The sequence below is a fragment of the Azospirillum sp. UENF 111221 genome, assembly GCF_058780625.1.
The window spans coordinates 2,056,061-2,113,731 of the sequence record NZ_JBSNCH010000005.1; the positions used below are offsets into that span (position 1 = coordinate 2,056,061).

43 protein-coding genes, 3 tRNA genes and 1 pseudogene (2 of these 47 running past the window's edge) are annotated in these 57,671 nt (G+C 69.9%); 24 read left to right on the forward strand and 23 right to left on the reverse strand.

Translation table 11 applies throughout. The features are described 5' to 3' along the window. From gyrB to ACWPN3_RS24505, 5 genes and pseudogenes are all read right to left on the reverse strand, one after another. Positions 1 to 1,719: the 5' portion of a DNA topoisomerase (ATP-hydrolyzing) subunit B gene (gene gyrB / locus ACWPN3_RS24485; RefSeq protein WP_109095914.1), read on the reverse strand. It extends 765 nt beyond the left edge of the window; the window shows 1,719 of its 2,484 coding nt (coding positions 1-1,719); it begins with the start codon at positions 1,717 to 1,719; its stop codon lies off the left edge, out of view. A gap of 90 nt (positions 1,720 to 1,809) precedes the next feature. Then, positions 1,810 to 2,988: a DNA replication/repair protein RecF gene (gene recF, locus ACWPN3_RS24490; RefSeq protein ID WP_492241364.1), complete on the reverse strand. Its 1,179-nt coding sequence runs from the start codon at positions 2,986 to 2,988 to the stop codon at positions 1,810 to 1,812. Between the two features lie 64 nt (positions 2,989 to 3,052). Next, positions 3,053 to 4,182 (reverse strand): annotated as a pseudogene (dnaN, locus tag ACWPN3_RS24495) (DNA polymerase III subunit beta). Positions 4,183 to 4,363: 181 nt separating this feature from the next. Then, positions 4,364 to 6,145: a hypothetical protein gene (locus ACWPN3_RS24500; RefSeq protein ID WP_492239830.1), complete on the reverse strand. Its 1,782-nt coding sequence runs from the start codon at positions 6,143 to 6,145 to the stop codon at positions 4,364 to 4,366. Positions 6,146 to 6,314: 169 nt separating this feature from the next. Next, positions 6,315 to 7,190 carry an SDR family oxidoreductase gene (locus tag ACWPN3_RS24505; RefSeq protein WP_492239831.1) on the reverse strand — a complete coding sequence of 292 codons (876 nt, stop codon included), beginning with the start codon at positions 7,188 to 7,190 and terminating at the stop codon, positions 6,315 to 6,317. A 122-nt stretch (positions 7,191 to 7,312) separates the two neighbouring features. Here ACWPN3_RS24505 and ACWPN3_RS24510 point away from each other — a divergent pair, with 122 nt between their 5' ends. Further along, positions 7,313 to 8,158, forward strand: a complete 846-nt coding sequence (locus ACWPN3_RS24510) for a tetratricopeptide repeat protein (protein WP_492239832.1) — start codon at positions 7,313 to 7,315, stop codon at positions 8,156 to 8,158. 92 nt (positions 8,159 to 8,250) lie between these two features. Here ACWPN3_RS24510 and trxA read toward each other — a convergent pair whose 3' ends face one another. The 7 genes from trxA to ACWPN3_RS24545 form a co-directional block, all read right to left on the reverse strand. Beyond that, positions 8,251 to 8,574 (reverse strand): thioredoxin TrxA, encoded by a 324-nt coding sequence (trxA, locus tag ACWPN3_RS24515; protein WP_098740783.1) that lies wholly within the window; start codon positions 8,572 to 8,574, stop codon positions 8,251 to 8,253. Between the two features lie 148 nt (positions 8,575 to 8,722). Beyond that, positions 8,723 to 12,244, reverse strand: a complete 3,522-nt coding sequence (gene addA / locus ACWPN3_RS24520; RefSeq protein ID WP_109095908.1) for a double-strand break repair helicase AddA — start codon at positions 12,242 to 12,244, stop codon at positions 8,723 to 8,725. A 173-nt stretch (positions 12,245 to 12,417) separates the two neighbouring features. Beyond that, complete coding sequence (addB, locus tag ACWPN3_RS24525) at positions 12,418 to 15,381, reverse strand: double-strand break repair protein AddB (RefSeq protein ID WP_492239833.1); 2,964 nt, start codon at positions 15,379 to 15,381, stop codon at positions 12,418 to 12,420. Between the two features lie 75 nt (positions 15,382 to 15,456). Next, positions 15,457 to 16,191: a nucleotidyltransferase family protein gene (locus tag ACWPN3_RS24530; RefSeq protein WP_492239834.1), complete on the reverse strand. Its 735-nt coding sequence runs from the start codon at positions 16,189 to 16,191 to the stop codon at positions 15,457 to 15,459. A 1-nt stretch (position 16,192) separates the two neighbouring features. Continuing rightward, the gene (locus tag ACWPN3_RS24535; RefSeq protein ID WP_492239835.1) at positions 16,193 to 17,221 is read right to left on the reverse strand and encodes an aminoglycoside phosphotransferase family protein; all 1,029 of its coding nucleotides are present in this window, start codon (positions 17,219 to 17,221) and stop codon (positions 16,193 to 16,195) included. Then, positions 17,218 to 17,703, reverse strand: coding sequence for a tRNA (adenosine(37)-N6)-threonylcarbamoyltransferase complex ATPase subunit type 1 TsaE (gene tsaE, locus ACWPN3_RS24540; protein WP_492239836.1), 486 nt, complete (start codon positions 17,701 to 17,703; stop codon positions 17,218 to 17,220). The genes ACWPN3_RS24535 and tsaE overlap by 4 nt, the downstream gene beginning before the upstream one ends. A 67-nt stretch (positions 17,704 to 17,770) precedes the next feature. Next, a complete protein-coding gene (locus tag ACWPN3_RS24545; protein ID WP_492239837.1) occupies positions 17,771 to 18,223 on the reverse strand; it encodes a hypothetical protein in 453 nt (150 codons plus the stop codon). A gap of 341 nt (positions 18,224 to 18,564) precedes the next feature. On the opposite strand from ACWPN3_RS24545, the gene ACWPN3_RS24550 reads away from it, so the two are divergent. Next, positions 18,565 to 19,602, forward strand: coding sequence for an NAD(P)/FAD-dependent oxidoreductase (locus tag ACWPN3_RS24550; protein WP_492239838.1), 1,038 nt, complete (start codon positions 18,565 to 18,567; stop codon positions 19,600 to 19,602). 97 nt (positions 19,603 to 19,699) lie between these two features. Here ACWPN3_RS24550 and ACWPN3_RS24555 read toward each other — a convergent pair whose 3' ends face one another. The 4 genes from ACWPN3_RS24555 to coaBC all read right to left on the reverse strand — a co-directional run bounded on the left by ACWPN3_RS24555 (position 19,700) and on the right by coaBC (position 27,876). Next, positions 19,700 to 21,994 (reverse strand): PAS domain-containing sensor histidine kinase, encoded by a 2,295-nt coding sequence (locus tag ACWPN3_RS24555; protein WP_492239839.1) that lies wholly within the window; start codon positions 21,992 to 21,994, stop codon positions 19,700 to 19,702. Between the two features lie 174 nt (positions 21,995 to 22,168). Next, positions 22,169 to 25,966 (reverse strand): hybrid sensor histidine kinase/response regulator, encoded by a 3,798-nt coding sequence (locus tag ACWPN3_RS24560; protein WP_492239840.1) that lies wholly within the window; start codon positions 25,964 to 25,966, stop codon positions 22,169 to 22,171. 160 nt (positions 25,967 to 26,126) lie between these two features. Continuing rightward, positions 26,127 to 26,594 (reverse strand): dUTP diphosphatase, encoded by a 468-nt coding sequence (gene dut, locus ACWPN3_RS24565; RefSeq protein WP_109095899.1) that lies wholly within the window; start codon positions 26,592 to 26,594, stop codon positions 26,127 to 26,129. Positions 26,595 to 26,640: 46 nt separating this feature from the next. Beyond that, positions 26,641 to 27,876: a bifunctional phosphopantothenoylcysteine decarboxylase/phosphopantothenate--cysteine ligase CoaBC gene (gene coaBC / locus ACWPN3_RS24570; RefSeq protein ID WP_492239841.1), complete on the reverse strand. Its 1,236-nt coding sequence runs from the start codon at positions 27,874 to 27,876 to the stop codon at positions 26,641 to 26,643. Positions 27,877 to 28,112: 236 nt separating this feature from the next. Between coaBC and ACWPN3_RS24575 the strand changes: the two genes are divergently transcribed. Together ACWPN3_RS24575 and ACWPN3_RS24580 are read left to right on the forward strand one after the other, a co-directional pair. Next, positions 28,113 to 29,528 (forward strand): sigma-54-dependent transcriptional regulator, encoded by a 1,416-nt coding sequence (locus ACWPN3_RS24575; RefSeq protein WP_109095897.1) that lies wholly within the window; start codon positions 28,113 to 28,115, stop codon positions 29,526 to 29,528. 335 nt (positions 29,529 to 29,863) lie between these two features. Further along, positions 29,864 to 30,073 carry a cold-shock protein gene (locus tag ACWPN3_RS24580; RefSeq protein ID WP_109095896.1) on the forward strand — a complete coding sequence of 70 codons (210 nt, stop codon included), beginning with the start codon at positions 29,864 to 29,866 and terminating at the stop codon, positions 30,071 to 30,073. A gap of 15 nt (positions 30,074 to 30,088) precedes the next feature. Here the strand turns inward: ACWPN3_RS24580 and ACWPN3_RS24585 are convergent, their stop codons facing one another. Continuing rightward, positions 30,089 to 30,961 carry a response regulator gene (locus ACWPN3_RS24585; RefSeq protein WP_492239842.1) on the reverse strand — a complete coding sequence of 291 codons (873 nt, stop codon included), beginning with the start codon at positions 30,959 to 30,961 and terminating at the stop codon, positions 30,089 to 30,091. 227 nt (positions 30,962 to 31,188) lie between these two features. Here ACWPN3_RS24585 and trpB point away from each other — a divergent pair, with 227 nt between their 5' ends. From trpB to ACWPN3_RS24615, 6 genes are all read left to right on the forward strand, one after another. Continuing rightward, positions 31,189 to 32,406, forward strand: a complete 1,218-nt coding sequence (trpB, locus tag ACWPN3_RS24590; RefSeq protein ID WP_109095894.1) for a tryptophan synthase subunit beta — start codon at positions 31,189 to 31,191, stop codon at positions 32,404 to 32,406. A 20-nt stretch (positions 32,407 to 32,426) separates the two neighbouring features. Further along, a complete protein-coding gene (trpA, locus tag ACWPN3_RS24595) occupies positions 32,427 to 33,287 on the forward strand; it encodes a tryptophan synthase subunit alpha (RefSeq protein WP_109095893.1) in 861 nt (286 codons plus the stop codon). 155 nt (positions 33,288 to 33,442) lie between these two features. Beyond that, a complete protein-coding gene (gene accD, locus ACWPN3_RS24600; RefSeq protein WP_109095892.1) occupies positions 33,443 to 34,477 on the forward strand; it encodes an acetyl-CoA carboxylase, carboxyltransferase subunit beta in 1,035 nt (344 codons plus the stop codon). Positions 34,478 to 34,515: 38 nt separating this feature from the next. Beyond that, positions 34,516 to 35,889 (forward strand): bifunctional folylpolyglutamate synthase/dihydrofolate synthase, encoded by a 1,374-nt coding sequence (locus ACWPN3_RS24605; protein WP_492239843.1) that lies wholly within the window; start codon positions 34,516 to 34,518, stop codon positions 35,887 to 35,889. A gap of 311 nt (positions 35,890 to 36,200) precedes the next feature. After that, positions 36,201 to 37,025, forward strand: a complete 825-nt coding sequence (locus ACWPN3_RS24610) for a DUF3800 domain-containing protein (protein WP_492239844.1) — start codon at positions 36,201 to 36,203, stop codon at positions 37,023 to 37,025. Positions 37,026 to 37,297: 272 nt separating this feature from the next. Next, the gene (locus ACWPN3_RS24615; protein ID WP_492239845.1) at positions 37,298 to 37,540 is read left to right on the forward strand and encodes a hypothetical protein; all 243 of its coding nucleotides are present in this window, start codon (positions 37,298 to 37,300) and stop codon (positions 37,538 to 37,540) included. A 41-nt stretch (positions 37,541 to 37,581) separates the two neighbouring features. Here ACWPN3_RS24615 and ACWPN3_RS24620 read toward each other — a convergent pair. After that, positions 37,582 to 37,657: transfer RNA gene (locus tag ACWPN3_RS24620), tRNA-Ala, on the reverse strand. A gap of 306 nt (positions 37,658 to 37,963) precedes the next feature. Between ACWPN3_RS24620 and ACWPN3_RS24625 the strand changes: the two genes are divergently transcribed. From ACWPN3_RS24625 to modD, 5 genes are read left to right on the forward strand one after another with little or no spacing between them, the layout of a single operon-like run. Next, positions 37,964 to 38,248: a YggT family protein gene (locus tag ACWPN3_RS24625; protein ID WP_492239846.1), complete on the forward strand. Its 285-nt coding sequence runs from the start codon at positions 37,964 to 37,966 to the stop codon at positions 38,246 to 38,248. Positions 38,249 to 38,250: 2 nt separating this feature from the next. After that, positions 38,251 to 38,604: a DUF167 family protein gene (locus ACWPN3_RS24630; RefSeq protein ID WP_174474097.1), complete on the forward strand. Its 354-nt coding sequence runs from the start codon at positions 38,251 to 38,253 to the stop codon at positions 38,602 to 38,604. A gap of 1 nt (position 38,605) precedes the next feature. After that, a complete protein-coding gene (gene folD, locus ACWPN3_RS24635; RefSeq protein ID WP_376958039.1) occupies positions 38,606 to 39,511 on the forward strand; it encodes a bifunctional methylenetetrahydrofolate dehydrogenase/methenyltetrahydrofolate cyclohydrolase FolD in 906 nt (301 codons plus the stop codon). Further along, positions 39,508 to 40,503 (forward strand): magnesium transporter CorA family protein, encoded by a 996-nt coding sequence (locus tag ACWPN3_RS24640; RefSeq protein WP_109095887.1) that lies wholly within the window; start codon positions 39,508 to 39,510, stop codon positions 40,501 to 40,503. Before folD ends, ACWPN3_RS24640 begins: the two co-directional genes overlap by 4 nt. Positions 40,504 to 40,531: 28 nt before the next feature. Next, on the forward strand, positions 40,532 to 41,362 hold the full coding sequence (gene modD / locus ACWPN3_RS24645) for a ModD protein (RefSeq protein WP_492239847.1): 831 nt from the start codon (positions 40,532 to 40,534) through the stop codon (positions 41,360 to 41,362). 318 nt (positions 41,363 to 41,680) lie between these two features. On the opposite strand, the gene ACWPN3_RS24650 is transcribed toward modD, so the two are convergent. Next, positions 41,681 to 44,392: a bifunctional acetate--CoA ligase family protein/GNAT family N-acetyltransferase gene (locus ACWPN3_RS24650; RefSeq protein ID WP_492239848.1), complete on the reverse strand. Its 2,712-nt coding sequence runs from the start codon at positions 44,390 to 44,392 to the stop codon at positions 41,681 to 41,683. A 287-nt stretch (positions 44,393 to 44,679) separates the two neighbouring features. Between ACWPN3_RS24650 and ACWPN3_RS24655 the strand changes: the two genes are divergently transcribed. After that, positions 44,680 to 45,630, forward strand: a complete 951-nt coding sequence (locus ACWPN3_RS24655; RefSeq protein ID WP_492239849.1) for an L-lactate dehydrogenase — start codon at positions 44,680 to 44,682, stop codon at positions 45,628 to 45,630. A 2-nt stretch (positions 45,631 to 45,632) separates the two neighbouring features. Here the strand turns inward: ACWPN3_RS24655 and ACWPN3_RS24660 are convergent, their stop codons facing one another. Continuing rightward, on the reverse strand, positions 45,633 to 46,568 hold the full coding sequence (locus ACWPN3_RS24660) for a LysR family transcriptional regulator (RefSeq protein WP_492239850.1): 936 nt from the start codon (positions 46,566 to 46,568) through the stop codon (positions 45,633 to 45,635). 112 nt (positions 46,569 to 46,680) lie between these two features. On the opposite strand from ACWPN3_RS24660, the gene ACWPN3_RS24665 reads away from it, so the two are divergent. Further along, complete coding sequence (locus ACWPN3_RS24665) at positions 46,681 to 47,715, forward strand: NAD(P)H-binding protein (protein ID WP_492261793.1); 1,035 nt, start codon at positions 46,681 to 46,683, stop codon at positions 47,713 to 47,715. 26 nt (positions 47,716 to 47,741) lie between these two features. Here the strand turns inward: ACWPN3_RS24665 and ppa are convergent, their stop codons facing one another. Further along, positions 47,742 to 48,299: an inorganic diphosphatase gene (gene ppa / locus ACWPN3_RS24670; protein WP_012975242.1), complete on the reverse strand. Its 558-nt coding sequence runs from the start codon at positions 48,297 to 48,299 to the stop codon at positions 47,742 to 47,744. A gap of 164 nt (positions 48,300 to 48,463) precedes the next feature. On the opposite strand from ppa, the gene ACWPN3_RS24675 reads away from it, so the two are divergent. From ACWPN3_RS24675 to ACWPN3_RS24690, 4 genes are all read left to right on the forward strand, one after another. Next, complete coding sequence (locus ACWPN3_RS24675) at positions 48,464 to 50,293, forward strand: extracellular solute-binding protein (protein ID WP_492239852.1); 1,830 nt, start codon at positions 48,464 to 48,466, stop codon at positions 50,291 to 50,293. 112 nt (positions 50,294 to 50,405) lie between these two features. Then, entirely contained in the window at positions 50,406 to 51,902 is a 1,497-nt protein-coding gene (locus ACWPN3_RS24680; RefSeq protein ID WP_492239853.1) for an ABC transporter substrate-binding protein, read from the forward strand. 37 nt (positions 51,903 to 51,939) lie between these two features. Continuing rightward, positions 51,940 to 52,890, forward strand: a complete 951-nt coding sequence (locus ACWPN3_RS24685) for an ABC transporter permease (RefSeq protein ID WP_492239854.1) — start codon at positions 51,940 to 51,942, stop codon at positions 52,888 to 52,890. Further along, positions 52,887 to 53,714, forward strand: coding sequence for an ABC transporter permease (locus tag ACWPN3_RS24690; protein ID WP_492239855.1), 828 nt, complete (start codon positions 52,887 to 52,889; stop codon positions 53,712 to 53,714). The genes ACWPN3_RS24685 and ACWPN3_RS24690 overlap by 4 nt, the downstream gene beginning before the upstream one ends. Positions 53,715 to 53,733: 19 nt before the next feature. Here ACWPN3_RS24690 and ACWPN3_RS24695 read toward each other — a convergent pair whose 3' ends face one another. Together ACWPN3_RS24695 and gpt are read right to left on the reverse strand one after the other, a co-directional pair. Then, on the reverse strand, positions 53,734 to 55,401 hold the full coding sequence (locus ACWPN3_RS24695) for a hypothetical protein (RefSeq protein WP_109095878.1): 1,668 nt from the start codon (positions 55,399 to 55,401) through the stop codon (positions 53,734 to 53,736). Between the two features lie 172 nt (positions 55,402 to 55,573). Further along, on the reverse strand, positions 55,574 to 56,068 hold the full coding sequence (gene gpt / locus ACWPN3_RS24700; RefSeq protein WP_012975236.1) for a xanthine phosphoribosyltransferase: 495 nt from the start codon (positions 56,066 to 56,068) through the stop codon (positions 55,574 to 55,576). 232 nt (positions 56,069 to 56,300) lie between these two features. On the opposite strand from gpt, the gene ACWPN3_RS24705 reads away from it, so the two are divergent. The 3 genes from ACWPN3_RS24705 to pip form a co-directional block, all read left to right on the forward strand. Continuing rightward, positions 56,301 to 56,377 (forward strand) — tRNA-Arg (locus ACWPN3_RS24705). A 198-nt stretch (positions 56,378 to 56,575) separates the two neighbouring features. Then, positions 56,576 to 56,652: transfer RNA gene (locus ACWPN3_RS24710), tRNA-Arg, on the forward strand. Positions 56,653 to 56,797: 145 nt separating this feature from the next. After that, positions 56,798 to 57,671: the 5' portion of a prolyl aminopeptidase gene (pip, locus tag ACWPN3_RS24715; RefSeq protein WP_492239856.1), read on the forward strand. Its footprint extends 77 nt past the window's final position; 874 of the gene's 951 nt are visible here — the first part of the coding sequence; it begins with the start codon at positions 56,798 to 56,800; the stop codon falls past the right edge of the window.

Below are 57,671 nucleotides of genomic sequence, written 5' to 3' on the forward strand. Positions count from 1 at the left end.
GTAGCGCTCCTTGGCGTTGCCGCGCTTGATGCGGTAGAGCGGCGGCTGGGCGATGTAGAGATAGCCGCGCTCGATCAGGTCGGGCATCTGCCGGAAGAAGAAGGTCAGCAGCAGGGTGCGGATGTGGCTGCCGTCCACGTCCGCGTCGGTCATGATGATGATCTTGTGGTAGCGCGCCTTGTCGGCGTTGAACTCGTCGCTGATGCCGGTGCCCAGCGCCGCGATCAGCGTGCCGATCTCCGCCGACGACAGCATCTTGTCCAGCCGCGCCCGCTCCACGTTCAGGATCTTGCCGCGCAAGGGCAGGATGGCCTGGGACTGGCGCGAGCGGCCCTGCTTGGCGGAGCCGCCGGCCGAATCGCCCTCGACGATGAACAGTTCCGACAGCGCCGGATCGCGCTCCTGGCAGTCGGCCAGCTTGCCCGGCAGCGACGACATGCTGAGCGAGCTTTTACGCGTGATGTCGCGCGCCTTACGGGCGGCCTCGCGGGCGGCGGCGGCTTCCACCACCTTCTGGATGACGCGGCGGGCGTCGGCCGGATGCTCCTCGAAATACTGGGCCAGCGCTTCGCCCACCACCGCCTCGACGACGGGGCGGACTTCCGACGAGACCAGCTTGTCCTTGGTCTGGCTGGAGAATTTCGGATCGGGAACCTTCACCGACAGGACGCAGGTCAGGCCTTCACGGGCGTCGTCACCCGACAGGCTGACCTTCTCCTTCTTGGCGATGCCGGACTCGGTCGCGTAATTGTTGATCGCACGGGTCAGCGCCGCGCGGAAGCCGGCGAGGTGGGTGCCGCCGTCCTTCTGCGGGATGTTGTTGGTGAAGCAGAGCGTCGTCTCGTGGTAGCTGTCGTTCCACTGCAGCGCACATTCCACCGTCACCACGCCGCCATGCTCGGTCGGCCGCTCGTTCTTCAGCGTGATCGCCGGCTTGTGCAGCGCCGTCTTGGAGCGGTCGAGCCAGCTGACGAAGGCTTCGAGGCCGCCTTCGTAGTGCAGGTCCTGCACCTTCGGCTCCACCCCGCGGGCGTCGGTCAGCAGCAGGCGGACGCCGGAGTTGAGGAAGGCCAGCTCGCGCAGCCGGTGTTCCAGCGTGGCGAAATCGAACTCGATGTTGGTGAAGGTCTCGGTCGAGGGCATGAAGGTGACTTCGGTGCCCGACAGCGGCCTGCCCTTCTCCGGCACCATCGGCGCCTCGCCGACGTCGGCCAGCGGCGCCTCGGCGTTGCCGTGGCGGAAGCGCATGGTCCAGGTGCGGCCGCCGCGCCAGATGCGCAGATCCAGCGTCTCGGACAGGGCGTTCACCACCGAGACGCCGACGCCGTGCAGGCCGCCGGAGACCTTGTAGCTGTTCTGGTTGAACTTGCCGCCGGCATGAAGCTGGGTCATCACGACCTCGGCCGCCGAGACGCCTTCCTCCGAATGGATGTCGGTCGGGATGCCGCGGCCGTTGTCGCGCACCGTGACCGATCCGTCGGCGTTCAGCACGACCTCGACCTTGTCGCAATAGCCGGCCAACGCCTCGTCGATGGCGTTGTCGACCACCTCGTACACCATGTGGTGCAGGCCGGAGCCGTCATCGGTGTCGCCGATGTACATGCCGGGGCGTTTGCGCACGGCATCGAGCCCGCGCAGAACGGTGATCGATTCCGCCCCGTAGTCCGCCTGCTGGGGCTCCGACTGCGGGAGGTCGTTCTTCAGTGCTTCCTGTGCCATGCGTCGACTATAACAGATTCGGTTGCGGATACGGCGGTTTAGCGTGCGTCGGCATGCTTTTTTTCCGGGATTTTTCCCCGATTTCCGCCCCTATCCGGGGCGGATGTGCGCGTCTTCGATGTGGAAGCGGCGGGCGTTGTCCCCAAGCGGGTCGAAAACCCCCTCGTCGGTGCCCGTCATCCAGGCCTGGGCGCCCAATGCCAGGATTTCGCCGAACAGCGCGGCGCGCCGCTCGGGGTCGAGATGGGCGGCCACCTCGTCCAGCAGAAGGATGGGTGCGGCGCCGCGTTCGGCCGCCAGCAGCCGGGCATTGGCCAGAACGATGGCGATCAGCAGCGCCTTCTGCTCGCCGGTGGAGCACAGCGCCGCCGGCATGTCCTTGGGCGCATGGCGGACGGCGAGGTCGCTCTTGTGCGGACCCACGGTGGCGCCGCCGCCGTCGGCATCGGCGCGGCGACCGCTGCGCAGGCTGTCGCGCAGCGCATCCTCCGCCGCCAGCGCCGGGCCTTCGTCCAGCCAGCGCTCCACCGTGCCGGCGACGGCGAGGTCGGCGCCGGGGAAGGGGCCGACCGAGCGGGCGCAGGCGGCGCGCAGCCGCTGCACCACCTCGCGCCTTGCCGCGGCGACGGCGATGCCGGTGGTCGCCATCTGGTCCTCCAGCGCGCCTAGCCAGCCCTCGTCGAAGCGGCCGTCGCGCAGCAGCCGGGCGCGTTCGCGCAAGGCATGCTCGTAGCGCGACAGCCGGCCGGCATGGGCGGGGTCGAAGCCGAAGACCAGCCGGTCGAGGAAACGCCGCCGTCCGCTCGACCCTTCGAGGAACAGCCGGTCCATCTGCGGGGTCAGCCAGACCATGGCGACATGGTCGGCGAGTGCCGTCTGGCCCTTGGCCGGGTGGCCGTCGATGCGGACCAGCCGGCGGTCGCGCTCGGAACTGCGGCTTCCGTCATGCGGCTCGCGGCCGGTGCCGATCTCCACCGGCCCCAGCGGGGTGTCGAGCGTTGCCGCCACCGCCCAGCCGGCGCCGGGCGGCGAGCCCAGCCGTTCCACTTCGGCCAGCCGGGCGCCGCGGATGCCGCGGCCGGGGGCAAGGAAGCTGACGGCTTCCAAGAGGTTGGTCTTGCCGGCGCCGTTCGGGCCGATCAAGGCGACGGGCCGGCGGTCGGGCTCCAGCCGCGCGGAGTCGTAGCCGCGGAAACGCGTCAGCGTCATCCGCCTGACCGCAAGGGCCGGAGCAAAAGCCGGGGTCGCGGCGGACACGCCGCCGCTCATCGAAACTGCCGTGTGGTGCAACTGGTCCGTTCCGCCTGGGGCGGGGAGGATCCCCGCAGCCCCATCACACGCGCATCGGCATCAGGACGTAGAGCGCGGTCGAGTCGGCGACGTCGCGGATGATGGTCGGCGACGCGGCGTCGGCCAGCGTGAACTGGGCGCCCTCGCCCTCGATCTGCTGCGTGATGTCCAGCAGATAGCGAGAGTTGAAGCCGATTTCCAGGGGGACTCCTGGTAGCTGACCTCCAGCTCCTCGGTCGCGCTGCCCGATTCCGGGCTGGTGGCGGACAGGGTGAGCGCGCCGCGGACGAGCGACAGCTTCACCGCCCGGCTCTTCTCGGTGGAGATGGTGGCGACGCGGTCGACGGCGGCGGCGAACAGCTTGGCGTCCACCTCCATCACCTTGTCGTTGCCGACCGGGATCACCCGCTCATAGTCGGGGAAGGTGCCGTCGATCAGCTTGGAGGTGACGACGACACTGTCGAAGCCGAAGCGGATCTTGTTGTCGGACATCGACAGCTCGATGCGGTCGGCGGCCTCGTCGACCAGCTTGCGGATTTCGGTGACGGTCTTGCGCGGGATGATGACGCCGGGGATGGCCTCGGCCCCGTCCGGCAGCGGCATCTCGACCCGCGCCAGCCGATGGCCGTCGGTGGCGACGGCGCGCAGCACCGGCGTCTCCAGGCTGCCCATCTTGCTCTTGGCGGCGTGCAGGTAGATGCCGTTCAAGTAATAGCGCGTCTCCTCGGTGGAGATGGCGAAGCGGGTGCGGTCGATCAGCCCGCGCAGGTCGGCGGCGGCGACCGAGAAATTGTGCTTCAGCTCGCCGCTGGACAGCTGCGGGAAATCCTCCACCGGCAGGCAGGACAGCTTGAACTGCGACCGGCCGGCGCGCAGCGTCAGGATGGTGCCGTCGCCGCCGATGTCCAGCTCCACCTGGCTGCCGTCGGGCAGCTTGCGGACGATGTCGAACAGGGTGTGGGCGGGGGCGGTGGTGCCGCCGGGGCGCCCGACCGTCGCCGGGACCGTCTCGACGATCTCCAGATCCATGTCGGTGGCGGCCAGCGACAGCTCGCCGTCGCCCGCGCGCAGCAGGACGTTGGACAGGATCGGAATGGTGTTCCGCCGCTCGACCACACTCTGCACGTGACCCAGGGAACGGAGAAGGGCGGCGCGTTCGATGGTGATGTTCATGCTGGCGTCGTCTCGGCCGGAGGGGAGCTGTTCTTGCGGAGCCACCGGGGTTGCGGGCCGTTGTCCGGCCGTCCCGCCCCGAGCGGGCGCGCATCATACCACATCGACGGGTGGGTCGAACCAAATTGTTGCGGCTAAGGCCTTCGGCATCATTATGCCCAGGCCTTCGGCCGAGGGGGATTCACGCCTCCCCCCGCCGTTTTGCCTCATGCAGGCGCAGGATATCGACGAAATCGGCGCTCTGCCAGTTGCGGGACCGGCTCAGCTCGCTGCGCACGCTGGCGACGAAGGCGTCGATCACCGCCCATTCGTCGGCGGCGATCTCGCCATCCGCCTCCAGATAGCTGTAGACCACCCGGTGCAGGCCCTGGCTGACCGGGCTGATCCAGCCATCCACCGTCTCGCCCATCGCCGCCATCAGCCGGCGGATGCGCAGCATGTGGGCCATGCGGTGGCCCGGCCTCTCCTGCGGCTCGGCCTTCATCGCCTGGAGGAAGGCGAGGCGGCCGGTCTCCACCGCATAGAGGCGCAGCGACTTCAGCTCCGGGTTGGCATAGCCGGCGGCGCCGAGGGTGCGGCCCCAGCGCCAGACCAGCTCCAGCAGCCAGACGATGTCCTCATGGTCGGGCACCGGGGCATGGCGGGCGCCCATCGCCGCCTGCATCCGGGCGGCCAGCGCCGGCATCACCGTGCCGGTCAGCTCGCGGCTGACCGCCGCCAGCTCCGCCCGCAGGGCCGGGCCGGTCGAGCGGCTGGCGAGGAAGCCGGTGCCGGACAGCGCGGTCAGCGCCCGGTCGAAGCGCTCCACCGCCTCGTGCAGCAGGGCGCGGGTCGGGGCGGGGGCGGACAGCACGCCGCCATCCTGGATGTCCATGTCGCCGAACATGCCGTCCACCACCTCGCGGATGGTGGTGCAGGCGGCGGTGAAATGGCAGAGCAGGGCGCGCAGCAGCGGGTGGGACTCGCGCACCGCCGGTCCCCCCGACCCGACATGCTCGCGCACATGGCGCAGGAACACGTCGTAGCGCCGCTTGACGTTCAGCCCATAGAGCGGGGCGAACCAGGCCAGCAGCTGCGACTGGTCGCGGAAGGGCAGGCCGAGGTCGCGCACCCGGCGGACGAAGCCGACCATCAGCGCCGACTGGCAGTCCACCTCGGCGGAAGTGGGGGTGGCGAAAGATGGATTGGCGGAACGGGGGTCGCCGGCGCCCTGCATGTCCCCCATCCGCATCTCGTCGATGTCGCGGCGCATGCGCTCGGTCAGCGGCACCAGCACCGCGTTGTGCTCCAGCAGGGCGCGGACGAAGCCCAGCAGGTCGCTGTCGATCGGCGCCTTGCGGCCGAGATACTGGGTGCGGAGCGCGGCGTCGTGCAGCGCCTCGTCGTTCGCCAAGGCCAGGAACCGGTCGGTCAGCTTGCGGTCGCCGGCCATGGCATAGAGGAAGTCGAGTGCCTCCTTGCGCATCAGCTCGCGCATCGCCATCGCGTCGGGGCTGGCCAGCACGGCATCCAGCATCGCCTCGCGCGCCATGCCGTCCAGCCGGCTCTGCACCTCCGCCGCCAGCCCCGGGAAGGCATAGCGGGTCAGCGCCGACCAGATGCCGCCCATGTCCACCCGCTGGACCAGCGCCGGCACCGACTCGGCCGAGCGGTAGAGGACGGGGTCGTCGACCAGGAAGGGCTCGAACAGGCTGGTGAACAGGCGGCGCGCCTTCATCGGCCGCAGGCGGTTGAAATGGTCGACCAGCGCATCGCGCAGGTGCCGCGCCCGTTCGCCGTTCGGGCTGGGCGTCCCTTCGACCGCATCCAGCACCGACCGGATGGCGTGCATCGGGATGCGGGCGACGACCTCGTCCATCTGGCGGCGGAAGGCAGTGACGTCGGTGCAGCTCCCGCCCGGCGAAGAGGCCGGGGATGCGGCGGGAGAGGCTATGGAGAGGGTGGCCGTCGGCGTGCTGTTCATGCGCACAACACCTCGCGGGATAATCGTCGCCTGGACGCTTATGATCCCGCGAGATTATTAAATATCTTTTGCCAATTCCACGCGTGTCTTCGGAAAAGTCTTATGATTACCGGTATATGTCAGGGAATTGCTTTGTAACCTTAGCTTTGCTGTCCACCCTTTTTCTTGGCTACAGCCCCGCCGCCAGCTGGGCGTCCAGCCCGGCGCGATAGTCGGGATAGGTCAGGGCGACGCCGAGCTGGCGCTTGATGCGGTCGTTCTTCACCCGGCGGCAATCGGCGTAGAAGCTGGCGGCCATCGGCGACATCTCCGCCCGGTCGAACGGCACGAGCGGCGGCGGCTCCACCCCCAGCAGGCGGCAGGCATACTCCACCACCTCGTGCGACGGGCTGGGCAGGTCGTCGACGACGTTGTAGATGGCGCCCAGAGTCGGCCGCGCCATCGACGCCCGCAGCGTGCCGGCGATGTCGTCGACATGGATGCGGCAGAACACCTGACCCGGCTTGTCGACCCGCTTGGCGATGCCGTCGCGCACCGAATCGAGGGCGCTGCGGCCGGGGCCGTAGATTCCGGCCAGCCGGAACAGGTGCATCGGCACGCCATACTGGCGGTACAGGTTCAGCCAGCCGCGCTCCGCCTCGACCCGCCGCTTCTGGCGCTCGCCGGTCGGCTTCAGCCAGGACGCCTCGCTGACCCACTCGCCGCCGGTGTCGCCATAGACGCCGGTGGTGGACAGGTAGCCGGCCCAGTCCAGCGTGCGCAGGTCGGCCAGATCGCGGCCATGCTGGTCGAGCACCGGGTCGCCCTTGCCGTCGGGCGGGATGCTGACCAGCAGGTGGGTGGTGCCGGCCAGCGCCGCCTTCGCATCGGCCAGCGGCCGGCCGCGGTCGAACAGGAAGGCCTCGATGCCCTGGGCCTCCAGCTCCGCCCGCTTTTCCTCGCTGCGGCAGGTGGCGGCGATGCGCCAGCCTTCGGCGCGCAGCCGGTCGGCGAAGACGCGGGCGCTGTAGCCGAGGCCGAAGACGAACAGGCGGGGATCGGTCATCGCGGGCGGTTCCGGTTGGAGCGGCGGAGGGGCGGCGGACTGTGTAGCACCGAACTGTGTAACACCGGGACCGGGCCTGCGGACTTGCGCCCCGCCCGGCGATGGCGGAGTGTAAAGACACCATGACCCGACGCAATCCTTACCTTGCCGGCGCTCTCGCGCTGGGGCTTCTCGCCGCCGCTCCGGCATTCGTGCCGGCCCCCCTGTCTGCTGCCCAGGCCGCGTCCTCCGGGCCGCCCTCCACCCTCGACCGCAACCGCGAGCTTCAGGCCTGCGCGGCCAAGGCGGAGGCCAACCCCGAAGGGGCGCGGGCCGATGCCAAGCGCTGGCAGGAGCAGGGCGGCGGCGACTCCGCGAAGCTGTGCGAGGCGCTGGCGCTGTTCCATGCCGGCGACTTCAAGGCGGCCGGCACCCAGATGGAGGCGCTGGTGCCGACGCTGGGCAAGGACGACCCCAGGGCCGCCGCCTCGCTGCTCGGCCGTGCCGGCTGGGCGTGGCTGCGGGCGGGCGACCAGGGGCGGGCGGAACGGCTCTACAGCGCTGCCCTCGACAAGACGCCGGGCGACGTCGACCTGCTGATCGACCGCGCCTTCGCCCGTGCGGAGGGCGAGCGTTTCTGGGATGCCGTCGCCGATCTGGACGCGGCGCTGACCCGCGACCCGAAGCGGGCCGACGCCTACCTCTACCGGGCGAGCGCGCAGAAGGCGCTGTCCAACTACCGGCAGGCGCTGGCCGACATCGACCGGGCGCTGGAGCTGAAGCCCGGCGATCCGGAGGCGATCCTGCTGCGCGGCAACGTCAAGGCGCTGGGCGGCAATCTGGGGGCTGCGCGCGACGACTGGTCGCTGGCCCGCCGCGTCGCCCCCGACAGCGACTGGGGCCGCGCCGCCGCCGACAACCTCGCCCGCACGGCGGAGGCCGCGGGGGATGCCGGCAAGGACAAGGCGAAGGAAAAGAAGGTGCAGTAAGGGGGCTTCCCCCACGGCCTCCAAAAGAAAAAGCCCCGCCGCGGTGACCGCGGGCGGGGCTTTTTCCTGTCTGGACCGCTGTGGACGGACGCTTACAGCGCCGAGTCGACCCACTGGAACAGCGCACCCTTGGGCAGGGCGCCGATCTTGGTGGCGGCGACGCTGCCACCCTTGAACAGCATCAGCGTCGGGATGCCGCGCACGCCGTACTTGGTCGGGGTGTCGGGGTTCTCGTCGATGTTCAGCTTGGCGACGGTGACCTTGCCGTCATACTCGCCGGCCAGCTCGTCGAGCGCCGGGGCGATCATCTTGCAGGGGCCGCACCATTCCGCCCAGAAATCGACCAGGACCGGGCCGTCGGCCTTCAGGACGTCCTGCTCGAAGCTGTCGTCGGTAACCTTGATGGTGGTGCTCATGTGACCTCGTGCTGGATTCGGAAGCGCCGCGGACCGGTTGTGGAAGGCCGGCGGCCATCGCCCCGTCAGTGGAATTGAGCAAAATGTAGGGCGGAGGCGCCCGGCCGGTCAAGTCACCCCATCTTTCGGGTGAGCCGCCGGCAGCACCTCACCCCACCCTGGGGCCCAGCCCGGCCGCCGCCGCGTCCATCACCGAGGGCGGCAGCTCCATGGTGTAGGGACCGTCGGTCCACAGCAGCACGCAACGCACCCGCCGCCCCGGATAGACCGCGCGCAAAGCCTCGCGGTAGGCCGCCATCTGGCGACGGTAAACCATTGGAACGTCTTCCAGATCCCGCGGCGGCGGCCGGTTGGTCTTATAGTCGACGATCCACACCGTGTCCCCGGTCAGCGCCAGCCGATCGATGCGGCCGGCCAGCGCCCGGCTGCCGTCGCCGAGCGCCACCACCCCGATCAGCGGCACCTCCGCCCGCGAGCCGGGGCCGAACAGATGCGCGAACTCCGCATGGCTCAGCACCGCCAGCGTCTCCCGCGCGATGGCGTCCTGCTGCTCCGGCGTCAGCTTGTGCGCCGGGCGGGCCAGGAAGCGGCGGCAGGCGGCATCCCGCGCCGCCTCGGCCAGGTTGGGCAGGGTCTGCAACAGCCGGTGGACCAGCAGGCCGCGGCGGAAGCGCTGGCCGTCGTCGTTGCCGAGCGGCGAGCGCACCGCCGGCTCCTCGCCGTCCGGCCGCGACGGGGTCAGCGGCCGCGATGGCTCCGGCTCGCCCGGCGGCGGTTCGCCGATCCAGGGCGGGGGCGGCTCGGCGGCGGCACTTTCCTCCGTCTCGACATGGCGCGGCACCACGGCGGTCTGGGCGCCGACCAGCCGCCAGCCCTCTCCCGCCCAGCCGTCGGGGCACAGGCCGGTGAAGTCGAAGGGATGCTGCACGCCGTTGTCGCGCATCGCCTCCTCGACCAGCCGGTACCAGCAATCGTCGGACGGCTCGCGCTTGCCCTGGTGGCCGCAGATGTAGAGCCGGTCCTCCGCCCGCGTCAGGGCGACATAGAGCAGCCGGCGGTATTCCTGGTCGCGCCGCCGGTTGGCCCGCGCCCGCGCCTCGGCGCACAGCCCGTCCTCCTGGGACCGCCGGGCGGCGAACAGCGGCACCGGGCAGTCGTCGTCCGGCCACAGGATCGGCGGGCTCTGGGTCGGGCTGCCCAGTGTGTCGGGCAGGAAGACGATGGGCGCCTGCAAGCCCTTGGAGCCGTGGACGGTCATGATCCGCACGGTGCCGCCGCCCTGCTCCAGCTCGCGCTTGATCTCGGCGTCGCTGGCCGCCAGCCAGGCCAGGAAGTTCTGCAGGGACGGCGGCTCGGTCTTCTCGAAGGCGAGGCAGACGGCCAGGAACTCCTCCAGCGGATCCTGCGCGTCGGGGCCGAGCCGCTTCAGGATCGCGCGCCGTCCCGACCGTTCGTCGGCGGGGCAGGGCCGGTTCAGCAGGCCGGCGAACAGCTCGTAGGGAGCCGAGAAGTCGGTCCGTGCCAGCAGGTCGCCCAGATAGCGCCGGGCCGGGCGGAATTCCGGCTCGGTCTCCGCCAGCGCCACCAGCGAGCGCCACAGCGTGCCGCGCCGGCCATGGGCGACGCGGAACAGCGCCTCCTCGCTCAAGCCCACCAGCGGCCCCTTCAGCACGGTGGCGAGCGTCAGGTCGTCGTCGGGCAGCAGCAGGAAGTCGGACAGCGCCACCAGATCCATGACGGCGAGCTGCTCGGTCAGCACCATGCGGTCGACGCCGGCCACCGGCACGCCGCGGTCCTTCAGCGCGCGGACCAGTTCGGTGACGAAGGCGGTGCGGCGGCGCACCAGCACCATCACGTCGCCGGGCTGCACCGGCCGGCCCTTGGCCTCCAGCGTCTCGCCGCCGTCGATCCAGCGATGCACCGTCGCGGCGATGACCGAGGCGAGGCGGGCGGATGGCGAATCTGCGGTCTCGCGCGCCACCGGCGGCGCCCAGGCCGGCGTCTCGACCGTCTCGGCCGGCTTCACCGGCGGCCACAGCTCGACCAGCCCGGCCTGCCCGCGGCGGAAGGCGCGGTGGCGGATGGTCGGGTTGGCGTCCGAGGCCACGCCGTCGCGGGCATGGTCGAGCGCGAAGACGGCGTCCACCGTCTCCAGCACCGCCGCCGTCGAGCGGAAGGAGATGTCGAGATCGACCCCCGCCCATGTCCGCTGCGCCACCTCCGCCTTGTCCTGGAAATGGCGGCGCATGCGGGCGAATTCGGCGGGATCGGCGCGCTGGAAGCTGAAGATCGACTGCTTCTCGTCACCCACCGCGAAGACGGTGCGGATCTTGCCGTCGGGGGCGGCGGCCTCCAGCTCGACGAAGAACTCGCCGGCCAGCGAGGCGACGATGGCCCACTGGTCGGGGTTGGTGTCCTGCGCCTCGTCGATCAGGATATGGTCCAGGCCGCCGTCCAGCTTGTAGAGCACCCAGGGCACCCGCGGCGTGCCGTCCTTGCCGCTCAAGAGCCGGTTGGCCGCCAGGATCAGGTCGTCGTAATCCAAGAGAGCGCGCGCCGCCTTGCGCTCGCGGTAGGCCTCCAGCATCGCCTGCGCCAGCGTCAGCAGCGCGGTGGTCGAGGCGGCGACCCCGGCGGCCTTCACCCGCTCCGAAATCTCGACCAGCCGTTCCGCTTCCTTTTGCAGGGAGAGCAGCGCCTGCGGGTAGGCGGTGGCCGGCTTCTTGGTCATCAGTGTCTTGCGCGGGCTGCCGTCCGCGGTCAGGAACAGGCGCCTGTAGGCGTCGAAGGCGCGCACCCGGCGGTCGGCGGCGTCCAGCCAGTGCTGGATGGCGATGCCGCGCTCCTGGTCGCTGGCGCTGCCGCCCGACAGCGCCCGGCAGGCCTCGCGCAGGGCCGGCGGCTCGCACTGGTCGTCATGGCAGGCATGGGTGAGGATCGTTTCCTCGGTCACGCCGGGCGGCACCTCCAGCGTGTCGTGGATGGCGTCGATCAGCCCGTCCAGCCCGTGGAAGCGCTCGAACAGCTTCTCCACCTGCCCGCGCTGGCCAGCCAGTTCGGCCAGCAGCCCGGCGAAATCCTCGGCATTCAGCTCGCCGGTCAGCCGGCCCATGGCGCGGCCGAGCGGGCTGTCCGGCTCGGTGCGGCCGGCATGCAGCACGGCGTCGCGCGCCTCGGTCAGCAGCCCATCGGCGGTGCGGTCGTCCATCACGTCGAAATGCGGCGCCAGCTCGGCTTCCAGCGGGAAGCGGCGCAGCAGCGACTGGCAGAAGGCGTGGATGGTCTGGATCTTCATGCCGCCGGGGCAGTCCACCACCTGGGCGAACAGCCGCCTTGCGTTCAGCCGCGCCTCGATGGACGGCCGCTCGCCGCAGAGGTCGGCCAGCCGGTCCTCCAGCGCGTCGTCGGGCAGGGTGGCCCACAGGCCGAGCGTCCGGTTGATGCGGATCGCCATCTCCGCCGCCGCGGCCTTGGTGAAGGTCAGGCAGAGGATGCGCGCCGGCGGCGTGCCCGACAGCATCAGCCGCAGCACCCGGTCGGTCAGCACCTTGGTCTTGCCCGAACCGGCGGACGCCCCCACCCAGACCGACGCCGTCGGATCGGACGCCCGCCGCTGCGCCACATTGGGATCGAGCGGCAGGGTGCGGGTGGGCAGATCGGTCATGGTCATGAACGGGGCTTCCGGTGCCGGAGCAGGCGCTTATCCCCTCTCCCCCCGGGGAGAGGGTTAGGGTGAGGGGGATGCGTAGCAGGACCTTTGGGGCAGGCACGCAATGCGTCCCCCTCACCCCGACCCTCTCCCCGGGGGGAGAGGGGGATTGTCCCCGAATCGAGCGAACCCCATCATTCCCCCTCCCCGCCGCCCGCCGACCATTCCTGGACGCGGGCCAGATGCGCGTAGTCGGTGTAGCGCGGCGCCATCGCCGGGCGTGGGCGGGAGCGGTAAGGCGTCTGAGGGTCGTCGAACTGCGCGATCAGCGCTTCCAGCCCGGCCCGCGCCTCCTCGCCCAGCGCTGCCGGGTCGCCCTTGACCGGCTTCTCCTCGCCGGCCGGGTCGCCGCCGGACAGGCGCCAGAAGGTCAGCTCGGCCACCTCGCCCTTGTCCACCCCGCTGAACCCGCCGGCCGCGGCGATGGCGGCCTCCAGCGGCAGCTGCGGGGCGAAGCCAAGCTCGATCTCGCGCGCGCTCGGCGGGGTGCCGGTCTTGTAGTCGATCACCACCAGCCCGTCCGGGCCGCGGTCGATGCGGTCGGCCTTGGCGGTCAGGGCGAAGGGACCGCCGGGGCCGGACAGCTCGAGCCGGCCCGGCACTTCCGTTCCCAGCGGGCGGAGACGGGGGCGGCGCTCGCGCTCCAGATCGACGAACCAGCCGGCCACCCGCTCGAAGCGCGGCCACCAGAAGGCCCAGACGTCGGGATGGCTGCGCAGCAGCGGGCCGAACCGTTCGCGCCCCAGCGCGATCAGCCGGTCGAGCGCGTCATGCGGCAGCGGCCCCGGATGCTCGCGGACGAAGGCGTCGAGCGTGTCGTGGATGATCTGGCCGCGGTCGGACGCGCCCGGATCGGCGGCGATGGGGTCGAGCGCCCGCAGCCGCAGGGCGTGGCGGGCATAGATGGCGTAGGGATCGCGCATCCAGGTCTCGATCTCGGTCACCGACAGCTTGCGCGGCCGGGCGCTCAGCGGCGGGCGCGGCTCCGGTGCGGCCACCGGCTGCACCCGGTCGGGCTCGTCCAGCCCGCGCGCCCAGCCGAGCCAGCAGGCCCCGCGCTCCTCGATCACGCCGTCCAGATCCAGCGCCTTCAGCACGGTTTCCAGCCGCAGCAGCCAGCGCGACGGCACCGTCGGCGTGCCCTCCACCCGTGCCGCGCGGGTCAGCACCACCTCCGGCGCGCCGCAGGCATGAGCGAAGTCGTGGGCCGACATGCCGACCAGCCGTTCCGGGCTGGGCAGGCCGAAATCGCGCCGCATCGGCCGCGACATCCAGGGATCGGCGGATGCCGCTGGCGGCCAGGTTCCCTCGTTCAGCCCGCCCAGGATGGTCAGGTCGAGATGCTGGAGGCGCGCCTCCATCGGACCCAGGATGAACAGGCGCGGGTGCAGGCCATAGCGCGGACGCACCGCCCGCGCACTCATCAGCGCGTCGAGCAGCGCCGGGTAATCCTTGGCCGGGATGGCCGGGAAGCCGTCCGCCGCATCCAGCAGGTCGTGGACGAAGCGCGCCGCCTCCTCGCCGTCGTCCTGGCGCCACAGCCGCTCCGCCCCGGTCAGCGCATCGTCGGCGGCCAGCGACTCGCAGAAGGCGACATGGGCGCGCACGAGGTCGGCCAGCGGCGTCTCGCCGGCCAGCGCCTCAAGGAAGGGAGCGGCGCGCTGGCCGATGTCGACCAGCCAGGTGCGCAGGAACTCCTGTTGCTCCTCATGGTCGAAGCGCTCGGCCTGCTCCAGTGCGGCGAGCACGCCGTCGAAGCCCTCCGCCGGGCGGGGGCCGCGCAGCACGACGCGCTCCAGCGCGCGGGCGGCGGCGCGGAAATCCGCGGAGTCGCGGCCGCCCGCCGCCATCGGGTGCTTGGCGAGCGCCAGCAGCGCCAGCGGATGGACGCGGCTCGCCGCCAGCTCCGCCGTCAGCCGCAGATAGGTGCCGACCGCGGTGTGGGCGAGCGGCTGGCCGCCGGAATCGTTGACCAGGATGCCCCAGCGCGCCAGCGCCATGGCAACCCGGCGTCCCAGGTTGCGGTCGGGGGTGATCAGCGCCGCGGTCCTGGTCGGGGTTTCCAGCGCATGGCGCATCAGCAGCGCGATGACCTGCGCCTCTTCCTCCGAGGTGGTTGCGTCGATGCGGGTCAGCCCGTCCAGCGCCGCGGCGTCCACCCCGGACAGTTCGCGCCAGCCCTCGGTGGTCGCCGCCGGGCGCATCGCCTCGGCGATCAGGCGGGCGCGGGCGCCGCGCGGCTCCGGCGCGTCGGTCCAGGGCAGCACCTCGTGCCGTTCCACCTCCAGCAGGCGGATCAACTGCGACAGCCCGTGCTGCGGGTGGGATTCATCCTCGGCGATGGCGTCCCAGATCGTGTCGTCGGCCCCGGTGTCGAGGCCGGGCAGCACCACCGCCCCCTGCGGCAGCCGGGCGATGACCGCCAGCAGTTCCGTCGTCGCGACGATGGAGCCGGTGGAGCCGGCGGCGATCACCATGCCCGGCGGCGGGGCCGCCTGCCAGAGGGCCGCCTGCGTCTCCAGCGCCAGATTGCGGCGCTTGGCCGGGTCGGTCTGGCCGCCCGACTCGAGGATGGCGGGCCAGACCTCGGTGATGATGCGCAGGAATTTCAGCGTGACCTGCCAGTGCTCGGCATAATCCGCCGGCACCAGCGACTCCAGCTTCTCGAAGCCGGCGCGCTCGGTCCACACCGCGTCGATCAGCCGGCCGAGATCGGCACCCAGCCGCACCGCCTGCGCCGTGGTCGCCGACAGCCCCTCGGCCCCCAGGATCAGCCGGGCCAGCGTCATCTGCCGGTTCAAGGGCGAGATCGCCTCCGGCAGGTCGAGCGGGACGTCGGGCAGTTCCTCCTCGGTCAGGCTGAGGTCGCCGGCATCGAGTTCGCCCAGCGGCGCCATCCGCGGCAGCAGCGTCGGCTGCCCGCCCGACCGCCGCAGGAAGGCCGCCTGCAACGCCCGGCAGGCACGCCGCGTCGGCAGCAGGACGGTGACGCCGGCAAGGGCCATCGGATCGCCGCCGACCCGCTCCATGATCCCCGCCGCCAGCATGTCGACGAAGGGCGCGCCCGCGGGAATGCTGTAGACTTTGGGGAGGGTCATGGGTTTGCGATCAGTTCCGGTGCTGGCTACGTGCGATTGAGTATAGCGCGGCTTGAGTATACCTCAGCCCCGCCCTCAATGCGCCACCGCCCGCATGCCGCCGATGGCCAGCAGTTCCTCGGCCTCTTTCAGCCCGGCCGGCGTGCCGATGTGGAACCACAGCCCGTCATGGGCAAGGCCGAACAGCCGGCCCGCCGCCTGGGCGCGGTCCCAGATCAGGTTGGTGGAGAAGGCGCCGTCGGGGGTGTCCGCCGCGAACAGCTCCGGCTTGACGATCTGCACCCCGGCATAGACGAAGGGCGCCAGCTCGCGCTCGCCCCGGCGGGTCAGCCCGCCCAGCGGGTCCATGTGATAGTCGCCGAGCCCGTCATAGCCGACCGACTTGGTCGTCGCCATCAGCAGCAGCAGCGCGTCCATCTCCGCCGGGTTCCAATGCGCGGCCAGCCGGCGCAGGGCCGGCACCGGCCCGTCGAGCCAGAAGATGTCGGCGTTCACCGTATAGACCGGCGCGCTGCCGAGATGGGGCAGGGCCTTCTTCACCCCGCCGCCGGTCTCCAGCAATGTCTCTTCCGGCGACAGGGTGATGGCCGGCGTCGTCCGGTCCTTCAGATGGTCGCCGATCATCGCGCCCAGATAGTGGCTGTTGACCACCGCCCGGCCGACGCCGGCCTCGGCCAGCCGGTCGAGCGCATGGTCCAGCATCGGCTTGCCCAGCACCGGGATCAGCGGCTTCGGCCGGTGGTTGGTCAGCGGGCGCATGCGCAGGCCCTGGCCGGCGGCCAGGACCATTGCGGTATCGGGAATGGTCATCTCAGAGCGTCTCCGGAACGACGAAGGCGGAACGGGCGGCGGGCGGCAGATGGCGGTCGAACCAGCCGGCGACCGGGGCCAACTCCGGCTTCGCCAGCTGGGCCTCCAGCAGGCGCCAGACCCGCGGCAGATGGACAAGGTAGGACCGCCGCCCCTGGCCCAGCGCCAGACGGACGAAGATGGCGACGATCCGCGTGTGGCGCACCGCCCCCAGCACCGCCATGGCGCGGCGGAAGGCGGCGGCGTCGGTCTCGGGGAAGGCGGCGAGATAGCGGGCAACCATCGCGTCCGCCAGATCGGCCGCCACATCGCGCCGCGCATCCTCCAGCAGGGAGACGAGGTCGTAGGCCCGCGGCCCCCAGCCGGCGCTCTGGAAGTCGATCAGCCCGGCCGCCTTCGCCCCCGGCCGGTCCAACCGCATCAAATTGTCGACATGGTAGTCGCGCAGCAGAAGCGACGGCGCCCCGGCGCAGACCGGCTCCAGCACCGCGCGCCAAGCCGTATCGAAATCGGAACGATCCTCTTCGCTCAGGGGGCGACCCAGCACCACCGGCACATAGGCGTCGAGGAACAGCCGGGTCTGGGCGATGAACAGGTCGGGATCGTAGACCGGCAGGGCGAGGCGTTGCGCCGCCCCCTCCGGCCAGCCGCGATGGATGGCGATCAGCGCATCGGTCGCCATTGTGTAGAGCGGCTGCGGATCGGCGCCGGCGGCCAGCAGGCGCGTAAATGTTTCGCTTCCGAAATCATCCTGGATCGCCAGACCGCGCTCCACATCCGCCGCCAGCACGGTGGGAACCGACAGCCCGATTGCGGCCAGTTCGGCGCCGATGGCGATGAAGGGGACGAGGTCCTCGGCCGGGGCCGGCGTATCGACCAGGATCAGCGTGCCGCCATCGGCCTTGCGCAGCCGCTCGTACCGTCTTGCAGAGGCATCGCCGGCCAGCGGCTCCCGCACCGCATCGGACAGGCCGTTGGCAGCCAGGAAGGCGGCGATCCCGGCTTGCCGCGCCTGGGACACGGCCGTCATCGCAGCGTCCAGTCGGCGGCGGCCACCCGCGCCGCCAGCGTGCCATGGCCGGTCAGGGTGGCGCGGCGGGCATCATGCCCGTCATGCTCCATCGTCACCTCCACCCGGTCGGGCGGCAGCAGCGGACCCAGCCGGTCCGGCCATTCGACCAGCGCCACCGCCTCGGCCCGCGCGTCGTCCCAGCCCAGCTCATAGACCTCGTCCGGTCCCGACAAACGGTAGAGGTCGAAATGCCAGACCGGGCCGATGGCGGTGTCGTAGGTCTGCACCAGGGTGAAGGTGGGGGACGGCACCTCGGCGTCCTCATGGGTGACGCTGCGGATCAGTGCCCGCGACAGCGCGCTCTTGCCGGCGCCGAGGTCGCCGCGCAGGGCCACGAGGTCGCCCGGCCGCAGGAGGACGCCGAGCCGGCGGCCCAGCGCCGCGGTGGCGGCCTCGTCGGGCAGGGGCAGGGTGACGGTGTGGAGGGGAGTGTCCGGCATGGCGCGGATACTGTGCGAAGCCGCCGCCCGCCCGCAAGCCGGAAAGAAGAGTGGGTTGGCAACAGGCTCAGCGGCCGATCCGCCGCTTGGGCGACAGCCGGTCGGCCGCTCCCGATCCAGGCCCCGCTCCAGGCCCCGATCCGGCGCCGTCCGCTCCGGCGGTGACCACCAGCCGCGGCGCCTTGTTGAAGTTCATGGTGATCATCAGCGTCAGCGCGCCGTTGATCAGGTGCAGCATCTTGTCGGACGCCACCGGCAGGGGGATGCGCCGGCCCATGCAGTAGCCGACCAGCGCCGCCGTCACCTCGGTGTCGGGCAACCCCAGCTCGGTCACCGCACCGTTGTCGTCGGTGATGGTCAGGCGGGTTTCGATCCCATCCGGCTCCGACCCTTCGGGACGGTGGTAGGCGATCTTGGAGACGGTGCCGACCGGCAGCGTGTCCTTCACCCGGCGCCGGCGATCCAGCACGGCCCGCACGACCTCCTGGTCGGTGAAGACCAGACAGCGAAGTTCCTTCATCCCAGGCCTCCACCCAAACCGGCATGCGGGCCGATGTCCGAACCGGATGGCCCGGATATCCACCGCATCGCTGTACTTTCGGCTTCGCCACTGCCGCGTGCAATCGACAAATTTAAGCGAATTTAAGCGAAATTGTTTTACTGCCGGGATCGGCTGCCGGGATTTGCTGCCGGGACCGTCCGTCGCGCGCCCCCCGCGCGCGGCACAGCACCGCCTTCCCCTTGCTGGGGGTTGACCCGGATGGCAAATGCGGACAATGGAAGGACCGTTCGCCGACCAGTCTCCCGCAACCGTCAACCGGCTTCCTTTCCCCGGCGCCCCGTCTCAAGGAATTGGCTTTCATGTCGCAGACCGCTTCCAGCAACGATGTCCTCACCACCGATGTCGTCATCGTCGGCGCCGGCCCCGTCGGGCTGTTCGCCGTGTTTGAATGCGGCATGCTGAAGATGCGCTGCCATGTGGTGGACGCGCTGGACATGGTCGGCGGCCAGTGCACGGCGCTCTACCCGGAAAAGCCGATCTACGACATCCCGGCCCATCCCTCGATCGAGGCGGCCGACCTGATCGACCGGCTGGCGGAACAGGCCGCCCCCTTCTCGCCCACCTATCACCTGGGCCAGCAGGTGGAAAAGCTGACCCGCCAGGACAACGGGCGCTGGCTGGTGGAGACCAGCATCGGCACGAGGATCGACACCCAGGCCGTCGTCATCGCCGCCGGCAGCGGCGCCTTCGGTCCCAACCGCCCGCCGCTCGACGGGCTGGAGGCCTATGAGGGCAAGTCGGTCTTCTACATGGTGCGCCGCCGCCAGGACTTCGCCGGCAAGAAGGTCGTGATCGCCGGCGGCGGCGACAGCGCCGTCGACTGGGCCATCTCGCTGGCCGACGTGGCGGAGCGCGTCTATGTCGTCCACCGCCGTCCGAAGTTCCGCGCCGCCCCCGAAAGCGTCGCCCGCATGGAAGCGCTGGTGCGCGAGGGGCGGGTCGAGATGGTGGTGCCCTATCAGCTGTCCGGGCTGGACGGTGCGGACGGCCGGCTGACCGCCGTGCGCGTCGCCACGCTGGACGGCGAGGAGAAGGCGCTGCCGGCCGACGCCCTGCTGGCCTTCTTCGGCCTGTCGATGAATCTCGGCCCCATCGCCGACTGGGGGCTGGACCTGGAGCGCAGCCACATCGCGGTGGCCCAGCCCGGCTGCGCCACCAACGTGCCGGGCGTCTTCGCCATCGGCGACATCGCCACATACCCCGGCAAGCTGAAGCTGATCCTCTGCGGCTTCGCCGAAGCGGCCCAGGCCGCCCACGCCATCCGCCCGCTGGTCTATCCGGGGGAGGCGCTGCATTTCGAATATTCCACCTCGAAGGGCGTGCCGGGCGCGGCGTGAGTGAACGCCCTCTCCCGCCTCTCGCACAAACTTTGTTTGTGCTGACGGCGTCAGGCGGATCGAAGATCCGCTGAGAGCCCGGGAGAGGGAGGTAATTCTACCCCGCCCTCACCCCGTTTGCCGGCGCCCGCACCGGCATGATGCAGCGGACATGGGCGCTGCGGTAGCCGGCGCTGCCGGTCTCGTCCAGCTCCAGCCGGCCGCCGTGAAGCTCCACCACGTTGCGGGCCAGCGACACACCCAGCGCCGCCGCACCCTGCGGGTCGGCATCGGGCGCCGCGGCGCCGCTGACCGACAGGGTGATGCTGCCGTTCAGCCGTTCGCCGGCAAGGCGGATGCGGCGGTCGGGCGGCGGGTTGCGGATGGCGCCGACCACCAGGGTGAACAGTGCCTGCTTCAGCCGCTTGCCGTCGCCCTCCATCTCGCCCAGCGCGTCCGGCGCCACCACCTCCAGCCGCAGCCCTTCGCGCCGCGCCCAGTCGCGGGTCAGGCCGGCCACCGAGTCGAGCAGGTCGGGCAGGCTGATCGCCCCGCGTTCCAGCGTGGTGACGCCGGCGCCCAGGCTGGTCAGGTCGACCACGTCGTCGATCAGCTCCAGCAGGCGCTGGCCGGCGGCCAGCATGCTGCGGACATACTCCATCTGCCGGGCGTTCAGCTCGCCGAAATACTGGTTCGCCAGCACCTCGGCGAAGCCGATGATGCCGTTCAGCGGCGTGCGCAGATGGTGGGAGACGTTGGCGATGAACTCGCTCTTCAGCTGGTCGGCGGCTTCCAGCGCGGCGTTGGAGGCGCGCAGCGCCGTCTCCAGCCGGGCGCCGTCGGTGACGTCGAGATAGCTGTTCAGCACCGCCCCGTCGGGCAGCGGCAGGGTGGAGAACTCCACCACCGACCCGTCGCTGCGCTCCACCCGGCCGGAGCGGACGCTGCGCTCCAGCGTGGCGCCGACCAGTTCCTCCTTCACCGCATCCCAGGTCGCGGCCTCGCCCGGCCGGTCGGCGCTCTTGTCCGCCCCCCTGTCAGCCGCCGCGATTTCCAGCAGCGGGCGCATGCGTTCGATGACGTCGGCGATGTGCGGCTCGCCATGCAGGTCGCCGTCCTCCAGATCCCAGATGCGGGCGAAGGCCGGGTTGGACAGCTTCAGCCGGCCGTCGCCGCCGAACACGGCGATGCCCTCCGCCAGATTGTCCAGCGTCTCCTGCTGCACCGCCATCAGGGTGTTGTAGGAGGATTCCAGCGCCAGCGTGTTGGTCACGTCCTCCAGGATGGTGATCAGCCCGCCCTGCGGATGCGGGGCCGCCAGATGGCGCAGCGTGGTGCCGTCCGGCAGGTGCAGCATCTCCTCCACCGGCTCGACCAGATGGGTGTAGCGGGTCAGCCGTTCGCGCTTGAAGGTCTGGTAGTCGGCATATTCCGGCAGGCGGCGGCGGGCGCGCAGCTCCTCCAGCAGCTCGGCGTTGGTCGGCTCGCCGCGCAGCCACGCCTCGTCCAGATCCCACAGCCGGGCATAGGCCTGGTTGAAGAAGGTCAGCCGGGTGTCGGGGCCGAAGATGGCGATGGCGGTGCCCAGCCGCTCCAGCACCTCCGCATGGGCGGTCAGGTGGCGGTCCAACTCGCCGCGCAGCTCCTCCAGCGGGGTGAGGTCCAGCGCGTAGCCGACCGCCAGCGTGCCGCCGCCGTCGGTCAGCGGCAGCGGCGCCTCCGTCACCTCCAGCAGCCGGCGCTCGGTGCCGATCACCACCGGCGCGCGGTCCGACTGGGCGAAGCCGCCGCTGCGCGCCCGTTCGGCCAGCGCCCGGCCGGTGGCGGTCAGTTCCCGCCCCTCCGCCACCACCGTCCCGGGATCGCCGTCGACGGCGCGGGCATAGGCGCGGTTGCACCAGGACAGCCGTAACGAGCGGTCGCGCATCCACACCGGCAGCGGCAGCGCGTCGGCCATCGCCTGCAACTCGGCAAGGCGGATGCGCGCCGCCCCGGCCGCCTGCTCCTGGCGCTGGGTGGCATCCTTGGCGGCGTCGCGGGCGACGGTCACATCCTCGATCCACACCACGTCGCAGTGGGTGTCGCCGGCCCGTCCGCGCCGGCCGGTCAGCACCAGCCGCCGGCCGTCGGGGGCCGCCGCCTCGCAGCGGAAGGGCTCGCCGTCGCGGCGCAGCCGGGCCAGGGCGGGGCCGAGGTCGGGGGCCGTCAGGGAGTCGGCGAATGAAGCGCAATCGGAAATGCCCAGCAGGGCCGCCGCCTCGTCGGACAGAAGGCCTTCGCCCCGGTCGGTCCAGGCGCACCAGGGCTGCGGCGCTGCGGCCAGCATCGCCCGCCAGCGGTCGCGGTCTGTGGCGGCGTGATCGGCTTGGCGCCGGGGTTCCTTGTTCCAAAAGAAGCCAGCGAGACCGACCACGCTCTTCACCCCCGGGACTGCCGGTGCTTGGTGACTGCCCGGCTGAATCTGTCAGAATGATTCAAGATGCGCAGAGTAGTTCAGCCCTTTCCCACCGACAAGCGACACCCGCCGACCTTGCGCCTTTTCGGATTGCCGTTCCCGCCCAGGTAGATTTCGCTCCAACACGTCCGGTCACGCCATGCTCTCTTCCGGGCTGGGCACCGTCTCTTTCGTGTGGCGCAGGGCGCAAATCGCCTTTTCGACCTCGGGAAAGGCCGCAGCCATGGTCTGGGCATGGCGGGCCGCGTCCGTCTCGCGCCCCTCGACGATGGCGCGTTCGAGCGCCGTGCAGGCGGCGGCCAGCGCCTTCGCCCCGGCGGTCCGCGCCGCCCCGGCGGCCGAATGGGCGGCGGCCCGCGCCTCCTCGCGGTCGCCGGCGTCGAGCGCGTGGCGCACCCGCTCCAGCGTCGGACGCGTCGTCTCGATGAAGAAGTCCATCATGTCGAGCGTGCCGTCATCCAGGCCGCCGTTATCCATGCCGCCGAAAGTTTCCCGCACATGGTCGAGGTCGAGAACCGGGAGCACCTCCTCCGCGGCCGCCGGAGCGGGTATCGGAGCCGGTGCCGGCGCCTCCGCCGGCAGGGGGAGGGGCAGGGGGCGGGCCTCCAGCCAGAGGACCAGCATATGGGACAGCTGCGCCAGCGTCACCGGCTTGGCGAGGTAGTCGTCCATCCCGGCGGCCAGACAGCGCTCCATCTCGCCGGACAGGGCATTGGCGGTCATGGCGACGATGGGGGTGCGCCGGCGCCCGTCCCGTTCCTCCGCCCGGATGCGGCGGGCAAGCTCGTAGCCGTCCATCACCGGCATATGGCAGTCGGTGACGATCAGCCGGTGCCGGCCGGCGCGCCAGGCCGCCAGCGCCTGCTCGCCGTCGGCCGCCAGCTCCGCCGCATAGCCGAGACGGCGCAGCTGGCGCAGCACGACCTGCTGGTTGGTCGGATGGTCCTCCGCCACCAGGATGGGGCCGTGGCCGGCCGAGTCCGCCGGTCCAGGCGCCGCGGCACCGGCATTGCGCTCCGGCGGCGGATAGGCCGGCTCCGCGCCGGCGGCATCAGGGGCCGTGCGGCCGGTCAGTGTGGCCGCGGCGCGGATCAGGGCGGCGCGGTGGACCGGCTGCACCAGTCCTGCCGCCGCCCCGGCCGCCACCCCGGACGCGGTGTGGGGAGAGGCGACCGCCCCGCCGCCTGCCGCCCCACTGCCTGCCGTCCGCCCGTCGCCGAGCAGGAGACGCGGCAATCCCGGAGCGCAGGCGCCGGCCAGCGGGTCCAGCCGTCCGGCCAGCGCCGTCGTCGTCACCAGCAGCCCGAAGCCGCCCCGCCCCAGCTTCGATGCCGCGTCCGCCACCGAAGAGGAGACCGTCACCGTCGCCCCGCCCTGCTCGAGATAGCAGGCCAGCACCGCGCGCTGCACCTCGTCCTCGTCGGCGACGAGGACCGGCAGGCCGTCCAGCGGCGTGGAGGACGGCGCCGGCAGGGCTTCCGGCGCACGCGGCAGCTCCACCGTGAACCAGAAGGTGGATCCGGCGCCGGGCACCGACGTGACGCCGATCCGCCCGCCCATCCGCTCGATCAGCCGGGTGCAGATCGCCAGCCCCAGCCCGGTGCCGCCGAACCGGCGGGTGGTGGAGCTGTCGGCCTGGCTGAAGGGCTGGAACAGCCGGGCCTGCCCCTCCGGCCCGATGCCGATCCCGGTGTCCTCCACCGCCACATGCAGGCGGACATGGCCCGGCTTTGCTGGGTCGGCATCGTCGGGGCCTGCGGTGCCGACGCGCAGCACCACCCGGCCGCGGTCGGTGAACTTGATGGCGTTGCCGGTCAGGTTGAACAGGATCTGGCGCAGCCGGCCGGAATCGCCGCGCAGCCGGTCCGGCACCGACCGGTCGATGGCGCAGATCAGCGCCAGCCCCTTCTGGTGGGCCTGGGGCGCCAGCAGGTCCGACACCCCCTCGACCAGATCGGCCGGGCGCAGCTCCAGCTCCTCCAGCTCCAGCTTGCCCGCCTCGATCTTCGACAAATCCAGGATGTCGTCGATGATCCGCAGCAGGGCCGCCCCGCTGTCGCGCATGGTCGAGACCAGCGTGCGCTGCTCCTCGTCCAGCGGGGTCAGGGCCATCAGCTCCAGCATGCCCAGCACGCCGTTCATCGGCGTGCGGATCTCGTGGCTCATCGTCGCTAGGAATTCGGCCTTGGACCGGGCGGCGATCTCCGCCTGCTCCTTGGCGCTGCGCAGCGCTTCCTCCGCCTGCTTGCGCGCGGTGATGTCGGTGCTCCAGGCCAGCACCGCCGGCTCGCCCTCGAAGCTGGTGCGCTGGAGCGTCTGCAAGGCCCAGACCCGGCTGCCGTCGGGGCGGTCGACCGCAACCTCGGCATCGCGCACCAGCACGCCGCCGCTCTCCGCCTCCCAGTCCTGCCCGGTTCCGCCCCGGCTGATGCTGGCGCCGGGCAGGGCCAGCGCGTGGCGGCTGCCGATGAAATCCTCCGGCGGCCGGCCGGCCAGCTCGGCGGCACGGGCGTTGGCGAAGGCGACGCTGCCGTCGGCGCGGCCGATGGAGACGCCGACCGGGCTCTGTTCCAGGATGGTGCGCAGCCGGCGCTCGCCGTCGGCCAGCGCGCTTTCCCGGGCGCGGATGGTGGTGACGAAATAGGACAGCGCGCGCGCCATCTCGCCGATCTCGTCCCGGCTGCCGGACGGGGTGGCGGCCGGCAGGTCCAGATGGGACAGCGGATCGGGCATCGTGCCGGGCATCAGGCCCGGCATCTTGGCCGGCTCGGCCGTCTCCACCGCCTGCATGGCGCTGCGCAGGCGGCGCAGCCGCGCCACCACATTGCGGTGGATGTAGGCGAAGATGGCGGCGGCACCCAGGATCGACAGCACGGCCATGGCGATCACCGCCCGCTCGCCGTCGCGGATCACCCGCTCGAACTCGCCGGACCGGTGGGCGACATCCTGCTCCACCGCCAGGAAATAGTCGGAGACGATGCCGACCAGCTGGTCGGAGACCGCCTGGTTGCGCGCGGCCGACCGCTTGATCGCCCGTTGCAGCGACAGCTCCGCCTCGCGCAGGGAGAACAGCGGCGAGCGGCCGGACGCCTGCTCCACCAGCTCGCGCTGCAACGGCTCCAGCCGGGCGGCCTGTCCGGCCGGCAGCAGTGCCAGCGCCTCCGCGGCATTGTCCAGCGCGGTGCGGGTGTCGGCCTGGAGACGGTCCAGCTGGCTGTCGCGGTCGGCGCGCAGCGCCGCCAGCAGCGTGGTCGCCGCGCCGGTCAGCTCGCGGCGCCAGCGCTCCAGCGCCGCGCGGCTGCGCTCCGCCGCCTCGGCATCGGGCAAGGAGGCTTGATCCCCGGCCCGCAGCTCCATGGTCCAGGCGCCTTCGGCCTCCTGCGACTCGGCGGCGCCCAGCCGGCCGGTCAGGGTGGCCAGCGCCTGGGCGCGGGCGCTGGTCTCGGCGGTCAGGGCCAGCTGCTGCCGGACCTGGGCGTTCAGGGTCAGCAGCGTGCCGACCAGCTCGTTCTTGCGGCGGTCCAGCTCGCCCAGATCCGCCCGACTGTTTTCCGCCCTGTTGCTTTCGGCCCGGCTGTTGCCGGCCCTGCCGTCCGTCCTGGCGCCGGGCTGATCGGCGAAGCGCACGGCGCCGCCATGGGCGATCAGCCGGGCCATCAGCTGTTCCAGCCGGACGATCTGGTCGCCCATCCGCGCCATCACCGCTTCGCGCGCGGTCTGGTCCTGGGCGGCGACCAGGGCGGGGGCGATGGCGGCGACGGCGCCGCTCTGCTGCACCAGCTGGGCGGCGGCGACCAGCCCCGGCACCTTGGCGGTGGCGATCTGCTCGTAACCCTGGTGGAAGCGGGAGAACAGCGAGACGGCGACGACGCTGGTCGCCGCGGCCAGCCCGCCGATGACCGTCAACCCCGCCAGGATGCGGAACGCCACGCTCCGCCCCAGATTGAGCCCCAGGTTCCGCCGGGGACTTCGCATGCCCACCCCCTCGCCCGTTGCCGATCCACCCCCATCAGCATGCCGATCATGCCATAGAAAGCGGGGGAGGGGTGGGGCGAAGTCGCGGGCGGGGTTTCAGTCGGGGGACGGGCCTTCAGGCGACGCCGGTGGACCCGAAGCCGCCGGTGCCGCGCGCGGTCTCGTCCAGCGAGGCGACCTCGACCAGCACCGCCTGGGGCGCCTCGGCGATCACCGCCTGGGCGATGCGGTCGCCGCGGGCGATGGCGAAGGGCTCCTCGCCCAGATTGACCAGGCAGACGCCGACCGGCCCGCGGTAGTCGCAATCGACGGTGCCCGGCGTGTTCAGCACGGTGACGCCGTTCTTCACCGCCAGCCCGGAGCGCGGCCTGATCTGCATCTCCCACCCCGCCGGCAGCCCGACGGCGAAGCCGGTCGGCACCAGCACCCGCTTGCCGGGCTCCAGCGTGACGGGGGCGTCCGCCGGCACCGCGGCGCGCAGGTCGAACCCGGCCGCACCTTCGGTCGCGTAGGAGGGCAGCGGCAGGTCGTCGTTGCCGGGCAGGCGGAGGAAGGCGACGGTGGGAGTCGGGGCGGGGGACATGATGCGGTTCCTGTGGTCGGATGGCCGGACGGTCGCCGGGTAGACGCTACTTCGCCTTGAGGGTCTCGGTGAAATGCTCCGCCACCGCCTGGGCCAGCCGGGAGGCGACGGCGTCCTTGGCCATGGTGGGCCAGGACTCGACGCCGTCGGCACGGATCAGGTGGACGGTGTTGTCGCTGCCGCCGAAGGTGCCGGTGCCGGGGGAGACGTCGTTGGCGACGATCCAGTCGCAGCCCTTGCGGGCGCGCTTGGCGGTGGCATAGGCCAGCACGTCGCCGGTTTCCGCCGCGAAGCCGACGACCAGCGCCGGGCGGCGGTCGCCGGGGCGGGACAGGGTGGCGAGGATGTCGGGGTTCTCGGTCAGCGCCAGGGCCGGCGGGCCGCCGCCGTCCTTCTTCAGCTTGCGGTCGCCGGCACCGTCGACGCGCCAGTCCGCCACCGCGGCGGCGCAGACGGCGATGTCGGCCGGCAAGGCCGCCTCGCAGGCCGCCAGCATCTCGCGCGCCGTCTCGATATGGGTGACGCGGCATCCGGCCGGGTCGGGCAGGCGGGTCGGGCCGCTGACCAGCGTCACCTCGGCTCCCAGCGTCGCCAGAGCCGCGGCGATGGCATGGCCCTGCTTGCCGGACGAGCGGTTGGCGATGTAGCGCACCGGGTCGATCGGCTCGTGGGTCGGGCCGCTGGTGACGATGGCGCGGCGTCCGGCGAGCGGCCGGTGGGAGGCTTGCGCGAAGAAACCGGCGATGGCGTCGACGATCTCCATCGGCTCGGCCATGCGGCCGGGACCGTATTCGTTGCAGGCCATCACGCCCTCGTTGGGGCCGACGCGCAGCACGCCGCGGCTTTCAAGCAGCGCCATGTTGGCCTGGGTCGCGGCATGCTGCCACATCCGCACATTCATGGCGGGGGCGACCAGCACCGGCTTGTCGGTGGCCAGCAGCACGGTGGCGGCCAGATCGTCGGCCATGCCGGCGGCCATCCGCGCCAGCAGGTTGGCGGTGGCCGGCGCCACGACCAGCAGGTCGGCCTCGCGCGACAGGCGGATGTGGCCCATCTCCGACTCGTCGGTCAGCGACCACAGGTCGCGGTAGACGGTATCCTCGGTCAGCGCCTGTACCGACAACGGGGTGACGAAGCGGGCGCCGGCCTCGGTCAGCACCGCCCGCACCGTCACGCCGCGCTCGCGCAGGCGGCGGATCAGCTCCAGGCTCTTGTAGGCGGCGATGCCGCCGGCGATGACCAGCAGAACGCGCTTGCCGGCCAGACTGGCGTGATCGGCCATGCGAACCCCCCTCTTTCCGGCGCCCGTTTCCCAAGACCCGCTTCCCGACGCCTCATGCCCGCTGCTGATAGTTCATCGCGCCGCCCCCGGCAAGCGGCCGGGCCGCGACATTTCCGGTCCGGCGACGATTTCGATCCGTTCGTGACCGTGCGCATGCGCGGAGGGGTGGGATTTTCAGAATTATCTGTTAGACAATAGGAGCTGTCCCGTCCCTACCTTCGCGTGTCGCACACAGCATGCCGCCAGGTTCCATCCCCGTCCTGCTGATCGAAGACACGCCCTCGCTGGCCCGTGTCTATGCAGAATACCTGAAAAAGGAATCCCACGCCGTCATCTCGGTGGAAACCGGGGCCGACGCGCTGGCGCAGCTGAACGACGGCGCGCCGATGGTGGTTCTGCTGGATTTGCAGCTGCCGGACATGAACGGGATGGAGGTGCTGAAACGCATCGACGCCCAGGCGCTGCCCTGCGCCGTCATCGTCATCACCGCCCACGGCTCGGTGAAGGCGGCGGTGGAGGCGATGCGCTACGGTGCCTACGATTTCCTGGTGAAGCCCTTCTCCGCCGACCGGCTGGTGGTGACGGTCCGCAACGCGATGGAGCGGCTGCGGCTGGCCCAGCTGGTCGACACCTTCGAGAAGGACCTGAACCGCGCCCGCTACCACGGCTTCATCGGCTCGTCGCTGGCGATGCAGGCGGTCTACCGCATCGTCGACAGCGCCGCCTCCTCGCGCGCCACCGTCTTCATCACCGGCGAGTCCGGCACCGGCAAGGAGGTCTGCGCCGAGGCGATCCACCGCCAGAGCCAGCGGGCGGCCCGCCCCTTCATCGCCATCAACTGCGGCGCCATCCCGAAGGATCTCATGGAAAGCGAGATCTTCGGCCATGTGAAGGGCAGCTTCACCGGGGCGGTGTCCGACCGCGAGGGGGCGGCGGCCCGCGCCGACGGCGGCACCCTGTTCCTGGACGAGATCTGCGAGCTGGCGCCCGATCTCCAGACCAAGCTGCTGCGCTTCATCCAGACCGGCACCTTCACCCCCGTCGGCGGGTCGAAGCTGGAGAAGGTCGACCTGCGCATCGTCTGCGCCACCAACCGCGATCCCCTGCGCGAGGTGGAGGAGGGGCGGTTCCGCGAGGATCTCTATTACCGCCTGCACGTCATCCCCATCCATCTGCCGCCGCTGCGCGAGCGCGAGGACGACGTGCTGGAGATCGCCCGCCACTATCTGGCCGAGTTCGCCAAGGAGGAGAAGAAGGGCTTCACCCGCTTCTCGCCCCAGACCGAACATGCGCTGCGCCACTACCACTGGCCGGGCAACGTCCGCCAATTGCAGAATGTCGTGCGCATCGTCGCGGTCCTGCATGACGGCGACACCGTGACGCCCGAGATGCTGCCGTCGCCTCTCGGCACGCCGCAGCCGTTGCAGGTGCTGGCCGCCGCCGCGCCGGCCGGCGGCGCCGCAGCCCCGCGGCCCCATGTCCCGCTCTCCCCCGACGCCATCAAGCCGCTGTGGGAGGTCGAGAAGGACGCCATCGAGGACGCCATCGCGGCCTGTGACGGCAACATTCCGCGCGCCGCCGCCCTGCTGCAGATCAGCGCCTCCACGATCTACCGCAAGCGTCTGGCCTGGCAGGCCGAGGGGAAGCTGTAGCCTCGGCCGGCGACCGGACCGACGCATCAGACCGGCTTTGATCTAACCCTTTATTTCGGCAAGAAAATCCGCCTCACGCCTGGAATCCGCCAAGAAACGGGCTAATACCCTTCGACAAAGCTCCGTCGCCTTGGTCGTAATTCCACTCCGGATTTGGCCGTCGTTCGTCCTATGCCGTGAGATGGAATTGCCCGCAACCACAGCATGCGGCTAGCCTCCCCGCACAATGTCTTGGTTCCGCTTGCCCGGCAGGCCTCACGGCGCGGCCGATGCCGGCGATCTTGGACCCAGCCGTTTGCCAAAGACTTGTCTTGCAGTGACCAAAGGGGAGGCCCATGACCAACGGTACCGTAAAATGGTTCAACACCACCAAAGGTTACGGCTTCATCGCGCCGGAGGCCGGTTCAAAGGACGTGTTCGTGCACATCACCGCGGTTCAGCGCTCCGGCCTGCATGCCCTGTCGGAGGGCCAGCGTGTCCAGTTCGAGGTCGCCCGCGGCGACAACGGCAAGGACTCCGCCGTGAACATCAGCGTCGTCGAGTGACGGGCCCGCGCTGAATCAGACCGGATACCCGGCGGCGCGGTAGGCCGCGATGGCGTCCCCGGCCAGCCGGGGAATGTCGCCGCGCAGCCTCTCCACCGCGTCCGCCGACCCGTCCCCAGCCGTTTTTCCGGCCTCCTCCCGCTCCGCCGGCGATGCCCGGCAGGCCATCTCCAGCGCGCGGGCGGCGCTGCACAGGGTGGTGGCGCCGAAGGTCCCGGCGGTGCTTTTCAGCGTGTGCGCCTCGCGCGTCAGGATGGCGCGGTCGGTCTCCCCGGCGATGCGCGCCACCCGTTCGCGGGTCTCCTCCACGAACTGCCGCAGCACGTCGGTCAGCAGTTCCGCATCCAGATCCTGCGCCAGCTGGGCCAGCACCTCGCGGTCCAGCACCTCCCCCGCCTCCGCCGGCGCGGCCGATGCGCAGAGGCCGAAGCCGGCCGGCATGTCCGGGTCCGCCGATGCCTGCGCCGTCGCGATGCGCAGCCATTTCTCCACCGTCTCCAGCAGCAGCAGCCGGTCGACCGGCTTGGCGACATGGTCGTTCATGCCGGCATTCTGGCAGCGGATGCGGTCGGCCTCTTCGGTGTCGGCGGTCATCGCCACCACCGGCACCCGGCCGGCCGGCCCCGGCAGCTCGCGCAGCAGGCGGGTGGCGGTCAGCCCGTCCATCTCCGGCATCGACAGGTCCATCAGGATCAGGTCGTAGCCGCCGGCCTGCGCCGCCATCACCGCCTCCAGCCCGTTGTTGGCGGTGTCGGCGCGGTGCCCGGCCTGCGCCAGGATGGCGGTGACCAGCATCTGGTTCAGCGGACTGTCCTCCACCACCAGAATCCGGCAGGGCGCCGGCTGACCGTCCGTGGGGAGAAGCGACGGCGGCGTCCGCTCAGTCATCGCACGCATGCTCCGCAATGAGGAAGGCGCCAGTGTATAGGGCGCGGCCTTGCCGCTGCAAAGCCCCGCTCCATGTATGCGGACGGGTGGTATTCACGGAGTCCCGCCGTCCGGCGCTTCAAATCGGCGCGTCCCGCCGGTATGGTGTCGCGCTTGGCCGGTGTCCGGACCCGATGCCGCCCACCTGACAAACAGCTTCCCTTCGACTTCAGGCAGTGCCGCAGACGATGACCAAACTGAACACCTACCGCTCCGGTCCCGACGAGCGCGGGCATTTCGGAATCTTTGGCGGCCGCTTCGTCGCCGAGACGCTGATGCCCCTGATCCTGGAGGTCGAGAAGGCCTATCGCGACGCACGCGCCGATCCCGCCTTCGAAGGGGAGATGCGCCAGCAGCTGAAGCAGTATGTCGGCCGGCCCAACCCGCTCTATTACGCGGAACGCCTGACCGAACAGCTGGGCGGCGCCAAGATCTACTTCAAGCGCGAGGAGCTGAACCACACCGGCGCGCACAAGATCAACAACTGCATCGGCCAGATCCTGCTGGCCCGGCGCATGGGCAAGACCCGCATCATCGCCGAGACGGGCGCCGGCCAGCATGGCGTGGCGACCGCGACGGTCTGCGCGCTCTACAACATGCCCTGCGTCATCTACATGGGCGAGACCGACATCGCCCGCCAGCAGCCCAACGTCTTCCGCATGAAGCTGCTCGGCGCCGAGGTCCGGCCGGTGACGTCCGGCAGCGGCACGCTGAAGGACGCGATGAACGAGGCGCTGCGCGACTGGGTCACCAACGTTTCCGACACCTTCTACATCATCGGCACCGCCGCCGGCCCGCACCCCTATCCCGCCATGGTCCGCGACTTCCAGTCGGTGATCGGCGACGAGGTGCGCACCCAGATGCAGGAGCTGGAAGGCCGGCTGCCCGACAGCCTGGTCGCCTGCGTCGGCGGCGGCTCCAACGCCATCGGCCTGTTCCACCCCTTCCTCGACGATCCCTCGGTGCAGATGATCGGCGTCGAGGCCGCCGGCCGCGGCATCGAGAAGGGGCCGCTCGACCATGCCGCCTCGATCAACGGCGGCCGTCCCGGCGTTCTGCACGGCAACCGCACCTATCTGCTGCAGGACGAGGACGGCCAGATCCTCGAAGGCCACTCGATCTCCGCCGGTCTCGACTATCCCGGTATCGGGCCGGAGCACAGCTGGCTGCATGACGTCGGCCGCGTCGACTACGCCTATGCCACCGACCAGGAGGCGCTGGACGCCTTCCAGCTCTGCGCCCGCACCGAGGGCATCATCCCGGCGCTCGAATCCGCCCACGGCCTTGCCGAGGTGATCAAGCGCGCGCCGACCCTGCCCAAGGACCACCTGATGGTGCTGTGCCTGTCGGGCCGCGGCGACAAGGACATCTTCTCCGTCGCCAAGCATCTGGGAGTGGAACTGTGAGCGCCGTGGAGAGTGCCGTCATGAAGAGCGTGGACGTCCTGGCCGACGGCCGCATCGCCCGCCGTTTTGCCGCGCTGAAGGCGGAAGGCCGCGCCGGCCTGGTCACCTTCATCACCGCCGGTGATCCCGATCCCGCCGTGTCCCAGGCGGTGCTGAACGGCCTGCCGGCCGCCGGCGCCGACCTGATCGAGCTGGGCATGCCCTTCACCGACCCGATGGCCGACGGCCCGGCGATCCAGGCCTCCTCGCTGCGCGCGTTGAAGGCCGGGATGACGGTGCGCAGGACGCTGGAGATGGTCCGCGGCTTCCGCAAGCTGGATGCCGACACCCCGATCATCCTGATGGGCTATTTCAACCCGATCCACGCCTATGGGGTGGAGCCCTTCCTGGCCGCCGCGCGCGAAGCCGGGGTGGATGGCCTGATCGTCGTCGACCTGCCGCCGGAAGAGGACGAGGAGCTGTGCCTCCCGGCGCTGAAGGCCGGCGTCAGCTTCGTCCGCCTGACCACGCCGACCACCGACGAGGCGCGCATGCCCGCCGTGATGCGCAACACCTCGGGCTTCGTCTATTACGTGTCGATCGCCGGCATCACCGGCACCGCCAGCGCGTCCAACACCGCCATCGACGCGGCGGTCGCCCGGCTGAAGCGCCACACCGGCCTGCCGGTCGCCGTCGGCTTCGGCATCAAGACGCCGGACCAGGCCGCCGAGGTCGCCCGCGTTGCCGACGCCGCCGTGGTCGGCTCCGCCATCGTCACCCGTCTGGCCGATGGGCTGGCCGATGGAGTTGACGGGGCCGGCAGCGTCAGGCCGGGCACGGTCGAGGACGTTCTGGGCTTCGTCGGCGAGCTTGCCAAGGGCGTGCGCGCGGCGCGGGGCTGAGGGACGGACGGTTTACAACGACGGCAAACCGCTTTACGACACCTGCAACACGATCGCTCATGGCGACGACCGGCTGAAGAGCCCGGTGCGGCACGGACCCGATGTCCGGCCGCCGCCGGGCTTCGGCGTACCGCCATGTCGTTGAAAGGCGTTCCATGAACTGGCTTACCAACTACGTCCGTCCCAAGATCCGCGCGCTCTATGCCCGCAAGGAAGTGCCCGACAACCTCTGGCACAAGTGCCCGAGCTGCGAGTCGATGCTGTTCCACCGCGAGCTGGAAGAGAACCTGCACGTCTGCCAGCATTGCGGCTTCCACATGCGGCTCGACCCGGTCAAGCGGCTGGAGACGATGTTCGACGACGGCGCCTATGAGGGCGTCGAGCTGCCGAAGTCGGTCGCCGACCCGCTGAAGTTCCGCGATCAGAAGCGCTACACCGACCGCCTGAAGGAAGCCCAGACCAAGACCGGCCGCACCGACGCCATCGTCGTCGGCGAGGGCCGCATCGGCGGCCATGCCGCCGTGGTCGCCGCCTTCGATTTCGGCTTCATGGGCGGGTCGATGGGCATCGCCGTCGGCGAGGGGCTGCTGACCGCCGCCCGCCTGGCGGTGGCGAAGAACGCCCCGCTGATCGTCGTTCCGGCCTCGGGCGGCGCCCGCATGCAGGAAGGCATCCTGTCGCTGATGCAGATGCCGCGCACCACCATCGCGGTGGAGATGGTCAAGGAAGCCGGCCTGCCCTACATCGTGGTGCTGACCGACCCGACCACCGGCGGCGTCACCGCCAGCTTCGCCATGCTGGGCGACATCCACATCGCCGAGAAGGGCGCGCAGATCGGCTTCGCCGGCGCCCGCGTGATCGAGAGCACGATCCGCGAGACCCTGCCCGAAGGGTTCCAGCGGTCCGAATACCTGCTGGAGCACGGCATGGTCGACATGGTCGTCCACCGCCGCGACCTGCGCCCGACGCTTGTCCGCACCATCGGCCTCTTGATGACGCCGCGGATCGACGCGGTGGTCGAGGATATCGACCTGACCGCCGCCCAGGGTGTTGCCCAGGGCGTCGGCGGTGAGCCGGTCCAGCTGCCTCAGGGGGCGGTGTCCCAGCCGGGCACGCCGCTGCCGCCTGCCACCCAGGCGACCGCGGCCCAGCCGGCCTCTACGGCGGAGCCGGTCCAGGCCGGCGACTGACCGTCCATACCCCTGCGACAATCCGACCAGAGACGATCATGAGCGACGCCCCGACCCCGCTGGCCAATCCGTCCGCAAGGCTGGCGGCGACCCGTTCCGATCCGGTGCTGGATCGGTTGAAGGGGCTTCACCCCAAGGTCATCGACCTGTCGCTGGACCGGGTGCACCGTCTGCTGGCGGCGCTGGACCATCCGGAGCGGAAGCTGCCGCCGGTGGTCCATGTCGCCGGCACCAACGGCAAGGGATCGACGGTCGCCTTCCTGCGCGCGATGCTGGAGGCGGCCGGGCATCGCGTCCATGTCTACACCTCGCCGCATCTCGTCCGCTTCCACGAGCGCATCCGCCTTGCGGGGCGCCTGATCGACGACGATCATCTGGCCGCCCTGCTGGAGGAATGCGAGGTCGCCAACGCCGGCAACCCGATCACCTTCTTCGAGGTGACGACTGTCGCCGCCTTCCTCGCCTTCTCCCGCGTGCCGGCCGACGTGGTGCTGCTGGAGACCGGCCTGGGCGGGCGGCTCGACGCCACCAATGTGGTGGACAGGCCGGCGGTGACGGCGATCACCCGCATCTCCTACGATCATCGCCAGTTCCTCGGCGACTCGCTGCTGGAGATCGCCAGCGAGAAGGCCGGCATCTTCAAGCCCGGCGTTCCGGTGGTCCTGGCGCCGCAACCGGAAGCCGACGCGCTGAAGGCATTGAACCTGCGCGCCAACGCCATCGCCGCGCCGATCCAGAGCTGGTCGGTCGAGGAGCGTCCGGACGGTTTCCGCTTCGAGAGCGCCAAGCGGCGGCTCGACCTGCCGATGCCCGGACTGGCCGGCGCCCACCAGATCACCAATGCCGGCGTCGCCATCGCCTGTCTCGACCATCTGCCGCTGGCGGTGGACGACGAGGCGGTGCGCCGAGGCCTCGCCGCCGTCGAATGGCCGGCCCGCCTGCAACGGTTGACCCGCGGCCCGCTGGCCGAGAGCCTGCCCGCGGGGTGGGAGCTGTGGCTGGACGGCGGCCACAACGATTCGGCGGGCGAGGTTCTGGCCCGCCAGGCGGTCGACTGGTCGCGCGGGCAAGCGGATGCGGGGCAAGCGGATGAGGGATTGGATGGCGGCTCTCCTCTGCCGCTGCTGCTGATCTACGGCATGCTGTCCAGCAAGGATCCGTTCGAGTTCCTGGGGCCGCTGGCCCCCTTCACCCATTCCCTGCGCGCGGTGGCGATCCCCGGCGAGGAAGCCAGCTTCACCGCCGAGGAATCCTGCGAGACCGCCAATCTCTGCGGCATCCGCGACCATGCCGCCGCCGACGGGGTGGACGCCGCCCTGGCCGATCTGGTGGCTTGCCGGCAGAGCCCGGCGCGCGTGCTGATCTGCGGCTCGCTCTACCTTGCCGGGACGGTCCTGGCGGAGAACGGGTGACATTTCGGGATTTCCGACCGCAACCACCCATGGACCACCGGAACCGCCGGCAATGGCTGTTGCCGGCGCATCAGTTTCCTTGTTCACCTGACCGGGGAGGAGGATCTGGAGATGGCCGGAAAGGTCCGGTAGCTCTTGGAATTGCGAAGTTGGGGTGTCCGCCGAGGCCCTGACTGTTGCCTGTTGCACAGGGGGCGCCTCGATTCATCCCAGTGGTTGCCCCCTTCACACCAACCCCTTTAAGATGATTTTGAAATTCTCTCTGCATTTTATGCGGGAGATTTCATAGTAGAAAACGATCCTGGCGCGAGGTGAAGGCCAAGCGGATCGCATTCTTCGGGGATGAGATTTTGAGCCAAACAGATAGCGATTTCAGCGACTTTATCGTCTTCGTGGACGAGAGCGGCGATCACAACCTGACCTCGATCAACCCAGAATTTCCCCTGTTCGCCCTGGCCTTCTGCATCCTGCGAAAAACGGATTACGCGACCAAGGTCGCGCCAGCGCTCGACAGCTTGAAGTTCGACACGTTCGGCCACGACCTGACTGTGTTGCACAGCCGCGACATCCGCAAGCAGCAGGGGGATTTCGCCGTGTTGCGCGATGCCGGAAGGCGCACCGCGTTCTTGGATGGTCTGTCCGCCGTAATCGAGGAAGCGCCCTTCACCCTTTGCGTCACAGCGATCGACAAGATCAGGCATAAGCAAAAATACAAGAACCCATACAACCCCTATCACCTGTCTTTGGAATACTGCCTTGAACGAACCTATCCCTTCCTGATCGCTCAGGGGCAGCAGGGAAAGCGCACCCATATCATCGCCGAATCGCGGGGCAAGGCGGAAGACAGGGATCTGGAATTACAGTTCCGCCGTATTCTCGATGAGTATGAAGACTGGGATCATCATTTCGAGTTGCGCTTCGCGTCGAAAGCTTGCAACTCGGTGGGGCTGCAACTGGCCGATCTGGCGGCGCATCCGGTCGCCCGTCATGTCTTGGCGCCCGATCAATTCAACCGCGCCTTCGGCATCGTGGAAAAAAAGCTGATGACCGATGGCCTGACCGGGATGGCTCGCCTGAACCGCCCGACATCCCGCGTCAAAGGTTATGAGGGGATCGGATTGAAAATCTTCCCCTAGCCTGAAAAGCGAAAAGGCCCTGGATCACTCCAGAGCCTCAACGCCGTTCGAGAAAGCCCGAACCATTTGCGAGATATATAGTAAAATCCGGGTGCGTCCGTCAAGATATATCGTAACATGTAACGCTGCGCATGGGGACGGAGCGGTCTCGCGCTGGGGAGTGGAGCCGATCCGCGACTTCTTTGGCAGCCCGAGCCTGATCCTCGAACCTGATCGAAGCGACCAAGGGGCTGTTCGCGACCATCTCCGCTTTCACCGCGTCGGCCAGAGTGATGGCCGACCAGTTGGGCATCCGCATCGTGCTGATCGACAGCATCCTATTGGCCAAGATCATAATCCGGCATGAGGTCGGATACAGGATCGAGGAAGCCTTAGCACTTCAAGAGAGTGGTATTCAAATGGCAGTCGCGGCGGAACCGCCGGCGGGCCATCGGGTCCGTCGGCAACGTCTGCTGAACGCGCAAGGCCCAAAACGAAAAAGCGGGCCAGATGCCGTTCCCGGCAACGCCCGCTGACCTTCTACCGACTTGTCTCACCCTTCCAGGGAAGGGGAAAATGGTGGAGCCGAGGAGGATCGAACTCCCGACCTACGCATTGCGAACGCGTCGCTCTCCCAGCTGAGCTACGGCCCCACACTCACACCGTTGCGTCTTCGTCGCCCCGGCGTGGCGCGGATATTGTCCATCGCGGGGGGTGCTGTCAAGCGCTTGATTCAGAAAAAATGACGTGTGCGTGCGATGACGTCGGAGGGGGCTCGGGATGGAGCGCAGGGCGGGGCATAGGACGGCCGATCCGCCGCAGGCCGGCCGGCCGATCGGCGGGCCGCCGTACTGGACAGGCCTCTCCGCTTATGCTTAGGGTGCCCGGAAAAGGCTGGCGCCCGCTGCGCAACCCTCTGCGCGCGGCCGTCGCAAAAACCGCACTGGAGCTGGCCCGGCATGATCGCGCTGTATTTGCTCATCAACACCATCCTGGATCTGTTCTTCTGGGTCCTGATCCTGTCGGCGATCCTCAGCTGGCTGGTGGCGTTCAACATCGTGAACACGCGCAACCGCGTGGTCTACCTGATCGGCGATTTCCTGTACCGCATCACCGAGCCGGTGCTGCGCCCGATCCGCCGCGTCCTGCCCAACCTGGGCGGGCTGGACCTGTCGCCCATCGTCGTGCTGCTGGCGATCTCCTTCATCCAGAACCTGATGGCCCAATACTGGCCGCGCTTCTGACCGTGGCATCCTCCTCCCCCTTCGAGGCGGTGGCCGACGGGCTGCGGGTGGCGCTTCGGGTGACGCCCAAGGCGTCGCGCAACGCGGTGACCGGCACGGCCGATGCGGTCGACGCGAAGGGGGAGGGCAAACGGGTGCTCAAGCTGGCGGTCACGGCGGTGCCGGAAAACGGCAAGGCCAACGAGGCCGTCATAAAACTGTTGTCGAAGGCGTGGAAACTGCCCAAGACCAGCCTGACCGTGGTGGCCGGCGCCACCGACCGGAACAAGATTTTGCATGTGGCGGGCGACCCGGCGGCATTGCTGGCGCGGCTGTCGCCCCTGATCGACGATGTGGGCAGCGAGGGTGGAGAGTAGCATGGCGGACGCGAAGATCATCGACGGCAAGGCCTTTGCGGCCGGCCTGCGTGCGCGGGTGGCGGATGGCGTGGCGGCGTTGAAGGCCAGCCACGGCGTCACCCCCGGTCTGGCCGTCGTGCTGGTGGGCGAGGATGCGGCCAGCCAGGTCTATGTCCGTTCCAAGGAGCGGGCGCTGGTCGAGCTGGGCATGAACAGCTTCGACCATCACGAGCCGGCCGACATGGCCGAAGCCGACCTGCTGGCGCTGATCGACCGGCTGAACGCCGACCCCGCTGTGCACGGCATCCTGGTCCAGCTGCCGCTGCCCAAACACATCGACACCCAGAAGGTGCTGGCCCGCATCGTCCCGGAAAAGGACGCCGACGGCTTCCACGTCGTCAATGCCGGCCTGCTCGCCACCGGCCAGCCGGGCGCCATCGTGCCCTGCACGCCGCTGGGCAGCCTGCTGCTGATCCGCGACACGCTGGGCCGCGACCTGAAGGGCAAGCGGGCGCTGGTGCTCGGCCGCTCCAACATCGTCGGCAAGCCGATGGCCCAGCTGCTGCTGCAGGCCGACTGCACGGTGACGCTGGCCCATTCCCGCACGGCCGATCTGGCCGGCGAATGCCGCCGCGCCGACATCCTGGTGGCGGCGGTCGGCCGGCCGGAGATGGTGCGCGGCGACTGGATCAAGCCGGGCGCCACCGTGATCGACGTCGGCATCAACCGCGTTCCGGCGGCGGAACCGGGCAAGACCCGTCTGGTCGGCGACGTCGCTTTCGACGAGGCGGTGACGGTCGCCGGCGCCATCACGCCGGTCCCCGGCGGCGTCGGCCCGATGACCATCGCCTGCCTGATGCTGAACACGCTGGCCGCGGCCTGCCGCGCCGCCGGCGCGCCGGTGCCGGAAGAGGCTGCCCTTTGATCACCGTCCATGCCCGTGCCGAAGACGGGCGGGTGGTGCGCCAGCCGCTGGACCTCGGCGAGCCTTTGCCGGGCGGCGCCGTCTGGATCGACCTTCTGCGTCCGACCGAAGCGGAGCGCGCCCATGTCGGCGCGCTGACCGGCTGCGACCTGCCGACGCGCGAGGAGATGAAGGAGATCGAGGCCTCCAGCCAGCTCTATGTCGAGGGGGAGGGGATCTACATGACCTCTCCCATCATCTCGCGCGCGACCTCGCCGCATCCCGAGCAGGGCGAGCTGACCTTCGTGCTGACCCCGCGCCACCTGATCACGCTGCGCTACACCGAACCGCTGCCGGTCATCACCTTCGCCGCCCGCTGCGTCCGCCAGCCGGAACTGCTGGCGACGGGAGAGAGCGCGCTGTTCGGCCTGCTGGACGCGGTGATCGACCGGGTCGCCGACGTGCTGGAGCTGGTCGGCGGCCGCATCGACGAGCTGTCGGCCCGCGTCTTCGACGATTCGCTGGACGGTGGCGGCTTCGGCAAGGCGGCCAAGAAGCCGGACGAGCTGCAGGACGTGCTGCGCGGCATCGGCCGGGCCGGCGACCTGACCCACAAGGTGCGCGACAGCCTGGCCGGCCTCGACCGGCTGGTGGTGTTCATGACCTCGGTCAGCGGCGGGCGGCTGAACAAGGACCAGAAGACCGCGCTGAAGACGATGACGCGCGACTTGCGGTCCCTGACCGAGCACGCCGGCTTCCTGGCGCACGAGGCGAACTTCCTGCTCGACGCCACGCTGGGCCTGATCAACATCGAACAGAACGCCATCATCAAGATCTTCTCGGTCGTCTCGGTGGCGCTGATGCCGCCGACGCTGATCGCGTCGGCCTATGGCATGAACTTCAAGCACATGCCGGAACTGGACTGGGAGTTTGGCTACCCGATGGCCATCCTGCTGATGGTGCTGTCGGCGGTGGTCCCGCTCTGGTATTTCCGCCGGCGCGGCTGGCTGTAAACCCACCTTCAACAGGGAAATCCCGCCGATGACGACCATCCTGCCCGACGCCGCCCTCGACGCGCTTCTGGCGCAGGATGTTCCCTACGGCGACCTGACCACCGGCTCGCTCGGCATCGCCGCCCGTCATGCCCGCATGAGCTTCGCCGCCCGCGGCGCCATGGTGCTGGCGGGGACGGAGGAGGCGGCGCGTCTGGTGGAGAGGGCCGGCGGCCGGGTCCTGCGCGTCGAGCCCAGCGGCACCGCCGTCGAGGCCGGAGCGCTCTTCCTCGAGGCGGACGGCCCGGCCGGGGCGCTGCACCATGCCTGGAAGGTGGCGCAGACCCTGGTCGAATACGCCTCCGGCATCGCCACCCGGGCCCGCCGCATCGTCGAGGCGGCTCCCGGCGTGACCGTCGCCTGCACCCGCAAGAACTTCCCCGGTGCCAAGGATCTCAGCGTCAAGGCGGTGCAGGCGGGCGGGGCAGTGATGCACCGGCTGGGCCTGTCGGAAACGCTGCTGGTCTTCCCCGAACACCGCGCCTTCCTGAGCGACTCTCCGGAGGCCTGGATCGCCGCGCTGCGCCGCAAGGCCCCGGAAAAGAAGATCGTGGTGGAGGTCGGGTCGATGGAGGAGGCCGTGGCCTTCGCCCAGGCCGGCGCCGACGTGATCCAGCTGGAAAAGCTGCCGCCCGCCGCCGCCCGCGCGGTGATCGAGGCGACAAGGCACCTGACGCCGCCGCCGGTGGTGGCTCCGGCCGGCGGGGTGACCGAGGCGAACGCCGCCGCCTATGCCGCGGCCGGCTGCCGCCTGCTGATCACCTCGGCCCCCTTCTTCGGCCAGCCCGCCGACGTGAAGGTCGTGCTGGGGCCGGCGTAAAAGCGAAGCCCGCGACGGCAGGTCGCAGTCACCGGAATTCCTGATTTTGCGAGTGAAAGCGCTTCCGCAATACCTATGCGTGCGCCACAGTGGCGGCGCGGACGGGATGGCGGACCGGCCGCCATCCCCGCCGCTTACGAGGAGTGAAGAGGATGTTGCATATCCTCAAGCTCCTGATCCTCCTGCTGGAGATCGTCAAGCGGCTGCTTGACCTCTACCGGTAAGGATCGGGCCGGCGGGCAGGGGATAGCAGCCCCTGCCCGCCAAGCCTGATATTGCCCCATCCGTGCCTGTAGTCAACCGGCGGTATAGAAACCTCTACGCCGCCAGCCCGCCGCCCAGTTCGATGCGGACCTCCACCACGCCGGGCTCGTCCAGGTTCTCCTTGCGGACGAACCCCAGCGCGCGGCACATGTTCAGCATGTTGGTGTTCTCGCGCAGAACCTCGCCATAGACCTCCTTGATGCCGCGCGAGCGGGCGTAATCGAGGATCTTGTTCATCATGATGTAGCCCAGACCCTGGCCCTTCATGTCGGACCGCACCATCACCGCATATTCGGCGCGGCGGTTGTCGGGGTCGGCGGTGATGCGCACCACGCCATACATGATGGTGTCGCCGGTCTGCGGGTCGGGACCGACGGCGATCAGCCCCATCTCGCGGTCGTAGTCGATCTGGGTCAGCCGCGCCGCCGCCTGGTGCGACAGCCGTTTCAGCGGGGCGAAGAAGCGCAGGCGCAGGTCTTCCGCCGTCTGGTTCTCCACCAGATGGTGCACCAGCGGCTCGTCCTCCGGCAGGATCGGGCGGACGAAGAACTGGCGGCCGTCCTTGATGGTGATGCGGTCTTCCAGCGACTTGGGATAGGGGCGGATCGCCAGCCTCGCCGCCCCGGCCAGGGCCGGCACGCCGACCTTGATGCGGGCGTCCAGCGCCGTCACGCCGTCGGCGTCGGCCAGCAGCGGGTTGATGTCCATCTCCGCGATCTCGGGGAAATCGACGACCAGCTGGCTGACCTTGTTCAGCGTCAGCGCCACCGCGTCCAGATCGACCGCCGCGCGTGAGCGGTAGCCCTGGAGCTGGCGGTGGATGCGGGTGCGGCTCATCTGTTCGGCCGCCAGCTTCATGTTCAGCGGCGGCAGGGCCAGCGCGTAATCCTCCACCACCTCGACGCCGATACCGCCCTCGCCGAACAGCAGGACCGGGCCGAACATCTCGTTCTCGGTCATGCCGACGATCAGCTCGTAGGCGTCGGGGCGGACCGCCATCTCCTGCACGGTGAAGCCCTCGATCTTCGCCTCCGGCGCCAGCTCGGCGACGCGGGCCAGCATCGCCTCGGCCTCGGCCTTCACGTCCTCCGGGCTGGTCAGGCCGAGAGCGACGCCGCCGACGTCCGACTTGTGGGTGATGTCGTGCGACAGGATCTTCAGCGCGATCGGCCCGCCGATGACGCGGGCGGCGGCGGCTGCCTCCTCCGGCGTCTGGGCGACGCGGGTGTCGACCACCGGGATGCCGTAGGCGGCCAGCACGCGCTTGGCCTCATACTCGCTCAGCCACTCGCGCTTCTCGGCCATGGCGCGGGAGATCACCTTCTTCACGGTGATCTCGTCGGGCTGGAAATCCTCCGCCACCGACGGCGGGGTCTCCATCAGCAGCTGCTGGCTGCGGCGGTAGCGCACCAGATGCATGAAGGCGCGCACCGCGTCGGACGGGCCGCTGTAGGTCGGGATGCGGGCCTCGGCGAACAGCTTGCGCGCCTCCACCGCCGACTGGTCGCCGATCCAGCTGGTCAGCACCGGATGGCGGCGCGCCTTGTTGGCCTGCACCGTCTCCGCCACCGCCTGGGCGATGGCCTCGCTGTCGGTCAGGGCGGACGGGCAGTGCAGGACCAGCACGGCGTCGTTGCCGGTGTCCTGCATCAGCGCGTTCAGCGCCTCGGCATAGCGCTTGGGCGTGGCGTCGGCGCCGATGCGCAGCGGGTTGCGGAAGGGGGTGCCGCCCGGCTGCCCCCCACCCGGCTGCGGACCCAGCGCCTTGGCCAGCGCCTCCTGCGTCTCATCCGCCATGGCGGCGAGCCGGCCGCCGGCCTGGATCAGCTTGTCGGTGGCCATCACCCCCATGCCGCCGCCGTTGGTCAGGATCGCCAGCCGGTCGCCGGTGATCGGCACCCCGGTGCCCAGCGTGCCGGCGGCGTCGAACAGCTCGGCCAGATCGTTGACCCGCAGCACGCCGGCCCGGCGGAACACCGCGTCATAGACGGCGTCCGACACCGCCAGGGCGCCGGTGTGGCTGGCCGCGGCCTCCTGCGCCTCGTCCGACCGGCCGGCCTTGATGACGATCACCGGCTTCTGGCGCGAGGCGGAGCGGGCGGCCGACATGAATTTGCGGGCCTGGGTGATGCTCTCGATATAGAGCAGGATGGCGCGCACGGTGACGTCGGAGGCCAGATAGTCCAGCAGGTCGCCGAAATCGACGTCGCCGCGGTCGCCCAGCGACACCAGATGCGAGAAGCCGATCCCGCGCGAGGTCGCCCAGTCGGCGACCGAGGTCAGCACCATGGAACTCTGCGCCACCAGCGCCACGTCGCCCTTGCGCGGCGCCACCGGCGCGAAGCTGGAGTTCATGCCGCGGCCGGGCACCATGGCGCCCAGGCTGTTCGGGCCCAGCACCCGCATCAGATAGGGTTTGGCGGTGTCCAGCATCGCCTGGGTCTGGTCGGCCGACATGCCCTTGGTCATGACGATGGCGGCCTTGGTCCCGCGCTTGCCCAGCGCGTCGATGGTCGCCGCCACCGTGTCCGGGGCGGTGCAGATGACGCCCAGGTCCGGGGTGATCGGCAGGCTGTCCACCGTCTTGTAGGTCAGCACCCCTTCCACCGCGCGCTCTGTCGGGTTGACCGGCATCACCGGCCCGTCGAAGCCGGCCTGGAACAGGTTGCGGGCCACCACCGCCCCCACCGTGCCGGGCTTGCGGCTGGCGCCGATCAGGGCGATGGAGGCGGGCTTGAACAGCTTGTCGAGGTTGCGAACGGTCATGACCGGATCCGGGGCTGGGATAAGGCGCCGGCCCCCAGTCTGCCACGGGATGCCGACGGTTTTGATGACGAACAGCGTGGGCCCGGACTTTCATCCCCGCCATTTGCTGCGGCGCAACATTACGGGCTGGTATGACCATTGGGCAAGGGGGCGTTTCGTCGCGCCTATTGAAAACGGGAAAGGAGTGAAAACAAGGGGGAGTTGTCGTGTTGCGCCTTGCGGAGGGGCGCCGACACCCCCCAAGCTGTCGATCGTCCGTACGCCAACTTGCGCAAGGGAGCCTGTTCATGAAGGTCGGAATCGTCGGGGCGGGGTTCGTCGGCAGCACCGCCGCCTTCGCCATGGTGACCACCGGAGCGGCCAGCGAGGTCGTGCTGGTCGACATGAACGAGGCGCTGGCCCAGGCCCAGGCGCAGGACATCGCCCATGCCGTGCCCTTCACCCATGCCGTCACCGTCCGCGCCGGCTCCTACGCCGCGCTGGAGGGGGCGGGGGTGGTCGTGCTGTCGGCCGGCGTCGCCCAGAAGCCGGGCGAAACCCGGCTGGAGCTGCTGGAACGCAACGCCAAGGTGTTCGGCGCCATCATCCCGGAGGTGCTGAAGGCGGCCCCCGACGCCGTGCTGCTGGTCGCCAGCAACCCGGTGGACGTGATGACGCAGATCGCCACCCGCATCAGCGGCCTGCCGCGCAACCGGGTCATCGGCTCCGGCACCGTGCTGGACACCGCGCGCTTCCGCGCCCTGCTGGCCGAACAGCTGGCGGTGACGCCGCGCTCCGTCCACGCCCATGTGGTGGGCGAGCATGGCGACTCGGAGGTTCTGCTGTGGTCGAGCGCCACCGTCGCCGGCCTGCCCGTCGAGCAGGCGGCCGCCCAGCTCCGCCGCAGCCTGACGGCGGACGACCGCGCCGCCATCGACGAGGGCGTGCGCCGCGCCGCCTACCGGATCATCAACGGCAAGGGCCACACCGCCTTCGGCATCGGCGGCGGGCTGGCCCGGCTGGTCGCGGCCATCGGCGCCGACGAACGGATGGTGGCGACCTGCGCCATGCTGACCGACAACGTCTGCGGCGTGCCGCAGATCGTGCTGTCGCTGCCGCGCGTCATCGGTGCCGGCGGCGTGGTGGACACCGTTCTGCCCAACCTGTCGGCGGAGGAGGAGACGGCGCTCCGCCGCAGTGCCGAAATCCTGAAGGAGGCCGCCGACGGCGTCGAACGCCGGATGGGCTGGGCCGGTTGACGCTACCCGGCATGATCCGTCGACACATGATCCCGTAGACCCGCCGCCAGCCCGTCGAAGACGGCGCGGCAGCGGGGGGTGGAGCGCAGATCCTCGTGCATGGCGACCCACATGCCCATCGGCATGTCGAAGGCGTCGGCCAGCAGCCTGACCAGTTCGGGATTGCGCCGCGCCAGCGGGACTTGGCAGATGCCGATGCCGAACCCGGCCTCGATGGCCGACAGCTGGGCCAGATGGCTGTCGGACCGCAGGGCGAAGCGGGGCAGGACGAGGCCCGGCGTCCGCCGCATCATGGAACGGATGTCGGGAGTCTCGCGGTCGAAGCCGATCAGGCTGTGGCGGCCGAGATCCTCCAGACACTGCGGACTGCCGTGGCGGTCGAGATAGTCGCGGTGGGCGTACATGCCGAGCGCGATGACGCCGATCCGCTTCACCAGCAATGCCTGCTGGTCGGGCTCCACCATCCGCACAGCCACATCGGCGTTGCGTTGCAACAGGTCGTCGACGGCGTTCGACAGCACCAGTTCGATCTCCAATGCTGGATGGCGGTCGCGCAGGTCTGCCAGGATCGCCGGCAGGATGCGGGCGCCCACCACCTCGCTGGCGGTGACCCGCACCGTGCCGCGCACCTCCGCCCCGCCACCCGTCGTCCCACTGCCTTTCCCGCCATAGCCCGATGCGGTGCGCCACAGACTGGCCGCCGCCGCGTCCAGCGCCTCCGCCTGCGGTTTCAGCGCCAGCGCCGCGTCGGTGGGGTCCAGCCCGCGTGGCGAGCGCACGAACAGCGGGCCGCCGACCGCCTCCTCCAGCGCCGCGACATGGCGGGCCAGCGTCGGTTGTGTCAACCCCAGGGCGCGCGCCGCCGCCGACAGCGACCCCTCGCGGATCACGGCCAGGAAACTGCGGTAAAGGTCCCAATTGGGCGGCGGATGGCTCATCGATTTCAGTATAGCGGTTAGCCGCAGTTCGACAATTCCGTTCAGCCCGCCCCCAGGTCCATCCTTCTCCATCACCAAGCGGAAGGCGATGGAGGCAGCGATGGCAGGACAGATGACCGGTAAAGGCAGGACCGCTCTGGTCTTGGGGGCGACCGGCGGGATCGGCGGCGAACTGGCGCGGGCACTGGCGGCGCGCGGCTGGACCGTGCGCGGGTTGCGCCGCAAGCCGGCCAAACAAGGGCAGCCACAGCCGGACGGCATCGAATGGGTGGTCGGTGACGCGATGAACGCCGCCGACGTGAGGGCGGCGGCCGAGGGGGCGGCGCTGATCGTCCATGCGGTGAACCCGCCCGGCTACAAGGATTGGGATCGGTTGGTTCTACCCATGGTCGACAACAGCATCGCCGCCGCCGTCGCCAACAATGCCCGCATCCTGCTGCCCGGCACCGTCTACAATTACGGTCCCGACGTCTTCCCGCTGATCCCGGAAACCGCGGCGCAGGCCCCGCTGACCCGCAAGGGCGCCATCCGGGTGGAGATGGAGCGCCGTCTTCATCTTGCGGTGGAACAGGGTGCGCGGCTGTTGATCCTACGCTGCGGCGACTTCTTCGGACCCAGGGCCGCCAACAGCTGGTTCAGCCAGGGCCTGCTGACGCCCGGCAAGCCGCCGACCCGCATCAACCAGCCCGGCCGGCCGGGGGTCGGCCATCAGTGGGCCTATCTGCCCGACGTGGCGGAAACGGCGATGCGCCTGCTCGACCGCGAGGCGGAGCTGGGCGACGACGCGATGTTTCACATGGACGGCCATTGGGATGCCGATGGAAGCCGGATGGTCGCGGCCATCGCGCATGCCCTTGGCAAGCCGGATCTGCCGGTGCGGCGCATGCCCTGGTGGCTGCTGCGGCTGGCCGGCGTGGCGGTGCCGCTGTTCCGCGAACTCGGCGAGATGCGCTATCTCTGGCAACGTCCGGTGCGGCTGGACAACCGGCGCCTGCTGGCCTTCCTGGGCGGGGAACCGCACACGCCCCTGGACCTCGCGGTGCGCCGGACCCTCGAAGGGCTGGGGCATCTCCCCGCTCAGCCGGCGGCTATGCCGGAGACGGGGAGACGCATACCCGACCTTGCGACCTCAAGCCGACAAGGCTGAGGCCGCAAGGTTCAAACCATCAACCCTCAGACCACCGGGCCCGGGTTGCCCTTGTTGGCTTCCAGGGCGCGGGCGAGGCCTTCCTCGATCTTCTTGGCGGCCTCTTCGGCGTTGCCCCAGCCGCGGACCTTCACCCACTTGTTCTTCTCGAGATCCTTGTAGTGCTCGAAGAAGTGGGCGATCTGCTCGGTCACGATGGCCGGCAGGTCGGTGTAGTTCTTCACGTCGGTGTAGAACGGGTGCAGCTTGTCGACCGGAACGGCCAGCAGCTTCTCGTCCTCGCCGGCCTCGTCCTCCATGTACAGGACGCCGATGGGACGCGAGCGCAGGACCGCGCCCGGGACGACGCCGTGCTGGCCGACGACGCAGACGTCGACCGGGTCGCCGTCACCCGACAGGGTGTGCGGGATGAAGCCGTAGTTGCAGGGATAGAACATCGCGGTGTGCAGGAAGCGGTCGACGAACACTGCGCCCGAGTCCTTGTCGACCTCGTACTTCACCGGCTGGCCGCCGATCGGAATCTCGATGACGACGTTGACGTCCCAGGGCACGTTCTTGCCCGCGGCGAGCTTGCTCAGATCCATGTATCGCGTTCCTTCGACTGGCGTATTCAGGGCACGTTCTTGTTTTGGCGCCGATGCCCGGTCCGGCGCCACGCGGGGCGGGAGTTTAGGCGGAACGCACCCTGAGTCCAAGGAACTTGCGCGGGCTCTTGCGCAGGTGCGGCAAAGCGGCAACCCTGCCGGTCATGCCCCGTCCGATCCTTCTTTTTTTCACCCTTCTGGCCCTGCTGTCGCCCTATCCGGGTCTGGCCGGCCAGCCCAGTCACGGCATCGCCATGCATGGCGATCTGGCCTTGCCGGCGGACTTCACCGCCCTTCCCTACGTCAACCCGGCCGCACCCAAGGGCGGGACCATCCGGCAGGCGGTGACCGGCAGCTTCGACAGCCTGCACCCGCACATCGTCAAGGGCGTGCCGGCGCTGGGCATGGGCTACGTCTTCGAGACGCTGCTGACGCGCTCGTGGGACGAGCCCTTCTCGCTCTACGGGCTGCTGGCCGACCGGGTCGAGGTGGAGGACGATCGCTCCGCCGTCACCTTCCACATCGACCCGAAGGCGCGCTGGCAGGACGGCACGCCGCTGACCGCCGCCGACGTGCTGTTCTCGCTGGAGGCGCAACGGCGGGACGGCACCCCCAACCGCCGCCTGTTCTACGCCAAGGTCACGGCGGCCGAGGCGCCCGACCCCCAGACCGTCCGCTTCGCCTTCGCCGCCAACCCCGACGGAACCATCGACCGCGAGATGCCCTTGCTGATGGGGCTGATGCCGATCCATTCCAAGGCCTTCTGGGCGGGGCGCGATTTCAGCCGCACGACCTTGGAGCCGATCCTGGGCAGCGGCCCCTACCGCGTCGCGTCGGTCGATCCCGGCCGCCGCATCGTCTATGAGCGGGTGCGCGATTATTGGGGCCGCGACCGGCCGGTGCGGGTCGGGCAGTTCAACGCCGACCGGCTGGAGTTCGACTATTACCGCGACGATTCGGTGGCGCTGGAAGCCTTCAAGGCCGGGCAGGGAGACGTTCGTTACGAAAGCGATCCGGCCAAATGGGCCACCGGCTACGACGGTCCCGCCCTGCGTGACGGCCGCATCGTCCGGGAGGAACTGCCCAACCACCGCCCCGAACCGGCGCGCGGCCTGATCTTCAACACCCGCCGTCCCCTGTTCGCCGATGTCCGGGTCCGCCGGGCGCTGGGGATGGCGCCGGATTTCGACTGGATCGGCCGCAGCCTGTTCCACGGCCTGCTGACCCGCACCGCCAGCTACTATCCCAATTCCGAGCTTGCCGCCCGGGGCCTGCCGGAGGGGGAGGAGTTGCAGGCGCTGGCGCCCTTCCGCGACCGCCTGCCGCCCGATCTCTTCACCAAGCCCGTCACCCTGCCGGAAGCCGGCAACGGTAGCGGCAACGCCAGCGGCAAAGGTAGTGGCAACGGGCCGGGCGGCCTGCGCGCCAACCGGCGCGAGGCGCTGCGGTTGCTGGAGCTGGCCGGCTGGCGGGTGCGCGACGGCCGGCTGACCGACGATGCGGGAAATCCTTTCGCTTTCGAAATCCTCCTGTCCGATCCGTCGGAGGAGCGGGTGGCGCTGGAATTCGCCCGCTCGCTGGAGCCGCTGGGGATCGCGGCCCGCGTCCGTACGGTGGACAGCGCCCAGTTCCAGGCCCGGCTGGAGCGTTTCGAGTTCGACATGACCATGCGCTGGTGGGCGTCCAGCCTGTCGCCGGGCAACGAGCAGCTCTATTATTACGGATCCGATGCGGCCGGGCAGGAGGGTAGCCGCAACCTTGCCGGCATCCGCGACCCGGTGGTCGATGCGCTGGCCCGTTCCATCGCCGCCGCCACCACGAGGGAATCCCTGGTCGGCCGGGTGCGGGCGCTCGACCGGGTTCTGCTGTGGGGGCATTACATGGTTCCGCTCTATCACAGCCCGGTCGACCGCATCGCCCGCTGGGCGACCCTGCACCGCCCCGCCATCACCCCGCTCTATGGCCCGATGATTGAAAGCTGGTGGGTGGAATAGCGGAAGAGACAATGAAAACGGCTGGCGGCTTCCCTTGCGCTCTCCCTCGCCGCACCGCATCATCGCGGCAAAGACAACGTCGGTAACGACGAGACGGGGGAGTTTGCCAACCATGCCGACCGCCAAGCAGCGCGTCACCCTTGCCGCTTTCGCCGCCATGATGGCGCTGGCCGCCGCATCGCAGGCGGCGCTGGCCCAGCCGCGCACCGACCTCGTCGTCGGCATGGCGCTGGAGCCGCCGCATCTGGACCCGACCGCCGGTGCGGCCGGGGCGATCAAGGAGGTCACCTACGCCAACCTGTTCGAGCCGCTGCTGCGCGTCGATGCCGACGGCAAGCTGGTGCCCGGACTGGCGGAGCGCTGGAGCGTGTCGGAAGACGGGCTGACCTACCGCTTCACCCTGCGTCCCAACGCCAAGTTCCACGACGGCACGACCGCCGATTCCGCCGACGTGAAGTTCACGCTCGACCGTGCCCGCGCCGCCGAGTCGGTCAACGCGCAGAAGGCCTATTTCGCCCCCATCGCCAAGGTGGAGACGCCGGACCCGCAGACGGCGGTCGTCACCCTGTCGCGCCCCGACGGCCTGTTCCTGTTCCACATGGCGAGCGGCGACGCCGCCATCGTCGCCCCGGAATCGGCGGCGACCAACAAGCAGAAGCCCGTCGGCACCGGCCCCTTCAAGTTCGACCGCTGGGTCGCCGGCGACCGCGTCGTGCTGGTGCGCAACCCCGACTATGACGGGGCGAAGCCGAAGATCGACCGCGTCACCTTCCGCTTCATCAGCGACCCGGCCGCCCAGGTGGCGGCGCTGAAGGCCGGCGACATCGACGCCTTCACCCTGTTCAGCACCTATGAAGCCCTGCCGGAATTCCGCAACGACCCGGCCTTCACGGTCATGGTCGGCTCGACGGAGGGCGAGACGCTGCTGTCGACCAACAACGCCCGCAAGCCCTTCGACGATGTCCGCGTCCGCCGCGCCATGGCCCATGCCATCGACCGCCAGACGCTGATCGAGGGCGTGCTCTATGGCAACGGCGTCGCCATCGGCAGCCATTTCCCGCCGCACCGCGAAGGCTATGTCGATTTGACCGGGATGTATCCCTACGACCCGGCCAAGGCGAAGGCGCTGCTGGCCGAGGCGGGCTATCCGAACGGCTTCGACACCACGCTGCGCCTGCCGCCGCCGCCCTATGCGCGCCGCGGCGGCGAGCTGGTCGCCGCCATGCTGGCCGAAGTCGGCATCCGGGCGAAGATCGAGCCGGTGGAGTGGGCGGCCTGGCTGGAAAAGACGTTCAAGGGCAAGGATTACGACCTGACCATGATCGCCCACACCGAGCCGCTGGACATCGACATCTACGCCCGGCCCGACTACTACTTCAATTACAAGAGCGAGCGTTTCAACGCCCTGAACGACGAGCTGAATCGCACCCAGGACCCGGGCCGGCGCAACGCCCTCTACGGCGAGCAGCAGAAGGTCCTGGCGGAGGATGCGGTCAACGGCTTCCTCTTCATGCTGCCGTCGGTGACGGTGCAGAAGGCCGGCCTGACCGGCATGTGGGTGAACCGCCCGGTCCAGGCCAACGACGTCACCGGCGTGTCCTGGAAATAACGCAAGGCAAGTAAGGCCAAGGTAAGGATAGACCCGCGTGCTTGCGTTCCTGCTGCGACGGCTGGCCAGCCTGATCGTCACCGTCTGGCTGGCCAGCATCGTGGTCTTCACGGTGCTGCAACTGGTTCCCGGCGACCCGGCGCTGCTGATGCTGGGCGTCAATGCCCAGCCCGACACGCTGGCCGCGCTGCGCAGCCAGATGGGGCTCGACCAGCCCATCCTTACCCGCTACCTGCACTGGGCCGGCGGGCTGGCGCGCGGCGACCTCGGCGTCAGCCTGACCTATGCCCGCCCGGTGGCCGATCTGGTGGCGGAGCGGCTGGCGGTCACCCTGCCGCTGTCGCTGCTGTCGCTGGTCCTCAGCACAATGCTGGCCCTGCCGCTCGGGCTGCTGGCGGCGGCGCGGCGGGGCAGGGGGAGCGACTGGGCGGTGCTGGGCTTCGCGCAGCTCGGCGTGTCGATGCCCAGCTTCTGGATCGCCATCCTGTTGATCCTGCTGTTCTCGCTGACCCTGCACTGGTTTCCGGCCGGCGGCTTTCCCGGCTGGAGCGGCGGCGTCGGCCCGGCGCTGCACGCCCTGCTGCTGCCGGCATTGGCGCTGGCGGTGCCGGAGGCCGCCATCCTCGCCCGCGTCACCCGCACCGCCGTGCTCGACACGCTGGGCGAGGACCATATCCGCACCGCCCGCGCCAAGGGGGTGGGCCGCATGGCCGTCCTGCTGCGCCATGCCCTGCCCAACGCCCTGATCCCGGTGGCGACGGTGCTGGGATTGCAGATTTCCTTCCTGGTGGCCGGTGCCGTGGTGGTGGAGAATGTCTTCACCCTGCCGGGGCTGGGCCGGCTGCTCTATCAGGCCATCGGCCAGCGCGACCTGATCGTGGTGCAGGGGGTGGTCGTGCTGCTGGCGCTGTTCGTCGTGCTGGTGAACGCCCTGGTCGACATCGCCTGCGCGCTGGCCGACCCGCGCCCGAAAGGGGGGGCGTCATGAGGCGCCGCCTTCCGCTCTCCCTCCATCTCGGCGCCGGGCTGACCCTGCTGCTGGTCGCCATCGCGCTTCTGTCGCTGCTGTGGACGCCCTACCCGGCGGAGCAGGTGCGGGTGGTCGCCCGGCTGAAGCCGCCCACCGCCGCCCATTGGCTCGGCACCGACCATTTCGGGCGCGACGTGCTGTCGATGATCATGGTCGGCGCCCGCAACTCGCTGGCCGTCGGCGCCGCCGCGGTCGGGCTGGGGCTGCTGGCCGGGGTGCCGCTGGGGCTGTTGGCCGCCGCGCTGGGACGTTGGGGGGACGAGGTTGTGGCGCGGCTGGGCGATCTGGTCTTCGCCTTTCCCGCCGTGCTGACGGCGATCCTGCTGACCGCCGCCCTGGGCGCCGGGGCGGTCAACGTCGTCGTGGCGCTGGCGCTGTTCAACGCCGCGGTGCTGGCCCGCGTCACCCGCGGCGCCGCGCTGGCGGTGTGGCGGCGGCCCTTCGTCGGGGCGGCGCTGGCGCTGGGGCGGGGACCGCTGTCGGTGACGCTGGTGCATGTGCTGCCCAACATCGCCGGCATCGTCGTGGTCCAGGCCACCGTCCTGTTCGCCGTCGCCATCGTCAACGAGGCGGCGCTGAGCTATCTCGGCCTCGGCATCCAGCCGCCCAGTCCCAGCTGGGGCAAGATGCTGGGCGATGCCCAGACCCACCTGTTCACCGCCCCGTTGCAGGCGGTGTTTCCCGGCGTCGCGATTGCGCTGAGTGTCATGGGGCTGACGATGCTGGGCGACGGCTTGCGCGACTGGCTCGACCCGCGGCACCGGTCTTCGGGAGTGATGTGAGCCGGGCTGATATGACCCCTCACCCCGCCTGCCGCGTCCGCTCCGACAGTTCGATCAGGTCCATCAGCTCGTTGCTCTTCCAATAGCGCGACTTGCCCACCTCGGTGCGCGCCGTGGCGACGAGGTCGTCGATGATCGCCTGCTCGTCGTCGCCAAGCGCGCCGCCGCGCTCCAGACGGTGCGACAGCAGGCGGGTCATGTTGTGGCTGAAGGTGGGAATCCAGGCGCTGACCCGCTGGCCGAACACGCCGGCGATGGCGTTGATGCGCAGGAGATGCTCCATCCGCTCGTCGAGCGGGTCGGTTTCCTCGAACTTCATCGCCTTCTCGACGTTGGCGCGCAGCTCCTCCAGCAGGGTTTCGCGCCACTTCACCAGATCGTAGGTCTCGAAGCCGAAGTCGCGCGACATCGCCTGCCAGCGCCACAGCAGCCGGTCGAGCCAGACGATGTCGGCATGGTCGATCACCGGCTGGCGCCGGGCGGCGGCGGCCTGGGCGGAGCGTTCCATCGCCACCGCGGCGACGCGGCTGCCGATGATCTTCGCCGCCTGGGTCCAGGCGTTGCGGAAGGCCGGCTCGCTGCGCCGATCCTCCATCAGCCCGGCCGAGGTCGCGGCGTGGACCAGCTGGTCCAGCCGCTGCACCAGCGCCTCCAGCCGCGCCTTTTCCTTGGCGCTGGGCCGGATGGCGGAGCCGGGGACCCGCTCGTTCAGCTTCAGGACGACGCTCAGCGCCGCGGTCAGCGCGCGGGTGACGCCGATGAAATGGCCGGTCAGCGCCGCGGTCATGGCGTCGCCGCGGCCGGGATCGACGCCGCTCTGCCGGATATAGAGCGCCGCCACCGGATAGTTGCGCTTCACCGACAGCACCGACAGCGGCAGCATGGCCGCCAGATCGTCGCCGCAGCGGTCGCGCAGCGATTCGGTGGCGTCCAGCAGCAGGTCGGCCAGCCGGTTCGCCTCCGTCTCGCCGCTGCAACTGGCGGGGAAATCCTCCAGCCGGTCGGCAACCGGCTTCACCGGCCCCTCGGCGTTGGTCAGGATCAGATGCATCAGCCGCAGCGTGGCGAGGTCGATGTGCGGCGTCTTTTCCAGGAAGCCCGACATCAGGCGGGTGCGGCGCGGCCGGTTGCGCGACATGCCGGCCAGCAGCTCGTCCACCGCCTTCTTGTTCGCCAGCACGGCGTCGAGATGCTTCACCGACGCGACGCGCATCCGCTCCTTCATCACCATGGCGACGGGGGAGCGCAGGATGCGGTCGATCACGTCGCCGCGCGCCATCTCGTCCAGCGTTTCCTGTGCCTCGACCGCCAGCAGGGGGAAGGCGTCGCGGCTCAGCGCCTCCCACAGGGCGCCGACATCGACCCGTTGCAGCATGCCGGGAACCGAGACGCCGGAGTGGTACAGCACGTCGTCGTCGATCAGGAAGGCTTCGAACAGGTTGGTGAACAGGCGGCGGGCGCGGTTGGTGCGCTGGCGGTTCAGATACTCGATGACATATTGGCGGACGAGCTGGACCCGGTCGGTCGGCTCGCTGTCCATGCCTTCGATCTCGCTCAGCAGGCTGTAGACGAGGCTGGCCGGCAGCCGCGTCACCAGGGCGTCGATCTTCTGGCGCAACTCGTCCTGGCGCAGTTCGTCTGGGTGCAGCTCGTCCGGGCGGAGGTCGCCGGTCAAATCGTCGCTCATGCGCGGGCCGCCACGCGATGTTGAAGGCGTCGGCGGGCGCAGGCGCTCCGCCGCGCGTCATTTAGGACGCAAACTGTAAATTTTTATGTAATGAACCGGGCGCGCCTTCCCCGGCCGGATGGGACCGGACGGGAAGGGCGCGCCCCGGTCGGGGGCCGGTCCAGGGGGCCGGTCAGCCGTTCCGCTGCTTGGCGATCGGCTGCGAGAATTGCAGCTCGATGTCCCAGGGGAAGTGGATCCAGGTGTCCTGGCTGACTTCGGTGATGAAGGTGTCGACCAGCGGCCGGCCGGCCGGCTTGGCGTAGACGGTGGCGAAATGCGCCTTCGGCAGCATCTTGCGCACGATCTCCGCCGTCTTGCCGGTGTCCACCAGGTCGTCGATGATCAGCCAGCCCTCGCCGTCGCCGGCCTTGGCGCCTTCGACGCCCTTCAGGATCGTCGCGTTGCGCTGTTGCTGGTGGTCGTAGCTGGAGACGCAGACGGTGTCGATCATGCGGATCTCAAGCTCGCGCGCGATGATCGCCGCGGGAACCATGCCGCCGCGCGTGATCGCGATGATGCCCTTCCACGGGCCGCGGTCGATCAGGCGCCAGGCCAGCGCCTTGGCATTGCGGTGGAGCTCTTCCCAGGACACCGGGAAATGCTTGTTGAAGGGGGCTTCGGCCACGGTACTGACTCTCCAAAAACAGCAAGTGGACTGTATAACCCAGCCGCCGCCGCCCGGCAATCCGGGGCGATTCGGCCGTCCGGGCCCCGCGGTCGCAGGGGCTGCCGCAGGGGGCTTGCTGGCGGGGCGAAAATTCGTGAAAAAAGCGCTTGCGGGGCAGGGGGCTTCTGAGTATGTTGCGCGCCTCGACGCCGACGGCCTGCCGCCGACGCCGGGACAGACGATGGATAAAGCGCCCGTAGCTCAGCTGGATAGAGCATCAGACTACGAATCTGAGGGTCAGGAGTTCGAATCTCTTCGGGCGCGCCATCCTTCCCGTTCGACGCACGGGCCACCTCCTGGGTGGCCTTTGTCGTCTGGGACATCGTCGAAATCCGCCGCTGGGCTCCGGTGTTTTTCTTCGCGAAAACCGCTTGCCTTCGATGACGGATTTGAGTAGGTTGCGCGCCTCGACGCCGGGGGATACTTCGACGGCGAGATGCTTGGCAGACAAGTTCTGTGGATAAGGCGCCCGTAGCTCAGCTGGATAGAGCATCAGACTACGAATCTGAGGGTCAGGAGTTCGAATCTCTTCGGGCGCGCCATCCTCCCAAAAGCACAGTGATCGACACCCAAGGCCGCCTCCGGGCGGCCTTTGTCGTTTGGGGGTTCGCCGATGAGCCTCGTCGCGCTGGCGCAAGCCCCGGTGGCTCCACTACACTCGGGGCCCGCACCACTGGATGCATGGCCATGCCCCGCAGCGACTTCTATCCGCCCATCGACCCGTTCCAGACCGGCACGATTGCCGTCGACGGGATCCACACGGTTTATTGGGAGCAGGCGGGCAACCCGCGCGGCGTGCCGGTGATGTTCCTGCATGGCGGTCCGGGGGCCGGCGCCTCGCCCACCCACCGCCGTTTCTTCGATCCCGCCCATTACCGCATCATCGTGATGGACCAGCGCGGCGCCGGCCGCTCCACGCCCTTGGGCGAAACGCGCGAGAACACCACCGAGCGGCTGGTCGAGGACATCGAGACGCTGCGCCGCCATCTCGGCATCGAGCGCTGGCACCTGTTCGGCGGCTCCTGGGGCTCGACCCTGGCGCTCGCCTATGCCCAGACCCACCCGGACCGCTGCCTGGGCCTGATCCTGCGCGGCATCTTCCTGATGCGGAAGAGCGAGATCGACTGGTTCCTCTATTCCATGCGCATCCTCTTCCCCGAGGCCTGGGCCGCCTTCGCCGGCCATATCCCGGAGGACGAGCGCGGCGACCTGCTGGAGGCGTTCTGGAAGCGGCTCGATTCGTCCGACCCGGCGGTGCGCATGGCCGCGGCCCGGGTGTGGAGCATCTATGAGGGAAGCTGTTCCTCGCTTCTGCCGTCGCCCGACCTGATCGCGGCCAGCGGCGAGGACCGCCACGCCCTGGGGCTGGCGCGGATCGAGGCGCATTACTTCCGCTCCAACCGCTTCACGCCGGAGGACAAGCTCCTGCGCGACGTCGACCGCATCCGCCATCTGCCGGCGGTGATCGTCCAGGGCCGTTACGACATCGTCTGCCCGGTGATCTCCGCCGACGCGCTGCACCGCGCCTGGCCGGAAGCCGATTACCGCATCGTCCCCGACG

Bases quoted from the DNA above. Each gene is read 5' to 3' on its own strand.
- ACWPN3_RS24615 (WP_492239845.1), top strand. From the start codon at position 37,298: ATGGCCGACCAGTTGGGCATCCGCATCGTGCTGATCGACAGCATCCTA.
- ACWPN3_RS24605 (WP_492239843.1), top strand. From the start codon at position 34,516: ATGAGCGACGCCCCGACCCCGCTGGCCAATCCGTCCGCAAGGCTGGCG.
- modD (WP_492239847.1), top strand. From the start codon at position 40,532: ATGACGACCATCCTGCCCGACGCCGCCCTCGACGCGCTTCTGGCGCAG.
- trpA (WP_109095893.1), top strand. From the start codon at position 32,427: ATGAAGAGCGTGGACGTCCTGGCCGACGGCCGCATCGCCCGCCGTTTT.
- ACWPN3_RS24575 (WP_109095897.1), top strand. From the start codon at position 28,113: ATGCCGCCAGGTTCCATCCCCGTCCTGCTGATCGAAGACACGCCCTCG.
- trpB (WP_109095894.1), top strand. From the start codon at position 31,189: ATGACCAAACTGAACACCTACCGCTCCGGTCCCGACGAGCGCGGGCAT.
- recF (WP_492241364.1), bottom strand. From the start codon at position 2,988: ATGAGCGGCGGCGTGTCCGCCGCGACCCCGGCTTTTGCTCCGGCCCTT.
- accD (WP_109095892.1), top strand. From the start codon at position 33,443: ATGAACTGGCTTACCAACTACGTCCGTCCCAAGATCCGCGCGCTCTAT.
- ACWPN3_RS24665 (WP_492261793.1), top strand. From the start codon at position 46,681: ATGACCGGTAAAGGCAGGACCGCTCTGGTCTTGGGGGCGACCGGCGGG.
- ACWPN3_RS24680 (WP_492239853.1), top strand. From the start codon at position 50,406: ATGCCGACCGCCAAGCAGCGCGTCACCCTTGCCGCTTTCGCCGCCATG.
- ACWPN3_RS24690 (WP_492239855.1), top strand. From the start codon at position 52,887: ATGAGGCGCCGCCTTCCGCTCTCCCTCCATCTCGGCGCCGGGCTGACC.
- ACWPN3_RS24535 (WP_492239835.1), bottom strand. From the start codon at position 17,221: ATGACGGCCGTGTCCCAGGCGCGGCAAGCCGGGATCGCCGCCTTCCTG.
- ACWPN3_RS24580 (WP_109095896.1), top strand. From the start codon at position 29,864: ATGACCAACGGTACCGTAAAATGGTTCAACACCACCAAAGGTTACGGC.
- coaBC (WP_492239841.1), bottom strand. From the start codon at position 27,876: ATGGCCGATCACGCCAGTCTGGCCGGCAAGCGCGTTCTGCTGGTCATC.
- ACWPN3_RS24675 (WP_492239852.1), top strand. From the start codon at position 48,464: ATGCCCCGTCCGATCCTTCTTTTTTTCACCCTTCTGGCCCTGCTGTCG.
- ACWPN3_RS24625 (WP_492239846.1), top strand. From the start codon at position 37,964: ATGATCGCGCTGTATTTGCTCATCAACACCATCCTGGATCTGTTCTTC.
- tsaE (WP_492239836.1), bottom strand. From the start codon at position 17,703: ATGCCGGACACTCCCCTCCACACCGTCACCCTGCCCCTGCCCGACGAG.
- ACWPN3_RS24545 (WP_492239837.1), bottom strand. From the start codon at position 18,223: ATGAAGGAACTTCGCTGTCTGGTCTTCACCGACCAGGAGGTCGTGCGG.
- ACWPN3_RS24550 (WP_492239838.1), top strand. From the start codon at position 18,565: ATGTCGCAGACCGCTTCCAGCAACGATGTCCTCACCACCGATGTCGTC.
- trxA (WP_098740783.1), bottom strand. From the start codon at position 8,574: ATGAGCACCACCATCAAGGTTACCGACGACAGCTTCGAGCAGGACGTC.
- folD (WP_376958039.1), top strand. From the start codon at position 38,606: ATGGCGGACGCGAAGATCATCGACGGCAAGGCCTTTGCGGCCGGCCTG.
- ACWPN3_RS24695 (WP_109095878.1), bottom strand. From the start codon at position 55,401: ATGAGCGACGATTTGACCGGCGACCTCCGCCCGGACGAGCTGCACCCA.
- addB (WP_492239833.1), bottom strand. From the start codon at position 15,381: ATGACCCTCCCCAAAGTCTACAGCATTCCCGCGGGCGCGCCCTTCGTC.
- ACWPN3_RS24510 (WP_492239832.1), top strand. From the start codon at position 7,313: ATGACCCGACGCAATCCTTACCTTGCCGGCGCTCTCGCGCTGGGGCTT.
- addA (WP_109095908.1), bottom strand. From the start codon at position 12,244: ATGACCATGACCGATCTGCCCACCCGCACCCTGCCGCTCGATCCCAAT.
- ACWPN3_RS24530 (WP_492239834.1), bottom strand. From the start codon at position 16,191: ATGACCATTCCCGATACCGCAATGGTCCTGGCCGCCGGCCAGGGCCTG.
- ACWPN3_RS24660 (WP_492239850.1), bottom strand. From the start codon at position 46,568: ATGAGCCATCCGCCGCCCAATTGGGACCTTTACCGCAGTTTCCTGGCC.
- ACWPN3_RS24655 (WP_492239849.1), top strand. From the start codon at position 44,680: ATGAAGGTCGGAATCGTCGGGGCGGGGTTCGTCGGCAGCACCGCCGCC.
- ACWPN3_RS24585 (WP_492239842.1), bottom strand. From the start codon at position 30,961: ATGACTGAGCGGACGCCGCCGTCGCTTCTCCCCACGGACGGTCAGCCG.
- dut (WP_109095899.1), bottom strand. From the start codon at position 26,594: ATGTCCCCCGCCCCGACTCCCACCGTCGCCTTCCTCCGCCTGCCCGGC.
- ACWPN3_RS24650 (WP_492239848.1), bottom strand. From the start codon at position 44,392: ATGACCGTTCGCAACCTCGACAAGCTGTTCAAGCCCGCCTCCATCGCC.
- ACWPN3_RS24500 (WP_492239830.1), bottom strand. From the start codon at position 6,145: ATGAACAGCACGCCGACGGCCACCCTCTCCATAGCCTCTCCCGCCGCA.
- ACWPN3_RS24505 (WP_492239831.1), bottom strand. From the start codon at position 7,190: ATGACCGATCCCCGCCTGTTCGTCTTCGGCCTCGGCTACAGCGCCCGC.
- ppa (WP_012975242.1), bottom strand. From the start codon at position 48,299: ATGGATCTGAGCAAGCTCGCCGCGGGCAAGAACGTGCCCTGGGACGTC.